The organism is Enterococcus sp. DIV0294 (assembly GCF_050558155.1).
GTDB lineage: Bacteria > Bacillota > Bacilli > Lactobacillales > Enterococcaceae > Enterococcus > Enterococcus faecalis.
Window position 1 is genome coordinate 2206093 of record NZ_CP187889.1, and the last position, 57483, is coordinate 2263575.

Sequence of the window (57483 nt, forward strand, 5' to 3'; positions counted from 1 at the left end):
ATCAAGTTCGTGGTATGGATACCATTCCCGCCGCAATTGACGATGCTAGATTCAATGCAAAACGACTTGGTGTTACGAACACACATTATGCTGTTGGAACAGCTGAAGACTTATTACCTAAATGGTTCAAAGAAGGCTTTAAACCTGATGCCATTGTAGTTGATCCCCCACGGACTGGTTTGGATCGTAAATTATTAACGGCCCTTTTGAAACAACCACCTAAGAAAATGGTGTATATTTCTTGTAATGTATCCACGTTAGCACGTGATTTAGTTCAATTAGCCAAAGTATATCAAGTAGACTATTTACAATCTGTTGATATGTTTCCACAAACCGCTCGTTGTGAAGTTGTCGTAAAATTAACGAGAAAATAAAAAAAGGCACCAAGTTTCACGAAATTCGTGAGACTTGGTGCCTTTAACTAATTAAACAATTATTTACTTAATTAGCTATTTTTTCGTCCGAAGAAGAATGAAACCACAGCAACTAAGATTACTGCCCCAATAATTGATGGCACAATTGCCATACCTGCTACGTGAGGACCCCAGCTACCTAAGATTTTTTCTCCGATAAATGAACCAACTAAACCGGCAACGATATTCGCAATCCAACCCATTGATTGACCTTTGCTTGTAAGTGCGCCAGCGATAGCACCGATAACAGCACCAACGATTAAAACCCATAAAGTATGCATAAAATAATTCCTCCTAAATGCTTTATCTAGCGAATAATTCGCTATGTTACTATTATGGACTACTTTTATTAGATAACAAAATAGTTTGCTTGTTTCCATGAAAAAAAAGCAATAATTTCTGATAATTTCATTAAAAAAGCTCAGAACAGGAGACCGAAGTGCACTGTTCTGAGCTTTTATTTAAGAAATTGTTGGTCGTTTTACTCGTTCATGTGCGACATCCGCTGCTTGAATCTCTTTATTATTAAAAGGTGTTAAGCGGAATGCCAATTGGAATTCTTCAAACGTAGTCCGGTATTTTTCTAATTGCCACTGACCACAAGAGTAGCTACCTAGGGCATTTTGTTTGTAATCGATATTTAAAACAACATACTCACTTTCTTGTAATTCATTGGTATGCTTAGCAACATCTAGCGCTTGTTCTTCAAAATAAGAAACACTAAAATTATATGAATCAGCCGCTGTTGCTACTACCCCTTGGCCGCGATCATCCGTGAATGCGGACCATTTAGTCGCCATGTGGTTACCATTGGCTTGTGGAACAACATAATTAGTGAACATTTCCGCCACTGTAGCATCATAAACGCCAAGTAAACCAGCTTCTTGTGAATCTACATAGTTTTCTCTCGGCCCTTTACCGAAATATTTTACTTCTGATAGAGACTTGTCTAAATGGAGAGTCACACCCAAACGTGGTAACATATCTGGCGCATTTTCAATTTTACCAGCAGGACTACCTTTTAAATCGAAGAAAATTTCGCCATTTGGTGCAATTAAATACTGATAGGTACATTGATAATGCCAAGCACTGTTAGTCGTTCCGTTAATTGTTTTTACGATGACTTGGATAAAATCATCAACTTTTTTCCACTCAAAAGAACGGACAATTTCATGCTCTAAATGTAAGAAATATTTCTTCTTCATTTCATCAATAATTTCCATATCATTACTGATTGGTGCCCGCCAAAATGTAAATTTCGGCCCTTTATGCAATAATTTTTTACCATCTCGTGTCACATTCGTTAAGGCGCCCTTCACTTTATCAAAATTAATTGAAAAGTTTGGTCCTTCAATGTATAAATGAGGGCCAATTTCCTTTGCCATTAGCGAGCCAACTGGTGTGATCTCAATCCCTGGTGTTGTAATTGGCAATTCAAACTGTGCGGTAGCTAATTCATGACCAGCAGATGCATAGGCGGTCGTTTCTTTCAATTGATATGAAAGAGTTAAATAATAGGCGGCTCCTGCCTTTTTAGGAAAATCTAAATGATAAGGTAAGTGCAGTCTTCCTTCTGCTCTAGCAGCAATTGCTGGCACTGCTACTGTCCCTGATTGAATCACTGTTTGATCTTCAGTAATTGTATAAACCAGCTTAAAGATAGCCAAGTTTTCAAAGTCAAACCGACTCAATAATGAGAATTCACCTGACAGAACGTCAATAGCGCTAGTTGTAATGGGTTCAATGACTTTTTTGTATTCATACAAGCTAGGAGATGGCGTACGGTCAGGCATCAACATCCCATCAATACAAAAATCTTTGTTACTTGGATCATCGCCGAAATCGCCGCCATAACGATAATAAACTTCACCGCTATCTGTCACCGATTCAATGCCATGGTCAAACCATTCCCAAATAAAGCCACCTTGTAATTTATCATGAGCATAAAATAGCTCTTGGTATTCTTTTAAATTCCCAGGGCCATTCCCCATCGCATGACAATATTCACATAAAATATGCGGTTTTTTTGAATTTTCAATAATCGTATTCATCAGTAATTCTCTAGTTGGGTGTTCCAACCACGTATACATTGTAGAATAGACATCCGTGACCTCTGCCTCAAAATCACCTTCATAATGAACCAAACGTGTTGGATCCATTTCTTTTGCAATACGGGCCATTTCAATAAAGTTATGACCAAACGCAGATTCATTTCCTAACGACCAAAAGAGAATTGATGGATGGTTTTTATCCCGTTGAATCATCCGTACCATCCGAGAAACATAAGCTGTTTCCCATTCTGGATCGTTGCTAATCCAATCATATTCTCCGGTTAATTCAAAGCCATGACATTCCAAATCAGTTTCATCAATCACATACATTCCATATTCATCGCATAAATCATAGAAATAAGCAGATGCTGGATAATGACTGGTTCGAATGGCATTAATATTAAATTGTTTCATTAAACGAATATCTTTTTCAATTTCTTCACGACTAACCACTCGACCATTTTTCGGATTATAATCATGACGATTCATTCCTTTTAGTTTAATGGCCACACCGTTGACTAAGAAAGTCTCACCAGATACATGAATATTTCTGAAACCAACTTTTTGCGGAATAACTTCGACGACTTCCCCTTCAGAAAAAACAGTGATAAATAGTTGATACAAGTATGGTTTTTCAGCTGACCAAGCAGTGACAGACGGTAAACTTGCTGAAAATTCAACTGTACCTTGATTTCCTGCGACAGTCTCTTTAAGAACCGTTTTTCCCTGCTGATCCATCAACTCCAATTGAACTTGTTGTCCTTTGTCTTGCCAAAATTTACCCGTAATTGCCAAGTGGCCATTTTGATACGAATCATCTAAATCGGAAATAATAAAGAAATCTTCCAGCCCATTTTCTGGTACACCGAGTAATTCAACATCACGAAAAATACCACTTAACCACCACATATCTTGATCCTCTAAATACGTACCATCTGACCATTGATAGACTCGCACCGTTAAATCATTTGTTTCACCAATTTTAGCGTAAGGCGTAATGTCAAATTCTGCTTCATTTCGTGCACCTTTACTGTAGCCAACTTCATGGCCGTTCACCCAAACATGATAAGCTGAATCTACGCCACAAAAACGTAAAATGATTTTTTTATCGTGAAATGTTTCATCTATAGCAAATGTCCGTTTGTAAATACCTGTTGGGTTTTCCGTTGGTACATACGGCGGATTAATGGGGAAATTGTACCATAAATCAGAGTAATGCATTTTGCCATATCCTTGGACTTGCCAATTTCCAGGAACAGTGATTTGATCCATTTGGCTTGTATCAAAGTCCGTCGCAAAAAAGTTTTCTGGGCTGTATTCTGGCGCTTCTAAAAAAAGAAAATGCCAGCGTCCGTTTAAATTTTTGTATGCTTGTGTATATTTATTTTCATTTAATAACGCTGTTTCTTTCGAGGGAAAGCTCGAAAAGTGTGCTCGTCCAGGCAACCGATTAATACTATCTACTTTATAATTTTCCCAAGTCTTCATAATCCATTTCTCCTTTACCAACTTCATTTTTTTCTTTTGTTTCATATCGTTTCCAACAAATCCAAGCAAAGCCCATAAAGACAATTAACCCAATGATGTTATACGCCAACATGCCCAGTGGACTAGCGGTTCCTTTCGGTAACGTGCCATTGATTTCTTCCATGATTAATTTTGGGTCCGGCACAGTTGACATAAAGAATACAAAGATAAAAATGGCTAATAAGAAAATTCCCGCAATTAAGCCAAAGGTTCGATTACCAAAGCGGAAACTTCTCGGCATTGTTTCTTTTTTCCAACGAAGCCCAATATAGGCGATTAACAAGAACAAGACAGGCACTAATGACGTAGAAGCTGTCATATTAATTAACGTCTCTAAAAAGCTATCCATATTTCCAATTCCTAATGCTGGAATGGCAACTAAAATCGTCACAATAATTCCTTGAACTAACAAAGCATTGGTTGGATTTCCCTCTTCGTTCGTTTTCACTAGCCACTTACCGAAGACCCCATCAGGAATTTCTGAGAAAAATACTTTAACTGGTGCTGCCGTCCACAGAGCCAAAGAACCAAGACTTCCGACAAATAAGATAATTCCTACTAAGCGCACCATCATTGCTGCGGGAATATGGAAATACGTACCTAAAATTTTAAAGATATCAAAAATACCATTTGAAAAGTTTCCTTTTAAGACGTCCGTTGGCACTACCAAACCTACAGCAACAGCTCCAAGAATATACATGATGCCGACCGCAATCGTTGCACCAATCATCGTGCGGACAAACGTTTTATTGCCGCCTTTAACATCCTTAATATATACACCAATACTTTCACCACCGCCAACAGCTTGTAAAATCCACGCCATCGTCATGAAAAAAGTCCAATTAAAAGTTGGCATAATTGACGTCGTGGTAAACTCTTGTGCTGGTTCATTGCCAAAACCAAACACGACGACAAAGGCTAAAACCACAAAAGCCACGCCCATAAATAAACGAGCACCACCCGCTAAGCTAGTCACTTTCGAAATCCACGAAACCCCTTTAATACAAACCCATGTCATTAACCAAAATAACAGAATAGAAATCACTGCAATTATTTTAGTACTATGGTTTCCTTGAAAAACGTTTTGACCTAAAAAAGCGTATGAACCATAAATCAATGTATTCGGTAGCAATGAACAGAAGAAAAACAAGTTGACAAAGAAATACGACCAAGCGCCTAAAAATGCCCATTTAGGTCCTAGCACAGATTCCAACCAACTGTGAACACCTGATTCATTTTCAGAATTAGCAGAAGCAAATTCTGCAATCATTAGAATAAATGGTAAAAAGTAAAAAATAGAGCCGAATAAATAGCCTGGAATAGTTGCTAGGCCAATCTGAATACTGTTGTTAACAATGCTGGGAAAGGCAAAAACCGCTGAAAAAGTCATGAGCATCAATGCGACAGAACCTAATCGTTCCCGTGAATGTGTTGCCATTTTACTACATCCTCTCTTTATCAAATTAATTAGTACTCACACATTGTAAAACGCTTACAGTTTTTTAAAAATAAAAAATGTTGCCTATTTCTTGTAAAGATGTTGACTTTTAGAAAGCCTTTACATACTCTTATAAAGAGGTGATAGCATGCAAAATGTTTTTACAAATAATGTCAGCATCCTGATTAATGATCAACCTATTAGCCAAGAATTTCATCTTTATGAAGCTGGCTATGAAAAATGCCGTCCGACAAAACCAACTGAGTTTGCCCCCATTAATTATTGGGTTTTGCATTATTGTAGCGATGGTGAAGGCTATTTTTCAACACCCTTTATGGAAAAACAACACATTACCGCTGGCGATTTGTTTATGATCCCAGCCAATTGTCGCAATATTTATTATCCTAATCGGCAAAATCCTTGGACCTATCATTGGGTCGGTTTTGTTGGAGATCTTTCGTCTCAGTATTTAGAAAAAATAGGCCTGACTACCGAAAATTGTATTTTAAAAGGAACTGTTGATAAGAAATTAGAAAGTTTATTTAAAAATATTTACCAAGAAGCGAAGAAACATAATCATTTTGGCAGTTTAAGTGAAAGCTTTCAATTGTTGAATTATCTAGAGCATCATTCCGTTACACAGCACGAAAACCAAAGCCAACAATTATTTAACCAAATTAAAATGGCTATTCACGAAAATTTTTCAAACAATCTTTCAATTAGTCAATTAGCTTCTGAGTATAACATTGATCGTAGCTATTTATTTAAGCTATTTCAGCGTTATGAACAAACAAATCCTAGTATTTATGTACAAAACTTAAAATTGCAAAAAGCCTGTTCTCTGTTAAGAAAAAGTTCCTTAACCATCACGGAAATCAGTTTTGAAGCAGGTTTTTCTTCACCTTCTTATTTTTCAAAATTTTTCTTCCAGAAAAAAGAGATGACGCCTCGACAATATCGTCAACAGTTTTTGACTTAAAATAAATTGTCATTATTCTTAAATCTGTATTTTTATCCTTTTAAAAGATTGACGAAGTTTTCGCTATGCAGCATACTTGTCAATCTTTTATATAATGACTAATTTACTCGAAACTACCATTAAGCGAATACAGTACTTCTTTAGCCAACACCTTTGAAATATTTTGACACTAATGTAATAGTCTCTACGGATCGTATTTTTGATAGATTAATAGTTTAAAATTTATATTTTTTATCACCTAGTATATATTCTTAAGCTTTTCTTAATATTTAATTGTTACAAAAATATTTCAAAAATGTTACAATAGGTAACGAAAGGAATGATTAAAATGAAAAAAATGTTTTTAGGACTCTTTTGTTTTGTTTCGATTACCACACTATCAGTTTCTAATGTATGGGCAGAAGATTCGGCTAATGAAGCTTCTGTGGAAAAGTCAACATTTACTTCTTTAACTCAAGAAACTTCAGCAACAACAATTAATGCTTCAACTGATTCAACAGCACTTACAGCTGAAAACGAGGAACTTCCATCGCTTCGTCAAACACTTCTTAATTACGTAGGTATGTATGGTTTAACAGAAACCTTGATAAATCGTTTATCTGATGACGAACTGGACTACGCAAAAAAAGTTTCGTTTCATTTTGTAAACCAAGACATCAGTGGAACAGCGAGAATGATTACTAAATTATATGGTGAGAAACCTATCCCAGAGGACTCCTACTCTACAGATTACTCAACATTAACGATTGATGACTTAAAAAATTATTTACCTCAAATTCGACTTTCGTTAATTTATGTATATGATTTAAATAGTGATGTTGTAAATAATTTAAGCGATCAAACACTCGTCGATTTAATTAATCAAGTCAAGGTAGACTACGCTAACCAAAATTACCCATCTGATGTCCGTGGTGATTATGGTTTAGCATCAATGGCAGATAAAATAAAAGCAAACGATTATACGTCAATTAATCAAAGTGCTGAAAGTGTTTCTTCGGATACTACTAATACAGAATCTACATTACAAACAACTACGAGCAGTTCGAAGAAAGCTACTACATCAAGTTCAACCGAGCACAAAAAGGGGATATTTCCCAGTACTGGCGAAAAAAAATCAGTTTTATTTACTATCATTGGAATCATCTTACTATCTTTAGTTAGTATATTCATTATAAAAAATAAAAAGAAATAGACCTACTATTCAATCATTATTTAAATAATTTGCTTTTTATCAAATAATATTGGTAACGAGAACTTATAGAAATTATCAAATCCAGAGGTTAAGATCCTCTGGATTTTCTCTTTAGCTATGAATACTTATCTTTATTAAACGAAAAGATTATTTTGACAATCAATTCACTAACTTTACCACCATTTAAAAGCTTAATAAAAAAGAACCCTTGCAACACAAGGGTTCTCGAACATTCAAAAGTTGAATGAATTATTTTACTGTTACTGAAGCGCCAACTTCTTCTAAAGCAGCTTTTAAAGCTTCTGCTTCTTCTTTAGAAACAGCTTCTTTAACTGGTGCAGGAGCGCCATCAACTACAGCTTTAGCTTCTTTCAAGCCTAAGCCAGTTGCTTCACGAACTGCTTTGATAACTTTAACTTTTTGATCGCCAGCTGCTGTTAATTCAACAGTGAATTCAGTTTGTTCTTCTGCTGCTCCACCTGCTGCTGGTCCAGCTACTGCTACAGGAGCTGCTGCTGATACGTCAAATTTTTCTTCGATAGCTTTAACTAATTCGCTTAGTTCTAAGATAGTTGCTGTTTCTAACTCAGCAACGATGTTTTCAATGTTTAATGCCATTTTGAATTTCCTCCATTTAAATTAAAATTGTTTGTTTTTTATTTGTTTGAATTAGACTGCAATTAAGCAACTTCTTCGTTTTTCTCTGCCACTGCTTTGACAGCGTAAGCCACGTTGCGGACTGGCGCTTGTAATACAGATAATAGCATAGATAGTAAACCTTCGCGGTTTGGTAGTTTTGCCAACGCAGTAATTTGTTCCACTGAAGAAACTTTTCCTTCGATGATGCCACCTTTGATTTCTAATGCTTTTGCATCTTTAGCAAATTCGTCGATGATTTTAGCTGGTGCTACTACATCGTCGTTGCTGAATGCGACAGCAGTTGGGCCTGTAAAGACTTCGTCTAAGCCGTCTAAACCAACTTTTTTAGCTGCACGAGAAAGGATTGAGTTTTTGATGACTTTCATTTCTACGCCTGCATCACGTAATTGTTTACGTAAGTTAGTGACTTCTTCAACTGTTAAACCACGGTAGTCCACGATTACAACTGATGCTGCTGATTCAAATTTCTCAGCGGCTGCTTGAACTAGGGTTTCTTTTTTAGCGATTGCTGCTTCACTCATTTATTTCACCTCCTGATTTTGATGGTGGAGTTGGACTTGGTTTACGATATGTAAAGTAGAAGAATCAAATGAAACTTCGCTCACTTCGTTCGTCAAGTATTGTTTTACATCGGCTTTTTTTCAAAAAGTCGTGTAAAACAACAAAACTCCATGCCACCGTAGACATAGAGGGACCGAATTGTATATAACTCAACAATTGTCCTCGGTAGGAAATTAAGACTTGCGTCACCTACTGTCTTCGGTACAGTTAATTATTAACCTCACTCACTTTACCATAGGGTAAGTGAGTGAGTCAAGAATTTTTTAATTATTTTCTTTCAAATTAGAAAGAAGCTTGGTCAACGTGGATTCCAGGTCCAAATGTTGTTGTTACTGAAATGTTTTTGATGTATTGACCTTTAGCAGTTGATGGTTTAGCTTTCAATAATACGTCGTTAATTGTGTTGAAGTTTTCAACCAATTTTTCGTTATCAAATGAAACTTTACCGATTGGTACGTGGATGTTACCAGCTTTGTCAACGCGGTAAGTTACTTTACCAGCTTTAACTTCTTCAACAGCTTTTGTAACGTCCATTGTTACAGTACCAGTTTTAGGGTTTGGCATTAAACCTTTTGGTCCTAAGACACGGCCTAATTTACCAACTGTAGCCATCATGTCAGGAGTCGCAACAACTACGTCAAAGTCGAACCATCCACCTTGGATTTTTGCAACCATGTCGTCGTCGCCTACGAAATCTGCACCAGCAGCTTCAGCTTCTTTAGCTTTTTCGCCTTTAGCGAATACTAAAACAGTTTGTGTTTTACCAGTTCCGTTTGGAAGCACAACTGCTCCACGGATTTGTTGGTCTGCTTTTTTAGGGTCAACGTTCAATTTGTAAGCAACTTCAACTGTTGCGTCAAATTTCGCGATGTTTGTATCTTTTGCTAAAGCTACTGCTTCTTCAACTGAGTAAGCTTTTGTAGCATCAACTTTTTTCAATGCTTCTTGCATTTTTTTGCTCTTTTTAGCCATTTTGTTTCCTCCTTGATTGTGGTTATAACGGTTGTACCTCCCACGTCTTTCATATCTTTAAATATGAAACGAACTGAGAAGCTACTTCTTTGAGTAAGTGTGGAATAAAAATTATTCTACGATGATACCCATGCTTCGTGCAGTTCCTGCAACCATGCGCATTGCTGCTTCAACGTCAGCGGCGTTTAGGTCTGCCATTTTAAGTTCAGCGATTTCTTTCACTTGATCGCTTGAAACTGTTGCAACTTTAGTTTTGTTTGGTTCACCTGAACCTTTTTCGATTTTTGCAGCTTTTTTCAATAAGACTGCAGCAGGTGGTGTTTTAGTAATGAATGTAAATGAACGATCTTCATATACAGAGATTACTACTGGAATAATTAAGCCTGCTTGGTCAGCTGTACGAGCATTGAATTCTTTAGTGAATCCCATGATGTTGATACCTGCTTGACCTAACGCTGGACCTACTGGTGGAGCTGGTGTTGCTTTCCCCGCAGGAATTTGTAATTTAACGATTTTTTCTACTTTTTTAGCCACGAAAATACCTCCTTAAGTTCTCGTGCGTGGTTAATGGGGTTGAGATTTCCCCTCCCACTCAACGTACATTTAAAACATACCCTATTACTATACAGGATTCCCTTTACTTTTTCAAGATGTTTTTATGATTTCAAGACAATTTTTTTATCCGTTATTTTCTTCATGAAATGCGCATCATGCTCAATCACTAGCATTGCAGGCTTCACAGATAAGATTAGCGCTTCTAATTGTTGATGATTAAACACATCCAAGTAATTAAGGGGTTCATCCCAAATATAAAGTTCAGCTGATTGAGACAATGATTTGGCTACTTCGACTTTTTTCCGTTGCCCCATACTCATTTGTTCAATTCGATTAGTGAAAACGGCACGCTCCATCCCAAGTTTTCGTAAGTTATTTAAAAATTGGGTGTAATCTAACTGATTTTTCTCTGCAAATTCGGATAAAGTTCCTTGATTGTCTTCATAATCTTGGCGCACATAAGAAATGGTTAATTGGTGAGCCAAAGTGGCTTCGCCTTCTGAATCCCCAGAAAAATTATCCAATAAATACTGAATCAAGCTCGATTTTCCTGAGCCATTTTTTCCTGTTATTCCAACAATTTCTCCTGCGTTTATTGAAAAAGAAATTGGCGCAAATAGCCAATTTTTCTCGTAGCCTAGACGAAGCTCTTCCACCGTCAATAATGTTTTGTGATGCGTTGGCTGATAATCCATTGACAAAGGATCAATATACTCAAGATCTTTTAATAGTTTTTCTTTTTCTGCTAATTGTGTTTCGGCACGTTGTTGAATGTGTTTCGAGCGCTTCATTACGCGCGCTGCCCGGGCACCAATGGCTCCTGTATCAAAAATCGCCCCGCTTCCTTTTTCTTTAGCATTGCCGTACTTATCACCTTCACGGTTCATCGACCATTCCGCTTTTTTACGAGCGGTTTCTTTCAAGCGATTGACTTCTTTTTTGATTTTTTCATTTTCTGCTAGTTCAAAAGCATCTCTTAATTTTTTTTGCTCTTCATAAATAGAAAAATCCCCTTGGTACAGTGTCAATTGACTTTTTTCAATCGCCAAAATATGATCAACCACTTCATCAACAAATGCCCGATCGTGGTTGACTAAAATAAACCCGTGTTTCTTTTTCTTCAAATATTCAGCCACTTGTTGTCTGCCAGCTAGATCTAAGTGATTTGTTGGCTCGTCAATTAAAGGAAAGGCATTTTCTTCAATAAAAAGAAGACCTAATAAAACTTTCGTCTTTTCGCCGCCTGATAAAGAAGAAAAGGGACGCCATAAAACTTCAGGATCAACGTTTAAAAGCGTTAATTCTCGTTCTAATTCCCACTGTTCAAAAGAAGTCACCTCTTGTAAGACATAATAAGTGAGCTGTTGTTCTTCTGCAACTGTTTGTGGAAAATAGACGAAATCGACTTGATGAAGAATCTCTCCTTGGTAATCCAACTGCTTTTGTAACAATCTTAATAAGGTTGTTTTCCCACGGCCATTGCGGCCAATCAATCCTAATTTCCAATTGGTATCCATCGTGATATTTGCCTGATCAAAAAGCAATACTTCTTGATTATCATAGGCAAAAGATAGTTGTTTTAGTTCAATTTTCGACATAAATATACCTCCATAAAGCAAAATTGATGCAGCTTTACGGAAATCAGCGGCATCAATCCAAGGTATACAAAAAGACCCGTGGCTGAATTCTTTAAGCTAATTTCCGAAAATCCGCACACTCCACCCGTTATATTCAGGCAAAGTTATACAGTTTCTCTAAAAAATTAACTTAAATTTTCAACGCACGAATCCCTCTTTTCGTCTTTTATTATCTAGAATTTAGCATCTCTTCACTGATTTGTCAACGAAGGCCCCTTGCTTTCATTCTGATAAAAATTTAAATTATTCGCTAAAACACAAGCGATTGCCTAGTTCCCCGCCATTTTTTGTGTTAGACTTCCAATGAAAACATATTCTAATGAAGAAGGTGCTGAAATGGAAGAGTTACGCTTTAATAGTGTTTTTGATATTATCGGACCCGTTATGATTGGTCCAAGCAGTTCTCATACAGCTGGAGCGGCAAGAATTGGAAAAGTGGTTCGGAGTATTTTTGGACAGCAACCTGATAGCGTTGACATTTATTTATATGAGTCTTTTGCCAAAACTTATCGTGGTCACGGAACAGATATCGCCTTAGTTGGCGGCCTTTTAGGTATGGAACCAGATGATGAGCAATTAGCCAATTCTTTGGAAATTGCTTATGAACAAGGAATGGAAGTTTGTTTTATTCCTAAAAGTGAAAAAGCAGACCACCCTAATTCCGTTAAAATTGTGGTTTCTTCTGGCGACCGAAAACTATCTGTGACAGGAATTTCAATTGGTGGTGGAAACATTCAAATTTCTGAATTAAATGGCTTCAAATTGTCTTTAAGTATGGGCACGCCAACATTTATCGTTGTCCATCAAGATGTTCCTGGCATGATTGCTAAGGTGACCAACATCCTTTCAGCTAGCGATATCAATATTAGTACAATGACCGTTACCCGAGAATCTAAAGGGGAAAAAGCGATTATGATTATTGAAGTTGATCAAGCCGAAGTCGGTGACATTGTCATGCAATTAGCTGAAATCCCTCATATATATAGCGTTAACTATTTTGACTAAATGAACGTAAAGGAGTAATACGATGTTTTATTCAATTGAAGATTTGGTAGCTCAAGCGAAAGATTACCCTTCTGTGAGCGAATTAATGATTGCAACAGAAATGGCTCATGGCGGGTATTCTCGTGAACGAATTATTGAAACAATGGAAAAAAATCTAGCCGTTATGAAACAATCCGTCGCTGAAGGAATCGCTGGTGTTACCTCAGTAACAGGGCTAACTGGTGGCGATGCAACCCGCTTAAATGATTACATACATTCAGGCAACTTTTTAAGCGGTGAGACCATTTTACAAGCCGTGCGAAATGCGATTGCTGTTAATGAGGTTAATGCAAAAATGGGCTTGATTTGTGCTACACCAACCGCAGGCAGTGCCGGAGTAGTTTCTGGCGTCTTGTTGGCAGTTATTGATCGCTTAAAGTTAACGCATCAGCAACAATTGGATTTTCTATTTACAGCTGGGGCTTTTGGCTTAGTGATTGCCAATAATGCCTCAATCAGTGGTGCCGAAGGTGGTTGTCAAGCTGAAGTCGGTTCTGCTAGTGCAATGGCAAGCGCCGCTTTAGTTGCGGCTTCTGGCGGTACGCCTGATCAATCTGCTCAAGCTGTGGCCATTACGATAAAAAATATGATGGGCCTCATTTGTGATCCTGTTGCGGGACTTGTTGAAGTCCCTTGCGTGAAGCGAAATGCATTAGGTTCTTCTCAAGCCTTCATCTCAGCTGACATGGCTTTAGCGGGGATTCGAAGTGTCATTCCACCAGATGAAGTCATCCACGCAATGTACCAAGTGGGTCGCCAAATGCCACAAATTTTCAAGGAAACCGCTGAAGGCGGTCTTGCGGTGACACCAACTGCACAACGTTTAAGCAAAGAAATTCTAGAGAAACAAAAATAGAAATAACTATAGCAAGAAGCTTACAGAAAAAAACGTCCATTCGTTTTTTCCGTAAGCTTCTTCTTTAATCACTTGTTCCGCCTAAACCAACCACAGCGACAATTCCATTCATGACATCTTTCATCGTTTCACCTACAAATGAAACAGTTCTACCATCAATGCGTTTAATCATTGGTAACATTTCAATACGATCTGCTTGTGCTGTCGTCACACATTGCAATTTTACAGTTGCAGGTGTTTGCAAGGCATATCGGGGTAATTCAGACAACGCAAAGGAAGTTAACACCTGACTTGTAGTTGCTACGATAGCTTCCCGAACTTGTTGCATGGGTCTATTTTTGATTGCATAACGTCCCAGAGATTCTTTGGTGGAAACAAAGGGAACTTCGGGCATCATTTTTTCTTGAAAAAGTTGTTCCTCTAAGCCTGATTCACCGATAATTAAACCAACAGGGACACCTAATTCGCTAGCGTAAGCTGCATTAATTGTCGTTTCATTCATCGCTAAGTCGTTTATTTTTAAATCATAAGCAACACTAGCGCTATACCCATGATCCATATTCCCTTTTTGTTTACCAATACCGGCATGATAACCTAAGAAAAAGACTACATCATAGCTACTATCCAAGCCACTCATCATATAATCCATGCGAGGAAAGCCGCTCACTAAGGAAATTCGTTCATCCATTTCTGCCAAGCGCGCATAAGCTAAATTCAATCCACGGCTATGCGAATCGGCAATAGTAATTTCTGTAATTTGTTCATTTTTGGCACTCTTTTGAATCCCTTCAATCAACCAAGCCACATGTTGGTGATATAATTCTCGGAATAAAACGGTGTCCTCTTTTTCCATATCAAATGTCGCAATACCTGCTAATCCTTCAATATCGCATGACACATAAATTTTCATTTGTTCCACTCCTTTGACAATGGCTGAACCAGTGCTTGAATTTTGTCAGCATCTAAATTTTTGATTAATTGAATGACTAATTCTTTCGCCGCTTGGTAATCTTGAAAGTCCACATAGCAATGGGGTGTGTGAGCGTAACGGACAGGAATTCCTACAACAATCGTCGGGGCTCCTTGAACTTGTGTAATCGCCATGCCATTGGTTCCACCACCACTTCGAACAGAAACTTGAACAGGAATTTTGTGTATTTTAGCAATCTCTAGTACATACTCTTGAAATTCTGGATTCGTAATCATAGAAACATCAAAATAGCGTAACATCGGTCCTTTTCCCATTGCTGATTGAATCATCTCTGGCGTTTCTGCCGTATCATCAGCCGGGCAGCCTTCGAAAACAATAGCTAAATCAGGATTGACTTGTTTTGCGGCAATAAGTGCTCCTCTTTCGCCAACTTCTTCTTGTGCAGTTACTGTCGCAACTAACTTGAATGGAAGTGTCTCTTCTTTCAACTCCTCCATGACGTCCACTAAGCAAGCACAGCCAATGCGACAATCAAAAGCTTTTCCTAAAAAAAGATCTGTCTGTTCGTTGTAACAACACGTCACATCTGGAATGACCGGTGCACCAAGATCGATTTTGTACGTTTCAATTACTTCTTCTTTTGAGGTAGCACCAATGTCGATCGTCAAATCAGCAATGGTTAACGGCCGCTGACGTTCCTCTGATGTCATAAAATGAGGGGGTCGACTAGTAACTACGCCTGGCAGATAGGTGCCTTCCTGGTTACGAATCCGAACTTTTTGTGCAGAAATCGTATTAGGGACCCAGCCACCTAACGGAAGAAAACGCAACAAGCCGTTTTCTTTAATTGCTTGAATCATAAAACCCACTTCGTCACTATGAGCATCAAAAAGCACTACTGGACCTTCACTTAGATTATTTTTCTTCTCAAGATATAAATTTTTAATGGCATCTAGCCGTTGAATAGTAAAATCCGCAGTTGCGTGTTGAAGGATTCTAACGACTTCTGTTTCAAAACCTGAAACACCATTAGCATTTGAAAGTTCCTGAATTAATTGAACAGCTTGACTTTTTTTCATTTTTTCCCAACCTTTACTTGTCAATGATAGAGACTGATTTGTAATAGCCTGAACCTAATGGACCATAGACTAAATTTTGGACAGAATCGTCCACTAAGCGTGCTTCTGTTAATTGATAAAGAGGAACTAGGGGAGCTTCTTCCGCAACCAATTGATCCGCTTTTTGTAATGTTTTCCAACGTTCTTCATATTTGTTTGCATAAGTTACGTTTGCTTCTTGAAGCAACTGATCGAAGTTCTTATTAGACCATTTACCAAAATTATTGGAATTTTTTGATTGCAATAAGTTTAAGAAATCGATTGGATCAGCATATACCGGCGTCAAGCCACCAACCACAATGTCGAAATCTCCGCTGCGACTTTTTTCTAAACGATTATTAAAAGGAACTGGCGAAACATTGACTGTTAAATTTTCTAAATTATCTGCTAAAGCTCCTTGAACATACTCACTGATTTTTTTTGCATTTTCTGTATCCGAACTTAAAATGGTTAGCTCCGCTTTTTCAATTTCTAATTCTTTTTTAGCCGTTTGCCATAACTCTTTCGCTTTTTCTGGTTCACTAGGATTTAAATCTCCTAATTCCTCTGCAAAATCTTTTTGCGTTTCTTGATTAGTGAAACCTGTTGGCACGAAGCCAAGTGCTTTTTTTGAGCCATCATTTAAAACATTTTTAGCTAAACGTTCAGAATTCAATGATAATGCTATCGCTCGACGTGCATTCTTATTTGCCAAAAGATCTTTTTGCGTATTTAATTGGATATAATACGTTCCAGGAATTTCACGAATTTTCAAAGCTGCATTGCCTTGTTCTTGTGCAACAATTTCTCCAGAAATTTTTACAACATCTAATTCTTTCCCTTCGAAAAGATTTTTCCCAGTATTGACTTCTTTAACGACTTGGACATCCACCTTATCTAGCGAAACATTCGCTTGATCCCAATAATTTTTATTCTTCACATAGGACCAAGTATTATTCGTGCCATCCCAACCTTCTAATGTGAAGGCGCCATTGTAAAGTGTTGACTCAGCTGATGTACCATAGTTTTTTCCCGTTTTTTCTACAAATGCTTCATTTAAAGGATAAAAAGCTGGTACCGCCAATAATTGTTGAAAATAACTCATAGGATAGCTTAGCTCTACTTCCAAGTTATGGTCATCAATGGCTGTTACCCCTAACTCTTCTTTAGATTTGCCACCGTCAACAATAGCACGATAATTTTTTAACCCTTCAAAGTAATACGCTTGCGGGGAAGCTGTTTTTGGGTCCACTGTGCGCTTCCAAGAGTATTCAAAATCATTTGCTGTGATTGGCTCGCCGTTACTCCATTTTGCATCTTTTCGAATCGTAAAAGTATAGCTTAAACCATCATTGGAGGGCTGTACTTTTTCAGTTGCCAATGCTGGTTTCGCTTCTCCTTTTTCGTCAAAGGAGAAAAGTCCCTCCCCTACTTGGCTCATTACATCTGCTGCGGTATTATCCATTGCCAACGACACGTCTGCCGTTGATAATTCCGAATCAATCCCGACCCGTAATACCTGTTGTTCTTGCTTTTTGGTTTCTTTCCCAACACTTCCACAGCCCGAGAGAAGTAGAACCATGATTGCTGCCAAAGACAGCCTTTGCTTTGTTGCCCTTTTCATAAAAACACCTCATTTTTTTATTTTTTGATACCTTTTTCCCACAAAATTATTTATAATCTGATAAAGGAGGTTTGCTCATGAACTTAGATTACTTAAAAGAAACGTACCATTTAACGAAAACAGAAAGTCAGATTTTGTATTATTTGGATCAACAAAGTACGAACGCGGCCGATTTGAGTATTCGAGAAGTTGCCAAACACTGCTTTTCTTCGCCTAGTTCCATCATTCGTTTAGCCAAAAAATTAAATTTATCAGGTTATAATGAACTTATTTACAAATTAAAAGAAGCCCATTTTTCTCAGCCAATCCCTTTTGAAACAGCGCCTTCATTTGAAACAACCAACGAGTTTTGTCAACTGCTTGCCAAACACAAGAGTCATTTATTTGTTATTTTAGGTCATGACTTTTCACGACATTTGGCGGCTTACATTAGTGAAGTTTTCAATTTTCATGGCATCCCCAGCATCACAACAGCCCATACTCATTCGATAAATAGTCAAAATAATCAGAATTTTCTTTTTATCATTCTTTCACATTCTGGTGAAGAAAAATACTTAAAAGAAACAGCTCTGCTTGCGAAAGAGAAAAAACATCCTATCATTTCTTTTGTTGGCGCCAAAAATTCAACTCTTGGTCGACTGGCAGATCTCGTTTTTTCAACTGACTCTTACAGCCCGTTTTCAACAAGTGTCGCTCAGCCACAAATGTTTTTTGGCCAAACATTAATCACCTTTGAAGCCTTGATTTGTGCTTATTTAAATCATGAGGATTCCATGCCAATATCTCCTAAAAATAAATAATTTTATTTATTATAGCTGAAAAAAGCTATTTTGCTAGCCAAAGTATAGAAAAAGGCACATGTTCCTTTTTTTATGGAACATGTGCCTTTTTGCTATTTTTTACTCGGCCATAGAAATTCGATTAGCAATTGATCTACTTCAGGATTTTCATGTAATTGACTATGTTGTGCATTTTCTCCTTTAATAATCTGGCTAGTGACTTGAGTTCCTCGCTGTCTTAGCAAGGCGTTGACTGCTAAGGCACTAGATAACGGCACCGTTCCATCACTTAAATCTGTTGCACTTAATTGACCACCAATTAATAAAATGGGCAGTTTTTCTGGAACAACATTAATCATCTCTTGATAATCCAAATAGCGGCTACTTTTTTCTGTGGGGCCGTTTTCTAGTTCCGTTTCGATGGTTTGCTGTTGACTCGTATCAATAAAATCATTGAAGGGTGCTCCAATGCTGACGAATTTTTCAATTTTAGGTAACGATGCGTCTTGCCCATAGGTTCCTAAATAACGTAAACCACTAACACCACCCATAGAGTGCCCGACAATATTGGCTTTGTTCACTTGATAATTTTTTTGTAAATAGAGTAATGTATTTTTTATCCATTCTGTTTGATTCCATTCATTGTTTTTATTATCTTCAAATAGAACTTGAACACTGGGATTCGTCGCTTTGCCACTTAAAGCTCCTCGCTCTTTAACCACGGTCCCATCAGGTTTAACGAGTAGCACTAATTCTTGAGTTATGGCACCTTGTTTCTCCAAGCGATGCAGTAACGAGCCAAACGAATTTTTAGTTCCTGCGTAACCATGAAAAAAAAGTGTTGGTGTTGTTGTGCGGTTTAACTCAACAGTTGCTTCTTTTGTGGCGGCTTGATTGTCATTCTTCGTGGTTGCCCCAATTTGGCAAGCACTTAATAATAGAACAAGACCCATTAGCAAAGAAAAATAACGATATTTTTGGGCATGTTTCATTTTTTTCATTCCTTTCTGCGATGAACTAAAAAAGGGCTTGGAAAAGAAGTCAGTTGACTGCTTTTCCAGACCCTACAATCTGTATCAATCAGCTGAACAATAGTTTGTCAGCTTGTTTATTAATCAATGTTATCGACTTGTTCAAAGTCTAATTCTGTACTTGTTTCACGACCAAACATATCGATGTTTACTTTTAATTTTTGTTTTTCTTCATCGATTTCTGTCACAACACCTTCAAGACCAGAAAAGGCACCTTCGATAATTTTCACTGTATCGCCTAGCGCTACTTCTAAGTCTGATTGACGGGTGCTCATGCCAATTGAACGTAAAATGTGGTTAATTTCTTCTTGTAATAAAGGAGCGGGTTTACTACCAGCACCATGTGAGCCTACAAAACCAGTTACGCCTGGCGTGTTACGAACAATATACCAAGAATCATCGGTCATAATCATTTCCACTAACACATAACCAGGGAAAGTTTTATGAACGATTTCTTTTTCTTTACCATTTTTGACTTCTTTTTCTGTTTCTTCTGGTACAACGACACGAAAAATATAATCGCCCATTCCCATGCTTTGTGCACGTGATTCAATGTTTGCTTTTACTTTATTTTCATAGCCTGAATAGGTGTGCAATACGTACCAATTTCTTTCAAAAGTTTCCATTACTGATTCGGCTCCTTTAAATGTTTTAGTTTATTTTTTTCGAGCAAATAAAAAAAGCTCAGTTTCCCGAAGCTTTTTCTCGAATACTATTATAGCACCCCTCGTCGGGAAATACTAGAATTAATTATTTTAAAATCCAGCCAAATGCCGTTTGGATAACAGTATCCATGATAAAGAACAATGCTGCAAATAAAATAGATGTTTCAATTACAACTAATGTATCTTTACGCAATTGTTTTTTTGTTGGCCAAGTTACTTGCTTCATCTCATCAGCAACGCTGCGGAAAAATTTCATGTTGATACCCTCCTCTAAATCTATTTCGTTTCTTTATGTAACGTGTATTGATTACAATATTTACAGAATTTATTGATTTCTAAGCGTTCGCCACGTTTACCTTCACTAACGGATTTAGAATAGTTGCGAGAGCCACAAACGGAACAAGCAAGAGCTGCTTTCTTTGTTGCCATGTTCTTCGACCTCCTCTATTCACAAATTTACTTCTTAACAGTACCATTATTCGAAAAAGTTGTCAAAGTTTAATTTACTTTTTAAAGAAGCGCCGTGCCGATTCTTACGTAATTTTTTACCATTATCGCGAATACGTGCTTGATTTCTTTTATAAAATATCTGATTTTTCTTTATTTTCTATTTATTTTAACAAAATTGCTTTTATTCTGAGGTCTCAGCTATTGTTTTCTGCTAAGTTATGATATGATAAATTTATTAAAAATGAACCCTTAGGAGGCCTGTTTATGTTATTAAAATCTGTAGTTATTAAAAAAGATAATTTAACAACCGTCAATGAATCTTGTACTCTAGAAGAAGCTCTTTCTATTTTAGAAGACTCAGGTTACCGTTGTGTCCCAATTTTAGACGAATCTGGAAAAATTTTCCGAGGAAATATCTATAAAATGCATATTTACCGCCATAAAGCAAACGGTGGCGATATGAGTTTACCTGTTACCTATTTGTTAAAAAATGCCACAAAATTTATTTATGTCAACACTTCATTTTTCAAGGTATTTTTTACTATTAAAGAACTACCTTACATTGCTGTTTTAGATGAAAATAATTATTTTTACGGCATTTTAACACACAGCACCTTATTAAATATTTTAGCGCAATCTTGGAATGTAAAACAAGGGAGCTACGTTTTAACAATTGCTTCAGTTGGTCAACAAGGCGACTTAGCAGCCATTTCAAAAATCATTGCCAAATATAGCAGCATCGCCAGCTGTATTACATTGGATGTCGATAGTGAAGAATTTGTTCGTCGCACACTTATTACTTTACCAGCCGGCACAACTGCCGAAACGTGTACAGCCATTGTAGAACATTTAGAGCGGAAAAACTTTAAAGTTGTAGAACTGGAAAATTTAGAAGACGAGTAAAATTTACGAATTACCGAACGAAAATTATTAGTAATATAAGTAAAAAACAACAATATAGCTCCTTTTATGGGAACTGTATCGTTGTTTTTTATTTTATACTAAAATATCTCTATAATTTAGGGAACTGATGAATCTAAAATTGATTTTTTACAACTCATCAGTCCTTATTGGCAAAGAGCCTCTATAGTCCGTTGATGTAAATGATTTTTTTATTCCGTTTATAGAAACAATGTCATTAATTCGTGCCAAACCATTTGCCGATAAAAGATAGAAGAATGGTAAATACTGAATTAAATATCTAGATCGTCCACCTTCAAATAAAAGCAAATATAGAAATGCTCCTATAATCGTTAATTTTATTATTAATAGTGTACCTCCTTGAATGTCCTTAACAAAAAAAGATAACAACATTCCTAGTAAAACTACAATCCACAGTATTTGCATGACAAACCGAAGATTATTTGTACGTTTTCCTTGTTGATAGTAGGTATCTCTAAGCTTCGTTTGAAATTCACTTTTCGAAGGTTTTGTAGGATTTTGTGGTGTACCATCTCGTCCCCAACCAAAATCGCCACGATCAGTATTATTAAAATGTTTTACTAGAAGAAATTTAGTGTAACCTACCATCCCATAATCTTCCAACCGTTTCTTTATAGTTTCAGTTGTATATTTCTTTTTCTTTTCTAATGTAGGAAGGCTATTCACTTTTCTTGTATCTTTCTCACTATATCCTCCAGATCCAGTCAAACCCATCATTACAAAGTGCGTCCACGGTTTTTGCATCTCAGCATCATAATTAACGATTGTTTGCTGCTTCTGAAAAATTGAAAAACATCCCACAGTTATTATAAAGAAAAACATCGCTACAAAAAATGATAAAACATTTTTTTTATAAAGCTTTCCGGTAGTGAGTAATTTAATTCCCATAATAATAGTCCATGCTATTAAGAATACAATAGAGGAGGGCTTTAAAAGATAACAAATACCTAGAAGAATACCTATAAATATTAAATTCCATACGCCACTATTTTTTATCTCGATTTGTTTAGCATATAAAAGTAGCACAGCTGATATAACAGGAATCATTATTACATCAGTATATGGTACTAAAATCCATGGTGAAAACATCAATGAAAAAGAAGCCAAGTAGAAAGTTAAATATGCAACTTTTTTATTAAACAAATACTTAGCTGCTTTAAATAAGATAACAAATCCTATATCCATAAAAATTATATTCCACAACTGCCAGACAAACCAAGACGATCCCCAAGTATGATTAAACAGATTCATCACCTTAGAAATTCCATACATCAAAAAAAAGAAAAAAGAATTATTAGGATTTATTGATAGGTAATTACTGATAACTTCTTTATTTTCAGGCAAAGCACTTACACCATTAAAAATAGCTGATACATCCCAACCAATAGGAGCGGAAATATTAGTTAAGATAAACACTTGTAAACAAAAGCCAAAAATAAAATAAATGCCTGTAATTAATCCTATATTTTCCACAAATATTTTTTTCACACCAAACAGATATTTATCAATCCACTTTTTAGCATGTTTACTAAAAAGAAGTACTACTATCGCAAGTATTGCTATTAACAGTATCAAAAAAAAATGGTTTGTAAGAGTACTGATTTTTAAGTTATCTGAGCGGAAAGCACCTATTAATGTTATCGAAATAAAAAATAAAAAAAGCCCATTTATGGCTGAAGGTAGCCATTTTTTATAAATAAAATTCATTATAATCTCCCTATGATCATAATACAAGTATACTTAATTTTCATTCGAAAAATTAAAGAGTCTTTAGACTTCTTCACCAATAATTCGAACTTCCGTTTGTAATTCAACATCAAATTTTTCTTTAATCACTTCTTGGATATGTGCAATTAGTTCCACATAATCTGTTGCGGTTGCATGATCGATGTTAACAATAAATCCCGCATGCTTTTCGGAAATTTGAGCACCGCCCCATTTTAAGCCTTGTAAGCCAGCATCTTGGATTAATTTCCCTGTAAAATGACCAACAGGGCGTTTAAAGACACTGCCACAAGAGGGATACTCTAGCGGTTGCTTCAGTTCACGAAGTTCCGTTAATTCATCCATTTGGGCTTTAATTTCTGCATGGTTTCCTTTTTCTAAAGCAAACGTTGCTTGCAAGACAATACAATGTAATTCTTGAATTTCACTATGACGATAACGGAAATTCAAGTCTTCTTTCGTCATTGTTTGGATAGTCCCATCTGCCAACAGCACTTCTGCAGACTGGAAAACATCTTTAATTTCCCCGCCATATGCTCCAGCATTCATATAAACAGCACCGCCGACACTTCCTGGAATACCACAAGCAAATTCAAAACCAGTTAAATCAGCTGCTAAGGCTTCGTAGGTTGTATCAATCAGCTTGGCACCAGCATCCACAATCATGGTGGTACCGGCTACTTTGATTTCTTTCATTTCTGTTAGCATAATCACGACATCGCGAATACCTCCATCACGAACAATCAAGTTGCTAGCATTGCCTAATACCAACCATGAAAGTCCTTGTTCTCGGCAATACGCCACAATCTCTTCGACTTCTTTTTTTGTTTTGGGTAAGGCCAACACATCAGCTGGGCCGCCTGTTTTGGTAAAGGTTACGTTTTTTAATGGTTCATCTACTAATAAAGTAATTTCGTTTAATGTTTCTAACATAGCTTTAGTGTTCACGAAAGTTAGTCCTTTCTTTTCAAAATATCTGTCTTATTCTAGCATGATAGAAAGAAAGTTGCTAGTCCTCTTTAAAGAACATGCCGTTGTTGTTGGCGTAGCATTTCTTCACATAACGCATGACTTTCATAGACTTTTTCTTGTTTCAACTCTTGCTCTTGCGGTTTTTGAATGGCCTGGATGAAAGCAGTAACCATTTGGTAAAAACCTCTTTTTTCCAATGTTGGCGTCCAATCCCCCATCTCTTTTACTTGGTATTCTTCTTCTGTTTGGACGGTCAAATGCGTTAAATTTTCCAAGCGATAAGTACCTGTGGGGCTGGTGACTTCAAAAGTTTCTGTATTGGCCCCAGAGTGTAAATCCATGGAACAAACAATCGTTGTCTGTTCGGTTTCTAATTGTAAAATTGCTCGTTTTAAATAACCGTTTTCTTCCACTAATTTTGACTGCACCACGTGGAGCGGTCCTTCCGCTAAATAAACTGCGGTATCAACGACATGTAAAAATAAATCATACATCATAAAACTTGTTTCTCTCGTTGTATTGATGCGGTTCTTTTTAATAAAAATTGTTTGTTTTTCAGGAATATTTTTCAATACTTCCGTATAAGGGGCAAAACGACGATTGAAGCCAACCATCAGGCGCAGATTTTTTGCTGCTGCCAATGCTTGTAATTCTTTGACTTCAGCAAGCTCTTCACTTAAAGGTTTGTCCACAAAGACGTGAATACCAGCCTGTAATAATTGGCGAACGACTGCACCATGCACTTTTGTGGCTACATGGACAAAGCAAGCATCAATCTTTGCTTCAATCAATTCTTCTATGGTCCCAACGGTTTCTGTAAAGCCATACTGATCAGCGATTTTTTGTCGTGTTTCTGGGTTCCTAGTTGCTAATACAAACTCTGCCAAGTGGCGGCATTCACTATAAGTTGGCAAATACGCTTTTTGTGCAATATTTCCTAAACCAATGACTCCAATTTTCATTCGTTTGTCCTCATTTCTGCTCTTTTTACTATTTTATCATAGACTACTTCTTTCCAAAAATCAGTCATTTTCTCTTTTTCTTTTCAAGTATTTAAAACTTCTTTAAAAAGTATTAGAATAGAAGAAAGCACCAAGCGACCTTTTCTTTGGTTCTGGTTTGCACTGAAACGAGCAAAAGCGTTTCTTATTTGAAAGGAGTTTCAACAATGAAATGTATTTCTTGGAATGTCAACGGCTTACGAGCGGTTGTTAAAAAGAATTTTATGGATGTTTTTAATGAATTAGATGCAGATTTTTTCTGTTTACAAGAAACAAAATTACAAGCTGGGCAAATTGATTTAGAACTTCCTGGCTATCATCAGTATTGGAATTACGCCGAAAAAAAAGGCTATTCTGGCACAGCAATTTTCGCTAAAGAAGAAGCGTTAAGTGTTCGCTATGGCTTAGGTATCGAGACTCACGATCAAGAAGGCCGCGTGATCACTTTAGAATATCCAGAATTTTTCATGGTCACTTGCTACACACCAAACTCACAAGCTGAACTAAAGCGTTTAGCTTATCGAATGACATGGGAAGATGCGTTTCGTGCCTATTTAAACGAATTAAATCAAGAAAAACCCGTCATTCTTTGCGGTGATTTAAACGTAGCTCATCAAAATATTGATTTAAAAAATTGGAAAACCAATCAAAAAAATGCGGGATTCACGCCTGAAGAACGGCAAAAATTTACTGAGTTATTAGACAGTGGCTTCACTGATACATTCCGTTATTTTTATCCAGAAGCTGAAGGCATCTACTCATGGTGGAGTTATCGCTTTAACGCACGAAAAAATAACGCAGGTTGGCGGATTGACTATTTCGTTGTGTCAGAATCCTTGAATGAACGTTTAGTCAGTGCTAAAATCCATACAGATATTCTTGGTAGTGATCATTGTCCAGTGGAAGTTGTACTTGATTTTTAAGTGTTACTCAACGCGTTGAAAGGAGTTTTTTTAATGAACTTTTACGCTTTTGACTTTGAAACAGCTAGTTATGATAAACATAGTGCCTGTTCCATTGCAATTGTTAAAGTAGAAAATAGTCGGATTGTGGATGAATTTTACACGTTAATCAAACCAGAAACACCTTTTTTCTGGCGAAATACGCAAATTCACGGCATTCATGAATCAGATGTTGTCAATGCGCCCAAATTTCCTGAAGTCTGGCAACAAATTCAGCATTGTTTTCAACCAAATCGGTTAGTGGTCGCTCACAATGCAAGTTTTGATTGTAGTGTTTTGGCTGGCTGTTTAGATTACTATGGCTTAGAACAACCTAATTACCTTTCTTTATGTACAGTCAAAACGAGTCGCAAACTGTTTCCTGAATTTCCTAATCATAAATTAAATACCGTTTGTGAAAACCTCAATATCACTTTAAATAATCATCATGATGCTTTAGAAGATAGCCGAGCTTGTGCCGAAATTCTTTTACAGCAAGAACAACGATTTGGGGTTGAACCTTTAAAAAAATTAGTATTGGTGAAATAATCCAGTTCTTGTTTCCAGCGAAGGCGTTATCTCTTTCAGTGGCTAGTTGGCAGGAGATAACGTCTTTTCTTTTACATAACTTTTCCCCTAAAACAAAAATTTTTCAGAAAGGACGCGATGATGTATTCGATTCTTTACTTATTCACAGACTCTCTTAAAAATGCGTGGCGCTCAAAAAACCAATTTAGTACGTTGATTCTTATCTTTATTATTAGTTTTCTGACTTTTTCTGCTCTATTATTGACTTTGTTGTTTTCTCGATGGCTTTCACAAATGATTCTTCTTGATAATTATGCAGTGATTCCTCCCTTGAAAATTTTCAGAGGTTTGGCTGGAATCAGCGCTGGAACACTCTTTTTCTTCCTGATTAGTTATATTTGCCGAACTTTCTTCCTAACTTTTTTAGAGCAAAAAAACGACTTACTGATCTTAGCTCTTTTAGGTACGACAAAATTACAAATTTTAATTAACTATGCCTTACAACCCATCTATTATTTGATTTTTATTTTGCCTTTAGCTGCTTTTCTAGCCAATAAGCTCATTCAACAGTTTATCCATGATTTTTTCAGCGAGGTACCTGGTTTAATGCATATCGATAGCTACATGCAAGGTATCTTTTTACCACTAACAGGAAGCCTATTGTTCATTTGCTGTTGTGTCTTTTTAATTCTTTTTAGGAAACTCAATCGCTTAATCAAAAAAGGTACTTGACTAACTATGCGAAAAAAGTGAGAAATATGTCATCTCGACGTATTTCTCACTTTTTTGAATGACTTAGGTTCTTTAGGTTAATTACTTTTTTCCGCCTCTTTTAAGCCAAGGCTTCAATAATTTCGGTCATTGTTTTTGAACCAAAAATCATTTGTTCTCCATCAATCAGCATTGCTGGAACGCTCATAATTTTCTTTTCTTTTTTCAACTCTGGAAATAGACTAATGTCCACCATTTCTGCTTCCACATGAGGATTAATTGATGCAATACGTTGGCAAGCCGCCACGACATCGGGACAGAAATGACATGTTAGTGAAACAAAGATTTCTATTTTTCTTTTTGACAATGCAAGTATGTTCTTTTGCAGACTTGCTTCTAACGGCTGCCCCTCGCTGCCGACATTATAAACCGCCAAAACCAACGAGTTTACTTCATGGCCACTAGGAATACCACTAAATTTAATTCCTGTATAGTTTCCTGCCGCATCTAAGAGCACAACGCTAGGCATTTTTTCAATCCCATACAGCAATTCTTTGGCTGGCTCAGTATCTTTCAAAATCGTTTCTAAAGTAATCTTCTGATCCAGACTTGCAAATTCTGTTAAGAATGACTGAAGTTCCAATGATTTTTCATCACTTGCATCCAAAAACTGAAGCAATGTCACTTTTTTGGTTAGTTTAGCGAAAATACCGCTTAATTGTTGGCGCATACTTTCTGGGAACCACTGATGCTTACCAGTAACTTTCGCTGGCTGTTTTTCTTTTGATTGCTGACTGTTTGTTTCAGGGGCAGATTGATTAGCTAATCGTTCAGTCATTCGCTTCGTTACAATCGGTTGGCCCGCCTGTGTTTTTTGTTCTGTCACGTAACGTTGCGCATGAGTGGCGGCAATTGCACCGTCTGCAACCGCCGTCACAATTTGACGTAATTCTTTTATTCGTAAATCTCCTGCTGCATAAACTCCAGGAATATTGGTTTCCATATTCTCAGTTGTTGGCACATACCCACGGTCTAAGGCAATTTTTCCTTCAAAAATTTCTGTACTTGGTTTATTTCCAGCAAAAACAAACAGACCAAATGTACTGTCTTTTGGTGCTTCATAAACCGTTTCTTCTCCCGTCTGGTTATTGACAAACACAGCTTTCCGGACAAAATCATCTCCCGTAATTTCTTTCACTTCTGTGTTATAAACAATCTTAATTTTCGGGTGATTTTTGGCCGCCTCCGCAGTTAATTTTGCACATGTAAAATCGGGTTCTCGGATAATCATCGTTACTGATTTACCGTAACGTGTCAAATAAACGGCCTCTTCCGCTGCTGCATAACCGCCACCAATCACAAAAATATCTAGGCCTTGGAAAAACTCCCCATCACAAGTAGAACAATAGGCCACGCCGCGTCCTGTAAATTCACTTTCACCAGGGAAACCAATTTTACGAGCAGAGGCCCCTGTCGCAATCAATACTGCATATGCTTGGTAGGTTTGACTCGCCGATTGAACAGTTTTTATCGTTTGACTAAAATCAACATCAATAATCTCGTCTTTTGTAAAAGTTACACCGAAGTCTTGTGCTTGAATGCGCATTTCTTCCATTAGTTCTGGACCTGTTGTGTGACGAATCGCTGGATAGTTCACAATTTCAGAAGTCGTCGTTACCTGTCCGCCAATTTTGTCTTTTTCAATAATTAAGGTATCCATCATTGCGCGACCTGCATAGATACCTGCAGATAAAGCAGCTGATCCGCCACCAATAATAATCAAATCGTAGATTTCTTCTGTCACTTGCTTCTCCTCTTTCTTCTGTGTTTCAGAAAAAGAGCTGAACAAAACATTTTCTCTGTTTTATCCAACTCTTTGACCTCTATTTACAAAGTGAATTTAAATTTTACCAACTAAATCTAAGCTTGGCGCAATTGTTTCTTCTCCTGGTTGCCAATTGGCTGGACAAACTTTATCACCATGTTCTGCTACAAATTGAGAAGCTTCTAATTTACGAACAAGTTCTTCAGCATTACGACCAATACCCATGTCGTTGATTTCATAAGATTTGATCTCACCTTCTGGACTCACAATAAATGAAGCACGGTAAGCCATTCCAGAAGCTTCATCTAAAACGCCAAAGAAACGAGCAAGTTGACCGTTGGGATCGGCTAACATTGGATATTTAATTTTTCCAATCGTTTCTGTAGCGTCAGCCCATGCTTTATGCACATAATGACTATCTTCTGAAACAGAGTAAACCTCACAATTTAATTCCTGTAAATGCGCATAATGCTCTTGCATATCCCCTAATTCCGTAGGACACACGAAAGAAAAATCAGCTGGATAAAAGAAGAAAATACTCCATTTTCCTAAAATATCTTCTGTTGATACTCGTGTAAATTCACCATCGTGATAGGCATCACATTCAAAGTCAAAAAGTTTTTGATTAATTAAATTCATTGTCGTTCCTCCTCTGTTTTTTTACTCTTTAAGGATAACAGTTTATCATTATTCCGTCAATAGAATAATTATAAACAAAAGAGGTTTTATTAACACATAATACTGTCCTATTGAGAATTTTATGATTATCATTCTCAATTAGAAATAGCGAGATAACTTTTTAAATAACATAAAAAAGAAAGCGAATCATTAAAAGAACTTGCTTTTTAATGATTCGCTTTCTTTTTGTGAAGACATTCTTTAACTATCTAAAATAATCGTTTCTTTCTCTTTGGTAATTAAAATAACTCCATCACCAAGAGGAACTAAAGTAGAAGTTAAATCAGGGTGCGTCATGACTACATCTAAAAATTGGTTTAATTTACGATGAATCGCTCGATTTTTTTTCGGTACTTCCTCAGCAGGGTCTAAAATTGTCCCAGCTTGAAATACATCATCCACCATTAAAACGCCGCCAACTGGTAGCAACCGTAAACATTCAGGTAAAAATTCAATGTATTTTGATTTGGCACTATCCATAAAAATAAAGTCATAAGGTCCTTCCAACGTTGGTAGAATCTCAGCTGCTTGTCCTTCTAAAAGAGTGACCTTTTCTTCTAAGTCTAGGCGTTGGTAGGTTTTCTTCGCTTTTTTTATCATTACGTCAAAACGATCAATCGTGGTCACGTGACCATCTTCACCAACAAATTGGGCCATCAAGCTTGAAGAAAAACCAATTGCTGCCCCGATTTCTAAAATATTTTTGGGCTTTAGTTGTCCTAGCAAAAATTGTAGAAAAACTACTGTTTCATGCGGAATAATCGGCACCCCTGCTTCATTGGCTTCCGCCTCCACTGCACCTAATTCTCCGGGAAGTTTCTTTTGTTTTGTACGCATATACTCAACCAATTCTGGTTTAACGACTGGTCGATGCATCATTTCGTTTCTCATCACTTTCGCTCCTTTTCGTCCCTTTATTATACGAAGTCCTTGTTCCTCTGTAAAGGATTGAAATAGGATTCTTATTATTTGTTTGAAAATAACATGCACATTCTTAACTTCCTAGCTAAATGCGGATTACTTCTTGTAAGCACATTTTTTCTTTGTTTCTGCTATTTTTTATTAAGTTTTAATTAGAAAACGTCAAAAAGTAGCCCTCAAGAACATACTTATTGATTTTTTCTCGTTATTTCTTATAAAAATACTTCTACATATGTTAATATTTTCCCTTAAATCACTATTAATTCTTGCTATTTCAAGCCCCAAAACAAGCCTATAACCTTGCCAAAATAAGAAACGTCAAATTTTACTACTTTGTCTGTAAAAATTTGATATCACAAAAGAAAGGAAATCTTGTATACTCTTTACAGATAGTGATTTATAGTGAAGCACATAACCAAATTCCCGGACTTGACTTGGTTCAAGTACATATGCAGGCGAGCTATTTGATAGTTCCCTGATAAAAATCGTTTCGACGATTTTGCACATAGCACTACCTTTCTAAAAGCTAAAAATTATTTTTAGCTAGAAAAAAGACAACCGTTTGAAACGGCTGTCTTTTTTTTTAATAAATTAACCCAAGCAAATCTTCTTTTTCGATATTGCCAAAGTATTTTTTTACGTCAATTTGATCAATGGCTTCTTCTAAAGAAGCTTTATCATATTTCACGCCGGTTAAAATATCTTCAACATCTTTAATTTCACCAAGCCCAAAGAAGTCCCCAAAGATTTTAATTTCTTGAATGACACCATCCGCCACATTCATTTTCATTTCAATTGAGCCAATTGGAAAACGATGGCGACGTTCTAAGTTAAATGCAGGTGATTTACCATAATTCCAATCCCAATTGCGATAGTATTGCTCTGAAATTTTGTTAATAGCCGCCCAGTCTTGATCAGTTAATTCATACGTTTTAACTTGGTCGATCGAATCTACGCCGAAAATTTTCAAAAGAATTTCTTGGCGGAATTCTTCCGTTGTCATCTCTTGTTTATCTTCAGATAAAAATGGTTTAATGTTTGTTACCCGTGAACGAACAGACTTGATACCTTTAGATTCGATTTTATCTTTCCGTACTTTCAATGTATTTACAACTTCATCAATATCACTATCAAACATTAAGGTTCCATGTGCAAACATGCGGCCGTTGGTAGCGTACATCGCATTTCCTGAAAACTTCATATCATTAATCACTAGGTCATTGCGCCCTTTTAATTCGGCACCTTCAACGCCTAAGTCGTGCAATGCTTGAATAATTGGTTGGGTAACTTTCGCAAAATCACGGAAAGAGTTGCCGTCATCTGGCATAATAAAACTAAAATTCAAATTACCATGATCATGATAAACGGCGCCGCCGCCACTTAAGCGACGAACAACATGAATGCCGTGCTCATCTACATATTCTTTGTTAATTTCTTCAATTGTATTTTGGTTACGGCCAATAATGATTGACGGCTCGTTAATGTAAAATAAAAGAATGGGCTCATCTAAAGGCATTTCTGTTAACAAATATGTTTCAATTGCTAAGTTCACTCGTGGGTCATTATTTTCATTCGGTACAAAAATCACAATCGGTTCTCTCCCTTGGTATAGTTACTTTTTTAAATCTCAACTGTTAAATCTGGTTGGGCTAAGATCACTGGAATTTCCGTTCCAGCATAGTTTTGCGCTTCTTCACGTAGTTGTTCCAATGACCCATGTTGTGGTAAATGGGTCAACATCAATTGTTTGACTTGTGCTGCTTTGGCAATTTCACCCGCTTCTCTTGACGTAAAGTGTGCATGATGTCGTTCATTACCTTCAAATAAGTACGTATCCGCTAAGAATAAATCCGCGTCTTTTGCAAAGTCTTCAAAACTTGCTAAGTAACCAGAGTCTCCTGTAAAGACAAAGACTTTGCCGGTCGCTTTTTCAACAATCCGCATCGCGTAACAAGTGACAGGATGAATCGTTTCCATGAAAGTAATTAAAAATGGTCCTACTGCCAACTCTTCTGCTTCAAAATACTCTTTCCCTTCGGAAACGTTAGGAAGCGTTAGTTCTTTGAAATGCATTTGATCTTGTGTATGGCCATATATCGGCAAAATAGGAGTCGGTTCCAGCGTTGGATAAAGCTGACGATAATATTGTAAAACGCCTAAATCTGCGATATGGTCATGATGATAATGTGACAGAATGACAGCATCTAATTTCAATGGATCTAGATAGTTTTCTAAACGCACTAATGTCGTACTGCCTGCATCAATAAGCAAATGAAAGCCTTCAGATTCTAACAAATAGGAACTCGTTCCTTCTCCTTTGTATGGATAAGCACCTAAACAGCCTAAGACAGTCAATTTCATGTGTGGACAACCTCCTTCAATACGATACTTCCATGTTACCATAAAATAACGGAAAAACGAGGTTAAAACGCTTAAATTTTCACAAAAAGACCAAAGAAAAAACCTGAACCCTTTGTCGAGATGACGAAGGATTCAAGCTTCTATTTTATTCTTCGGCTAAACCTTTTTCTTCTAAGGCAGTTTGATAAAAACTAGCTAACGCTACATAGTTATAAGGAATCACCCATAATAGACCGATACCAATAGCTAAAAAGCCCACAATATACCAACCAATAAAAGAAAATTGTAAACATAAATATTGCCAAAAACGATTTTTCATTAAATATAACGCCTGTTTCAATGCCATCATAATTGGCAGTTCTGGATTATCAAAACGTAGCCACACAGCAAATTGAAAAACGCCACTCACAAATAAACCAATTAAAAAGATCAAGATAGAGGCAACGCCAAACGCTAGGAAAAAGGAAAAATCATTTAAGAAAAAGGTCTGAATTTCCTCTGGTGTAACTGTATTAAACATCAATTTGAAATACAAGGTTGTCCCTGCCCCAAATAAAATTGGTAACAAAAATAACAAACCAATTACACGTTCAAGTACTTTTTGAAGTAGGTTGACCACAAATAGCGGACCATAATATTTTCCTTGAAAAACACTCATTAAAATATTGACCCGCACCTTTTCACCACGCAACACCTTCAAGGCTGCGTAATATAGCGCATAACTTAACGCGAATAAAACAAAAATTTGCAGTAATACTGCGGCAAAACTACTTTGAAAAACTTGATTTTCACCAGAAAATAAATTTTGCACAATCGATGTTAAGAAGCTCTGTAAAACCACTCCTAAGAAAGTTAACCAAGCCATGATCCCCCATTGCCCATCAAGGGCTCTGCGAGCATTGGCACGATGTTGCGAATTTGTTACTAAACTTTTCATTCATTCCATCCTTTCTGAAACTAATAACTAGTCAATTTAGCGACTGTTTCTTTATCTAGACGTTTCACCACTTCTGTGACTAATTTGACTGTGTTGAAATAATCATCTTCATGAATAACTGAGGTATGTGAATGCAGATATCTAACAGGCACCGTGATGGCTAATGATGGAATCCCGTTGCGCGTTAAATGCATGCGGCCAGCATCCGTACCTCCCCCTGTAATCACTGTATATTGGAAGGGAATGTTATTTTCTTCCGCCACTTGAATAACAAAATCACGTAATTTTTTATGCGGAATCATCGATGCATCATAAATCAAAATTTGTGGGCCTTCACCTAAAACAGAGTCGGCTTCTTTAGGTGTCATTCCTGGTGTGTCACCAGCTGTTCCTGTGTCTAAAGCAAACGCTATGTCTGGATTCACAAGATGCGTACTTGTTTGTGCACCGCGTAGCCCAACTTCTTCTTGCACATCACTGCCTGCAAATAAAATATTGGGGTGCCCTTCTGTCGCTAAATTTTCTAAAACTTTTAATGAAACGGCCGTACCAATTCGGTTATCCCACGCTTTTGCCAATAAAAATTTTGTATCATTCATGCGACGATAGTCAATATATGGTGTCACCATATCTCCTGGATGAATCCCCCATTCTGCAACTTGTTGATCGCTACTTGCACCAATATCAATAAACATATCTGCAATCTCATAGGGTTTGTTACGAACTTCCGCTGTTAACACATGCGGTGGTTTAGACCCAATGACACCATGGTAAACCTTACCAGTCGTGGTTTTAATCTGAACTTGTTGGGCCAACATCACTTGCCCCCACCAACCGCCAACGGTTTGAAATTTTAAAAAGCCTTTTTCTGTGATTTGGGTAACCATGAAACCGACTTCATCCATATGCCCAGAAATGTAGACTTTTGGTCCTTCTTTATCACCAACATTTTTTGCAATAATACTGCCAAGGCCATCATATAAAAATTTATCCGCATACGGTGCTGCATACTTTTTAAATAACGAACGTACTTCGTCTTCATTCCCAGCAATCCCTTTAGCACTTGTTAAATCAATTAACATTTTTTCTTCTTTTGCATCCATAAAAATAACTCCCCTCAAAAACCAATTTTATCCATTATACCACGAACTAAAAAAATACTTACAAAAAAATAAATTGAGCAACGTTCTCCACTAAAAATAAACGAAAAAACAGCCTGCACGCTCGTTATTCAACGGCAGGTACAGGCTATTTTCATTGTTACGAAGCGTTTCTAGTCCGCTTCAGATAATTGGTACTTGATCCATCTTGCCTTCTTAAAATTGAGGTAAGACCAATGGATTTTGTTGTTGCCAATCTGTCTGATAAAAACGATCATCAATTTGATATGCTAACTTTTTAGACGCAGGTTGTTTCATAAATTCATCTACTTGACGATCAACAGCGAGCCAACCACGCCAACCTAAATGAATCGTGTCCGCCATAAAGTAGCGTTCATTACTACATGTTGAGAAGTCAGCAATGTTAGTAAAGCCTTGCTCTTGAAGTTGATATTTCAGCTTGCGTGCTACTTGTTGCAACATATCTTGTGACAAGCCCGTATAGTCCGACCAACGTTTGTTAACAGGTGGGATTACAAATAAAACATCGACATTTTTTTCTGCTAACTGTTCTAACGCAGCTTGGAAATCACCATATTCTGGAGAAAAACGATAATCCCATTTCTTTTGTGAATGAGCTAATTTCGGTAAAACTGGTTTAATCCGTTGGCGATAAAAACCGTTACTAATTTCAAATTTATTATTAATGGCTTTTGCCGCAATTTTTCCAGCTAGCTGATCTAATTCATTAAAATTATACGTAGCGGGTAATTGTTTCATATCTTTTTCAACAATTGGTTCTCTGCTAACCATGCCAATTTGGCTAAACAATTCATCTTCACGATTCAAGAAACGGAGATTCATTATAAAATAATCTCGTTGAGAGCGTTGGGGAAGTTGCCCTGCCTGCAGATTTGCCAAAGTTTCCATTAAGACTTTGTCTTTTTGAACAACTGGAAATTTGGTCAAACGTTGTGCTAGATATTGGTCACCACTGGTTAATTCGGTTAAATTAGCTAACCATTGATAGGTTTGTAATTGTGAATAGTGTGCACCAAAACTATCATTAGGTACACCCTTTTTGACAAACCATTGCGGAGATAAAATAAAGACCGCTTTTTTATTGGCGATCGCATCGCCCATCGAATGAATGACCATCGCTTGGGTTAATGACTGTGTGCCCGCTTCTCCTAGTAAAAACGGTCGGTAGTTCCGTTGATACTTTTCAGAGAGCACACTAGGGTGGAAAGCACTAAATCGACTTAATTCAGAAGAGCCAAAAAAAGGAACATATTTACCAGAAGCCACTGCTTTGTTTTTAATCACATTGCCTTTTAAAACGTTCGGTGCCATTGACGTTGATGCTTCCTTCAACGTTTTTTCGGAAGTTAAATTGATTCTGAACGGTGCAAAAAAGAACACTGCAACCAAGACCGCTGAACAAAGCACTGGACCTAAGATTCTGATTAGTCGTTTTTTTCTAGACATTATTGTAAAGCTTCCACTTGTTGAATGATTTGTTTTGGTGTTCCCCATACTTCACGGTCAAAGTCTGATACAGGAACTTGGATTCCTAATTGTCCTTCAATTTCTACTAATAATTGAACCGTCGCTAAAGAGTCCAATAATCCTTCTTCAAATAATTGAATGTCTTGATTGTTGACAACTTCGTCTGTTCCTGTAATATCTTCTAAAATGTTTAATACTGTTTCTTGAATGTTCATTGTAAATTGCCCCTTTATATTTTTATTTTTGTTTATTTAAACCATAGTTTGTCTAAAAATCCTGAGAAAATCAGGAAGCTGACACAAACCGCTTGGAAAGTTAAAAAGACTGCAAATGCATGTGTAAATTTGTTTGATGGTATCTTGTCTTTATGTTTTTTCTTAAAACGTAGCCAAGCATCTGTTACACAAATTAGTGTTGCATGGTAGAGCCCATAAGCGATGTAGAACCACGTTAATCCATGCCAAATGCCCATGATTAAGAACAACGCAAAGTAACCAATATTAGAAGTCACAATCCGACTTTTAAAGACTTTCTTTTTCATTAAGAAAAACATTAAGCGCATGTAAATGTAATCACGGAACCAAAAAGATAAGGTCATGTGCCAACGATTCCAGAATTCTTTAATATTCCAACTTAGGAACGGTTTGTTAAAGTTCATTGGTGTATCATAGCCCATTAAATAACTTGTGCCAACGGCCAGTAAACTATAGCCTGCGAAATCAAAGAATAGATACAAACTGTAATTATACATATAGCCGACTGTCCACCAAGATAAACCACCTTGTGCCAAGGCCATTTTTTCCACATGTGGTAAAAAGACACCACCAAGATAATGACTGATAATAAACTTATATAAAAATCCTAAAAATAAATAAAAAATTCCTTTTTCTAAAAAGTCTAAATATTTCTCCGCACTCGGCGGGTTTTTCAAATCTTTTTCAAAGCGCCGATAACGATCGATAGGTCCTGAAGAAATAGTCGGGAAAAACAAGAGAAACTGAATGTAACGAAACGGATGATATTCTTTCATTACGCCATCCCGTAAATCCATGACCACTTGGACCGCTTTAAAGGTTAAATAAGAAATCCCTAAAAAGCCAAGTAAGGTTGTTTTGCCTGTCATGAAGGGAGAAACTTTCACCCAAACAAGCGGTAATATAGCTAAAAAGACAGCCAGATAAAAGACCCAACCTGCATTTTTATTTTTTCGATAAGCCGCATAGCCCCACGTTAGTAACGTCTGATAAATAACATATACAATCAGAGCGACTCCTTGTTGCCAAAATTCGCCACCAAAACTGATATATAGAAAGACCAGTGTCACGAGCGTTTGATACCAAGGCCAACGTGTCCCTTTAATGGCTAAAGTTAAAATCATCGGCAACAAGGCCGCAATTAGCAGAACAAAGTAATACGGTGCATTATAGGGAATCATATGAGGAAAATTCATCATGTGGCATTCACCTCATTCATCAACCCTTTCCGATCAATTTTGCCATTACTTGTCAAAGGTAATTGTTCAACATATACAAATTTTTGCGGAATCATATAGTCCATTGTCAACGTGGCTAATTCTTGTTTAATTGCCTTAGTTAATTGAAAATCACTTGAAAATTCATGTGCTTGCGGAACGACATAGGCAATTAATTGTTGGACTTTATTTCCTTGATATTTCGGCACAACGACTGCTTGTTTCACGTAGGAAACATTCGTTAAGTGATGATCTACTTCTTCTAACTCAATGCGGTAGCCATGCAATTTAATTTGAAAATCTAAGCGTCCCTCATACTGCAATAGGTTATCGACTAACTTTCCAGCATCGCCTGTGCGATAAGCTGATACGCCATCTAATTGGAAAAAAGCTTCAGCTGTTTTCGCAGGATTATTTAGATAGCCTTTGGAAACACTTGGTCCAGCAATGACGATTTCACCAATTTCACCTGCAGGTAATTTTGACATGCCTTCCATAATATAAATTTGCGTATCCTCTTTCACATACCCAATTGGTAAACGTTGGACACTTTTTAAAACTTCTTGAGTGATTTCAATGGCACTAATCGCTACAGTCGCTTCTGTCGGCCCATACGTATTATAAATATGCGCAGTTGGGAAACGAGCGGCTAATTTCTCAGCCGTTTGTTTTGGTAATTCTTCTCCACAGAATAAAAACGTGCACAGTGCTGGTAGATGTTCACCATCGAAGCTTGGTTCCATTAGACACAATTCAATAAAGGACGGTGTTGAAACCCAGACGTCGATTGTTAATTGTGGCAAACGCGTAAATAATTGTTTAAAATCGTTAATGATTTCATTGGGTAACGGAGTTAATGAGCCGCCTAACGCCAATGCGGGATAAATAGACATCACCGATAAATCAAACGAATAAGGTGCCTGTGCTAAAAAGCGGGCCCCTTCTTCTAAACCAAAATCTTGCAACAACCAATTCGTAAAGCTAACTAAATTATCATGGCTGATTTGCACACCCTTTGGTACGCCAGTTGTCCCTGAAGTGAAAATGATATAGTAATTACTTGCTCCTGTGACAGGTATTAACGCAGGCGCATGCCGGGGTGCATGCATCATCATTTCCGTTAATTCTTCCGCCGTAATTACTGGCACTTCGGTGGCTAATTCAGGCCATTCATGCACAGCAATCACTGCGGTTGGTTTGGCTACGTTTAGAATTAGTTCAATGCGTTCTTTTGGTGTATGTGCATCAATGGGGATATAGCTAAAACCAGCTTTCGATGCGCCTAGAAAACTCACAATCATTTCAAAATCTAATTCTCCGTATACGACAATCGCTGACTTGTCCGTTTTCAGCTCAGCTAAATAAGCGGCTAGATTGTCTGACTTTTCTTTTAACTCTCCATACGTAGAGACTTTTTCTTCGGTTAAATAAACAGGACGTTGGGGTTCTTTACGTGCCCATTCATCAATCGTTTGAATCATATTAATTACTTTTTCCATGTATAGCCGCCTCCTTAAAACTCGTTATAAATGAAGGTTCCTCCATTGATATTCTTGTAATGATAAAGATAAATTAATGCAATGACAATGAAAGAATAAAATAACGTTTTACCGATGAATTTAAGACTTTCGTTATTGAGAATTTTCTGAAAAGTTGTTTTCATTATCATTCACCTCCTAAGGTTAATCGCTATCCATTATTTTATGCTATATTTCAGCAAAGTCCATTGAAATTTCTTACAATTTAATAAAAAAACTAACAATTTCGTCACTTCTTAAATTTTCATGATTTTCATAAACGGAACTCTCATAATTTTTTCGCATAAAGAAACTGTAAAAACCGCTTCACAACGGCTTTTACAGTTTTTTAAAAATGGATGTGTCGAATCATCCGCGCATAAATGGCAGACGTTAAAATATAAAAAATTAGATAAACAATTATTAAGATTCCACAAGAAAGATATACTAACAAATATCCTGGACTCTTAATAAATTGGCTTAGCAAATAAATGGCAAAGGTAGTATGCAAAATCCCAATGACCATCGGCGGAAAGAAAATCAAACTATTCTGTCGATAAATTTGCTTAGTTATCGCTTTACTAGAAACACCCATCCGTTTTAAAGTCACGTAATCTTGACGCTCACTTACAGCTGAAAAGAGTTGTCGTAACATCAAAATACTGCCCGTAATAAACAACGCTAAAATTGCCACAAACATGGAGACATATAAAGTCAAGCCGTTAATTTTTCGTTCATAGCGTAAAGAGGCGTAGCGATCATTCATATTTAGCCGCCAAGTTTCTGTGACATCATCTTGCGTATTCTTTACCTCTTCGTTAGGCATTTGTTTGGCAAAACCACTCAACTGCTGGTTATTTTTTTCATACTTATACAAAATTGGCGCTTGCCATTCTGTGGCAATCTGTTTATTTACGGCTTCATAAAGTTTTTCACGGCTTTTCGTGTCAACATTTACGGCGTTAATCTGATACTGAATGGAATTTTTTGTCACTTTCTGATAAAGGGCATCGGAAACGACAATCGTTGGTAAGGAATATTGCAATAAAAAATTACCTAGATAGTTAGGCAGCACTTGTTGTAATTGTGCCTTCTCCCCTTCAACAAATTGCAGTTTCGATTCATAACGAGACATACCACTTAAAATATTGGTAAAGCTATCCATGTAGATAACACTTTGGTCATTTTTTAAATGTAAATCGTTTAAATAAGGATTAATTTTTTGATAGTTGCGGTAATTTGAGAAGGATAAAACATTAACTGCTTCAATCGTTTCTTGTTCCTCTTGCGCTTGACCAATTCGCAAACTTCGTTCAATTCCAGTAATTTTATAAGAAAGTGTCACTTCATTTTTTATTTTGGTGTCCTTCGCTTCATCGAGAACTTTCTTCAATTTAGGATAGCTTTCCTGTGAAACTAAAAAGTCCACGGGGCCATCACTGTTGACCGTGTGCATACTAATCGTATACACAAAAACCATCACGCCGATCCCACTCAAGGCTGTCGCAATTAATAAGGTCAAACCAGTGAGTGTTTTGCTACTTTTAAATAAGTAGCGTTTGGCATTGCCTAAAGTAATCATACGTAAATCTTGGTAATACCATTTTTTTCTATGATTAAATAAGCGAATGATAAAATACATGGTATAACGGAAAAATAAATAAGTTCCCACCACACATAGACCCAAAATGATAAAAGGCGTCAATGTAATAATCATCGGAATCGAGATATCCAATGAATCATTTAATTGTTTATACACAATACCTGTCGCTAAATTCCGAAAATCAAATGCAATAAAATAACCAGCCAGTAAACAAATAGGTCCTAAAATACCTAGAAACTGTCGCCGTTTCGTTAAACGACTATAATTAATTTGACCAATTTTTTCTTGGTGCATAAGCTGCGACAATGGATAACGATAAATCATACAAATACTTCTTAAGCAGACAATCAAAATCATAAATGCAAAAGCTACACCGGTTTCAATAACGGAACGCCAAGAAATATAGAAGAAACTGGGGACTTCTAAAAACATAACTTTGGCTAAAATCATTGAAAACAACTTGGTGAAAATCACTCCTAAAATAATCCCATTAATTAGTGAAACAAAGCCTAAAACTAAATTTTCCACTAAAAAAATTAGTGAAACTTGGCTCTTTCTCAAGCCAATTAATCGATACAAGCCAATTTCTTGGCTACGTTTTCCTATAAAAAAACGATTTGCTGCCAACATAAAGCCCAAAATAATAATGGTGACTAAGGTACTACCGAGTCCTAAAGATCGCTTAATTTCGATATCACGGCCTGCACCTGCGACAAGAGGCTGGTTGTAAGCAATCGCACGGAAACAATAATAAACGACCGCTGCAAAAGTCATACTAATATAATAAACCAGATAATTAGGTACATGAGCTTTTAAATTTTTTAATGATAGTTTAAAAATCATTTGCGCGCCCGCCTCCACCAATCGTTGCTTGCATATCTATCACACGATTAAAAAATTCCTTACGTGATCCTTGACGAACAACTTCTGAGAAAATCGCACCGTCTTTAATGAACAAGATGCGATTGCAAAAACTGGCCGTGTACGGGTCATGTGTCACCATCAAAATTGTGGCATCATCATGTAGATTAATTTCAGCTAAATATTTCAACAATTCTGTTGCTGATTTTGAATCCAGTGAGCCAGTTGGTTCATCTGCAAAAATAATTTTAGGGTTCGTAATCAAAGCACGAGCAGCTGCTACCCGTTGTTTTTGTCCCACAGATATCTCTGGTGGATAAGCAGATAAAAGCTCCTGAATCCCCAAAATCGAAGTCACATGTAACAAACGTTTATCCATTTCTTCTAATGAAACTTTTTCTACAGCTAAAGGCAACAGAATATTGTCCTTCACATTTAACGTATCAATTAGGTTAAACGATTGAAAAATAAACCCCATTTCGTTTCTTCGAAAATCACTTAATTGATTATCTCGCATTTTTAAAATATCTTGTCCGGCGATGCGCACGATTCCTGCGGTTGGCAAAATAATCGAGGATAAGACATTCAACAGTGTCGATTTCCCAGCACCGCTGGGACCCATAATCCCCACAAATTCGCCTTCGTCAACGGTAAACGAAATATTATCTAATACTTCTGTTTTATTATTTAAACGACCATATGTCTTGCTGACATGGTTTACTTCTACAATTTTTTTCATTTTTCTCGCTCCAACGTTTTGTTATTACTCTTATTTTACCAAGAAAAAATCTGAATGAACATCGTTTTATCTTACAATATCGTTCGGTAGTCAAAGAATAATTGGCATTTCGTGAATAAATCCGCAAACAATTATTATTTAATAATTGTTATTTTTTAGTGTTGCTTTTAGCAATTTGGCAAAAAAATCTTTGCTGTTTTTTAATTTGGACAAAGAATTTTTTTCACGCAAAAAAATTTGCTCAATCCTTTTCTTCATTTGTTTTCATATTTTTTCAAAACAGCGCAAGCACAATATATAGTGTTTGTCTAGTGATATTTTACTAAAAATACGCAATATATCGATTGAATTTAGCCGACCTTTGTATTAGGATAGTTACTAACGAGATATAAGGAGCTGGATAAAATGATGAAGATTACTGATGAAAAAGCCGAGGATGTTAATCTCTCAACAATTAAAGTCGTCAAACGGGATGGTCGTTTAGTGACTTTCGATGATCAAAAAATATACGATGCTTTGATCAAAGCTGAACAAAAAATACATGACCAAGTCACTCCTTTGACACATCAAAAAGTCCAATCGATTGTTGCCGATGTCAATCGAGAAATTGCCGAACGTTTTACCAATAACGTAAAAATTTATGAAATTCAAAATATTGTGGAACATACTCTGCTATCCAACAACGAATATGCCTTAGCCGAAGAATACATTCATTACAGAACCCAACGTGATTTTGAGCGTAGTAAAGCGACTGATATTAATGTATCTATCGGCAAATTAATTAATAAAGATCAGACTGTCGTGAACGAAAATGCCAACAAAGACAGTGACGTTTTTAATACGCAACGTGATCTAACCGCTGGGATTGTTGGAAAATCAATTGGTTTAAAGATGTTGCCTTCACACGTAGCTAATGCCCATCAAAAAGGCGACATTCATTACCACGATTTAGATTATCATCCATATACGCCCATGACAAACTGCTGTTTAATTGATTTTAAAGGCATGCTAAACAATGGCTTTAAAATTGGGAACGCTGATGTCGAATCACCAAAATCAATTCAAACGGCCACTGCACAAATTTCTCAAATTATTGCCAATGTAGCTTCCAGTCAATATGGTGGTTGCTCTGCCGATCGGATTGATGAATTATTAGCGCCTTTTGCGGAACGTAATTATGAAAAACATTTAGCAGATGCGCAAGAATGGATTGAAGGAGAAGAACGCCAAAAAGCATTCGCTCGGAAGAAAACGAAAAAAGATATTTTTGATGCCATGCAAAGTCTTGAGTATGAAATTAATACTTTATTTACTTCCAATGGACAAACCCCTTTTACTTCTCTGGGATTTGGTTTAGGTACCAACTGGTTTGAGCGAGAAATTCAACGGGCGATTTTACAAATCCGAATTAATGGTTTAGGGATTGAAAAACGAACAGCTATTTTCCCAAAACTGATTTTCACAATTAAACGCGGCGTCAATGCGCAACCTACTGATCCAAACTACGATATTAAACAACTGGCACTGGAATGCGCAACGAAACGCATGTATCCTGATGTTTTAAACTATGATAAAATCGTTGAACTAACAGGTAGTTTTAAGGTACCAATGGGCTGTCGTTCCTTTTTACAAGGCTGGAAAGACGAACAAGGTGAAGAAGTAAATGTTGGCCGAATGAATTTAGGCGTTGTGACCTTGAACTTACCAAGAATCGCTTTAGAAGCGCAAGGAAGCCAAGAAAAGTTCTGGCAAATTTTAAATGAACGTTTAGCGATCGTTAAAGATGCTTTGGTTTATCGGGTTGAACGTGTTAAAGAAGCTAAACCAGCGAATGCACCGATTTTATACATGTATGGTGCATTTGGAAAACGTTTAGCTACACAGGATGCCGTAGATGAACTGTTTAAAAACAAACGTGCCACGGTTTCACTTGGCTATATTGGCTTGTATGAAGTGGCTTCTGCCTTTTACGGCGGTGCTTGGGAGGACAATCAAGAGGCCAAAAACTTTACACTGGATATTTTAAAAGAACTGAAAAAAAATGCCGACAACTGGGGCAACGAATACGGCTATCATTTTAGTGTCTACTCTACACCGAGCGAAAGCTTGACTGACCGTTTTTGCCGTTTAGATACTGAAAAATTTGGCATCGTCGAAAATATTACAGATAAAGAATATTACACAAATAGTTTCCATTATGATGTACGCAAAAATCCAACGCCTTTTGAAAAACTTGATTTTGAAAAGGATTATCCAAAATACTGTTCTGGTGGTTTTATCCACTACTGTGAATACCCCATGTTACAGCAAAATCCCAAAGCACTTGAAGCTGTCTGGGATTACGCTTATGACAAAGTTGGCTATTTAGGAACCAATACGCCAATTGATCATTGTTATGCCTGTGGTTTTGAAGGGGACTTCCATCCAACTGAACGTGGCTTTGAATGTCCAGAATGTGGCAATCATGATCCTAAGACTTGTGATGTCGTTAAACGGACTTGTGGTTATTTAGGTAACCCGCAAGCTCGCCCAATGGTACATGGTCGTCACAAAGAAATTTCCTCTCGTGTGAAACATTTAAAAAATTAAACTCGATTATTCTATAGAAAGAAGTTTTGCTGATGCGTAATCCGAAACCACAAGAATGGAAAACCGAAGACTACAGCCAAAAAAAGATTGCCGATTACAAAGCGTTCAACTTTGTTGATGGCGAAGGTGTACGCAATAGTTTATATGTGAGTGGCTGTCTCTTTGCTTGTGAAGGTTGTTTTAACAAAGCTGTCCAAAATTTCAATTACGGTACGCCGTTTACAGAATCTTTAATGAATCAAATTATTGAAGATTTGTCCCATGACTATGTCCAAGGTTTGACTCTTTTGGGTGGTGAACCCTTTCTGAATACAGATGTTTGTCTTAGTGTAGTCAAACGTGTGCGGGAAACATTTGGCTCAGCCAAAGATATCTGGTCTTGGTCTGGGTATACCTTTGAAGAACTACTTTTAGAAACGCCTGATAAGCTTGAACTACTCCATTCAATTGACATTTTAGTCGATGGGCGTTTTGAACTGGCAAAACGTAATTTAAATTTACAATTTCGTGGCAGTAGTAATCAACGGATTATTGATGTACCCAAATCACTTGCTGCTGGCAAAGCTGTTATTTGGGAAAAATGTCATGACGCCGAAACGTCTTATGAACAAATCAAAAAATCAATTTAAAAAAGTTAGCCCTTTAGCCATCTCTTGAGGATGTGTCTAAAGGGCTAACTTTTTTCCCATAAAGGTAAAACAATGTTTTCATACGCTAGTGGATCTAAATTCGTTAAAGTAATGCCTAATAAACGGATCCCTTGTTCTAAACCTAAAATATCTTCCCAAATTAAATTCGCTTGATAGAAAAGTTCTTCTTTTTTAGAAATATATTCAGGTAATGTCACACGTTTCGTAATCGTCGTATAGTCAGTATAACGAACTTTCAGGACTACTGTTTTGCCATGCTTTTGCACTCGTTGCAACGCACGCTCAACCCCTGCTGCTAATTGTCTCAATTGAGCCGTAACCTGCTCTTCCGTCGTTAAAGGGGTGCCGTAAGTATGTTCTTTCCCTACCGACTTACGATCTCTAGTCACTTGAACTGGCGCATCATGGATACCGCGGACTTTACGATACAATGAATAACCCATTTTACCGAATAACCGAATCAACGTCATCTCATCTTGCTTGTATAAATCTGCTCCAGTAAAAATCCCTAGTTCATGCATTTTGGGCACTGTTTTTTTCCCGATTCCGTGGAAATCTTCAATCGGTAATGCTTTCAAAAAATCTTCGGCCTCTTCTGGTAAGACAACCGTCAGGCCCTTTGGTTTCTGGAAATCTGATGCTAACTTGGCTAAAAACTTATTGTAACTAACACCTGCCGAGCAAGTTAACTGCAATTCATGCCAAATATCATATTGAATCATTTTCGCAATTTTAATAGCCGACTTACTGTTGACCTTATTTTCAGTTACATCTAAATACGCTTCGTCAATAGATACTGGTTCAATCACATCTGTGTAGCGGCGAAAAATTTCACGGATTTCTTGAGAAATTTCACTATATTTCTGATAATTACCTGGCTTAAAAATGGCACTTGGACATAGTTCATACGCCTTTTGAGCACTCATAGCCGAGTGAATACCGTACTGTCGAGCAATATAATTCGCTGTGGTCACCACTCCTTTGCCCCCAGTATCACTTGGATGGCGCGCAATAACTAACGGATGTCCTACTAGCTCTGGATGATCTCGTTCTTCAACTGAAGCAAAAAACGCGTCCATATCTATATGTATAATTTTTCTCGACGTATCTTTTTTTAAGGGAAAACGTAATTCGCTCATCATTTTGATTCGCCTCCTCCCTCCATTATATACGAACGTCCGTTCTTTTTCAAATTGAAACTTCTTTATTTCAACCAGAAAAAGCTGAAAATCCGTGAAGTTATAAACACAGATTTCCAGCTTTTTAATTAAACAACCAATTGTTTTTGTTGATTATAGTAGCCTTTATAGGCAAGATAAGTTGCAATCACTGAACCAATACTTGTTGCTGATAGCAACATAAAAGTCACCATAATCTGATATTTTATCGCATGGACAGGATCAACGCCCGCAAAAATTAAGCCTGACATCATCCCAGGCAAACTAACAATTCCGACAGTTTTGGCAGAATCAATCGTCGGCGCCATCCCGGTTTTCACACTTTGTTGGATGATTGGTAAAGAGGCGAGTTTGATAGTTGCACCTAATGCTAGTTTCTCCATTACCGCTTGCCGTTGGTTTTGAAAAAGAGTATCTAAATTGCGATAGCATAAACCAATTGCCACCATCGAATTGCTGGCAATCATCCCACTGATAGGAATGATTTGAGAAGGAATAAATTTAATAGAACCAGAAAAAATCAAAATACCAATGGTAATTCCTGTACTACAACCAATCGCAATGAAAGAAATCAAAAAGCCCTTTTGTAATTGCTGGCTGCGTTTTTTTGCATTAAAGGCTGCGTTGGAAACAATCACCAAAACCATGATGAGCGTTAAAATCAGGTTATTGACTTGAAAAACATATTTTAATAAATAGCCGACTGCGACTAATTGAATGACTGCTCGAATCACACTAATAATAATATCTTTGGTAAAACCTAATTTTTCTTTAGTACTAATAATTAATGCGACCACTACTAGCATGGCTGAAAAAAATAAGGATAAATTATTAACTGCTAAATCCATCTGTCGGCGCCACCTTTCCTGCTACAATACGAATCACTTGCTGTGCTTGCTGAATTTCTTCGGTATCATGCGTGACACGAACCAGCGTGACTCCTTGCTCTTTGTTTAATTGGTTTAACAATTGATTGACAATTTGTTTGCTTTCTTCATCTAATCCCGTTGTAACTTCGTCTAATAATAAAACATCTGGTACAAAAATAATGTTTCGTAGCAAAGCAACCCGTTGTCGCTCACCACCAGAGAGTTCGGCTATTTTCTTTTCAAGATAAGCAGCGGGCAATTTCACTTGTTGGAGCAATGCCACGACTTTTTCCTGATTAAACGCTTCTTGTCTGACGGTAAATGGAAATAATAAATTATCATACACGGTTTCACCAAATAAAGTTGGCTGCTGAAAACAATAAGAAACCTTTTGGCGGTATGTTTCGATTGGCATTGTAGTAATTGGCGCTTCTTGATAAAAAATTTCGCCTTCTGTAGGACTTAATAATGAAGATAAAATTTTTAAAAATGTACTTTTCCCGCTACCTGAAGGACCAACAATTGTTGTATTGCTGCCTGTTTCAAATGACAAATCAATATCAGAAAGAATGCTACGACCATTTACTTGATAAGACACGCCTTCTGCTCGCAATAAATTACTCATGTTTCTCTCCTTTTTTAAATGGAATGATATTCTTTATATACTTCTTGTTTTTTTACATTTCTCAATTTAGCCACTTCTTTGATTGCCTCTTTTGAACTCCGTCCCTCTTCCTCCATTAAAACTTGCACATGTTCCTTGAGGGAAATAGCTGGCATTGCTGCTATTGTCTCTTTCTCACCAGTAAACCCGCTAACTAATAAACAACACTCGCCTTTTAGCGTATTTTCTGCTAAATATTCTGTTAGTTCTCCTAAGGTACCACGCAAATACTCTTCATGAAGTTTCGTTAATTCTCGACAAATCACAGCGGGGCGTTCTTGACCATAGACTTCAGCAAACGTTGCTACCGTTTTAGCAATCCGATAGGGGGACTCATAAAAAATCTGTGTCGGCCGCTCTTCTTTTAATGCTGATAACACGTCTTTCTGTTCTTTTTTCTTTCTTGGTAAAAAACCATAAAACGTAAATGGCTGTGGTAAAAGACCCGAGGCAATCAAGGCGGTCATTCCTGCCGTAGGTCCCGGCAAGGCAATCACTGCCAGTTCTTCTTCAAGACATGCTGTAACCAATTCATGACCAGGATCACTAATTGAAGGCATACCTGCATCGCTAACTTGGGCAATCGTTTCACCACTCAGCAATCGTGTAATCAGTTGAGGAATTCGCTCTTTGTAATTATGTTCGTGTAAACTAATTTGTGGTGTTGTAATCTCAAAATGATTTAGCAATTTTTGTGTGTTTCTTGTGTCCTCACTAGCAATCACCGTTGCTTCTTTCAATATGTTTAAACAACGAATACTCATATCTTCTAAATTGCCGATCGGTGTTGGGACAAGATACAATTTTCCTTTTGTTGTTTGCTTATCAAAACTTTTCTGTTTTTGCATAGCGCATCCCTCATTTTCCTTTTTCGTTCTATAAATAGATAAAGGTTTGATTTGACAATCGATTGACTGTCAAACCAAACCTTTCCTTTTTATTTGCAGTGTTCCACTAGACTTAACGCGTACGTTCCCCATAAATAACATCAAGACAAAAGGCACATTCTTCATCATTTTCACGTCTTGAACCATATAAAATATTGCAGACATGGAAGCCCTCTTCATAAAGTTTTTCCAAATTCATACGTGATTTTGATAGCTCTTGTTTTTCAGTTTCAGTTGTATTTCCTGCTAACTTATTCAGTTCTTGGAGATGCTCCCGTAAGCGTTGGTTTTCGATTTCCAACGTGGTATTTTTTTCTACCAACTCATGGAGTGCTGCTTTAATTTCTCTTAATTGTGTCACTGAACTGTCTAAATCAGTTTCCAACGAATTTAATCCATCATAGAGCGAACGTTTATCCATTTTGATCACCTTTTTCAGCAGCAACTTTCGCAGTAGCTTCTTTGATTTCTTCGTAATCATAATCCGCTGCGATTTCACGACCATGCAGACGAACTTTGACAATCCGACTTAATAGATTCAACCCGACGACTTTGCCTTTGCCATCTGGTGTTATTACTTCTTTTCCATAATCTGGTAATTCTTTTTTAGCGGCTTCATATTCGTCGTTTTCGTATTTCAAACAACACATTAAGCGGCCACATAATCCCGAAATTTTGACAGGATTTAAAGATAACCCTTGATCTTTAGCCATTTTGATTGAAACTGGCATAAAATCTCCTAGAAATGTTGAGCAACACAGTTGTCTGCCACAAGGGCCAATGCCACCTAATATTTTCGCTTCATCTCGGACACCAATTTGACGTAACTCAATTCGCGTCCGGAAAATAGCCGCTAAGTCTTTGACTAATTCACGAAAATCAATTCGCCCATCTGCCGTAAAGTAAAAAATCATTTTGCTACGATCGAAGGTATATTCTACTCGCACTAATTTCATTTTTAAGTCATGAGCTCGAATTTTTTCATTGGCAATGCTTTTGGCAGCTTCTGCATCAGCCAAATTTTTTTGTTCTTTTTCTAAATCATTGGCTGTTGCTTTATTTAAAATGGGTTTTAGGTCCTCTGGTAAATCGTCTGAATCGACTGTTTTTTTAGGAATAGCAACAGTAGCTAATTGTTTTGACTGTTGAGATTCAACGAGTACTTTCTCATTATAAATATACTCAGATTTTCCAGGAGCAAAATAATAGATATGACCGGCTTCACGGAAGCGAACTCCTACTACTTCTACCATTTTATTCCTCCTAATCTAGTTCAAGTGAACGTCGCTTCAATCGGTTAAGGAACTTGCTGAAACAACTAAGTTCCTACTATATTATGAAACTGAATGCCACTTGGCACTTTTTTCCTTTATGATTTAGGGTGAATCATTTGGATAACTAATTGTTCACAAACATTTTGCCAACTAACATTGGCAGTCCATTTTTGGCGTGCTTTCAAAATTAGCGCCAACCGTTCCGCCTGCTCTTCCGTTACTTTTTTGGCTTGCTGTGTCGCAACACTTTCTTCCAATAATTGACGGTAATAAACCATGAGCAAGTCAAAGCTAAGCGCTTGTTGTTCTTTTTCCTTAAATACTTTGACCATTTTCTTCTGAACGTAGATAAATGCCTGTAAATCATTACTTTTTAGATAATTAAACCATTGCAAAATGATTTCCCTAGCTTCATTAAACCATTCATCTTGAGAGATTTCAACTGCTTTCTCAAAACTATTTGTCAGCTCAGCTAAAAGGGTTGCAGTCTTTTCACCAATCCCCTGTTTGATTAAGCGATCAATTAATGTTTTTTTGACTAATGGTTGAAAATGTAAGGTTTGGCATCGTGATTGAATCGTTGGTAAAATTCGAGAAAGCGAAGTGGTTTCTAAAATAGCTAAAATTTGTCCTTCTGGTTCTTCTAAAAATTTTAAGAGACTATTGGCTGCGCCGGTACTCATTTTATCTGCTTCTTGAATTAAGAAAACTTTTTTAGCAGTCTCGACCCCACTTTTAGAAAACTCCGCTTTTAATTCACGGATTTGGTTCACTTTGATGGTTTGCCCATCTGGCGCAATTCTTAAAACATCTGGATGTTCATTTTCATTAATCCGCACACAATTATGGCATTCGTTACAAGGCTGTTGATTTACTAAATTCGTACAAAAGACATGTTTCGCCATCCATAAGCCAAATTCTTGTTTTCCAGTTCCTGTATCTCCTTCAAAAAGATAAGCATGGGCAAGACGACCATGCTCAAAACTTTTTTGTAGTTGCTTGTACAGCAAAGGTTGCATTTGCTGTAGCTGTTGTGCTTCATTCATCTTAATATTGATGGAATCCTTCAACTGGTAAGACGAAGCAAGTAGCGCCGCCTACTTCAACTTCCACAGGATAAGGAATTTGGCCATCCATTGTGATATCTAAAGTCACAGGTGTTGAAACATATTGTTTTCTTGATTGACATGTTTCTTTAATTAAAGCTAATGTTTCGTCGACACGTTCATCATCAATCCCAATAATAAATGTGCTATTTCCCGCTTTTAAGAATCCACCTGTTGAGGATAATTTTGTAGCACGAATATTGGCATCAATAAATTCGTTGGCTAATCGGTTACTATCTTTGTCTTGTACAATGGCTAAAATAATCTTCATGGTCTACACCTTCCTATAATTAAAAGTTTTCTGGATAACGTTCAATAATCGCCTGATACGTTGCTTCTACGACAAGTTCTAAACTCATCCGTGCATCAATCTTTTTGATACGTTGTGGATTTTCTTCTGCTAATTTCAAATATTCATGACGAACACGTTGATGAAATTCTAATCCTTCTGAATCTAAGCGATCAATTTGCTGTGTTCGATTTTCTTGAATCCGCCGTAAGCCAGTATCTGAGTCAACGTCTAAATAAATTGTAAAATCTGGTGAGACACCTTCTGTCGCAAACGCATTAATTGAAGCAATGGGTGCAATCCCAATTCTACGCCCAGCGCCTTGGTAGGCTAATGAGCTGTCAACAAAACGATCACATAGGACTAAATGACCCGCTTCCAAAGCTGGCAAGATTTTTTCCACTAAATGTTGACGACGAGCAGCTGCGTAAAGTAAAGCTTCTGTTCGCTCATCCATTCTGTCATTTCTTGGATCTAAAATAACTGTTCGAATCTTTTCGGCAATCGGTATGCCGCCTGGTTCTCTTGTGGTGACAATTTTTCGTTTTGACTCTTTAGCTAATCTTTCAGAAACTTCCTTCAAAACACTGGTTTTGCCAGCGCCATCTGGACCTTCAAATGTGATAAAAATACCCTGCACGTGCGAAAACTCCAATCAATTTTTACTTGTATCTATTATACTTCATCTTGCTCTATCAGTCTAATTGAAATCCTTATGTCCAATTTAAAGTGATGCATCCGCTGAAAAAAAGAAACTGAAAAAGAAGTACGGAAAAGCTTGAACTGCGACATTTTCTCACAGAAACGACCTACTTCGATTTCAACTTCTTTTTCCAACGATGTTTCTTTTAAATTTCTCGACGTCCTTCGACTGCTTTTAGCAAGGTTATTTCGTCTGCATATTCAATATCGCTGCCGACAGACAAGCCGTGTGCCAAACGAGTAACGGTGATTCCAGCTGGTTTAATGAGCCGTGATAAATACATCGCCGTCGCTTCTCCTTCAGTGGTAGCGTTTGTTGCTATAATGACCTCTTTCACTTCATCATCGTGCAATCGTTTGATCAAAGAGGCAATATTAATATCTTCTGGTCCTGTTCCTTCCATCGGTGAAAGCACCCCGTGGAGTACGTGATACAAGCCTTGATATTCACGCATTTTTTCCATTGCCATAACGTCTTTTGGTTCTTCCACTACTAAAATAATACTACGGTCACGATTTTTATCTTGGCAAATTTCACAAGGATCTTCTTCAGTAATATTTCCGCAAATACTACAGAAATGGAGATCTCTCTTGACACTAATTAGCGCTTTTGCAAAAGCATTAGCATCTTCTTCTTTCATATCAATTGTATAAAAAGCAAGCCGTGTCGCTGTTTTTTGACCAATTCCTGGTAATTTCATATAACTTTCAATCAATTTTGCAATCGGTTCTGGATAATTCATGAGGCTTCTACAGTCCTTTCTTAGCAAGGCGTTTCTGTTATTACTGAGCGAGTTACAACAGATTTTGCGTCACTGAATATCTTATCACGACCTGTCAAAAAAGCAACTGACAATTACTGCTTTCTAATACAAAAACAAGTCGTTAGTTACGAGCACTAAACGACTTGCTTTTGTATTAACCAATCCAGGTTTCGTGTGTATAGGCCATTTCCCAAAAAGCGTATTCCATCTCACTGCTGATAACAAAAGCGGTGATCATAGCTGCTTGTTCTTGTGGTGAACTTTCTTCATATAATTGGTCTAACAGTTGGCGTTCCTCTTGGACGTGTTGGTACGCTTCCTCCCCAGCATAGGTTTCAATCCAACGTTGGTACAGTGGCTCTGGTGAGTGTTGTTTGACTAACTGTGCACCAATTTCTTGATAGAGCCAAGAACAAGGCAACATACTTGCTGCGGCCGTCTTAGGCGTTCCTTCAATAAGTTGGCGATACATATGAGAAACATAGTGATAAGCGGTTGGTGCAATCGGTGTCGCTGCAACTTCTTCTTCCGTAATTGCTAGTTCTTCAAAAAAAGTTTCACGAATAGCTAATTCGCCCAACGCGAGATTTTCCGCATTTGTTAAGAGTAATTTTTTCAATCGAGGTTGTTGCGTTTGTGCCGCAATCAAGCGATAAAGTTGACTAAAGTGTTTTAAATAGTAATGATCTTGAATTAAATAGTAGCGAAAAATCGTTGGACTCAAGGTTCCTTCATGTAATTCTGTGATAAAAGGATGCTGAAAACTCCCTTGCCAAGAAGCTTGCGCTTGATCTTTGGCTTGTTCTGTAAATGTCATAGGTTTCTCCTTTACGTTAGAAAAATAAACAAATTTGTAAAAATGATGATCAAAATAGCAAGCCCCAGACTGACTTTTGCTGACACAAAATGCTCTTTTCGACTTCTGGTGGCTCCTTCTTCATAGCCATGGGCAGACATTGCTTCAGTATATTTATCTCGCCAAGAAACAGCGACGAGCAGTGTTTTAACATAAAGCATCGGCGACCAAAAATGAAACGTTTTGCCACGGAGTAGGCTTGCTTCTTTTAAATCATTAATTTCTCTTTTCACTTCCGGTAAGGCGTGAACCACCACTAAAATTCCATAAACAAAGTTTGGTGCTAGCCCCTTTTGTTCCAATAACAACAATAATTCTTCAAAATCAACGCCTACAGCAAAAGCTAGTCCTAAACCGGCAAAGGCATACGTTCGACTAAACAAAAGCCAGGCTTGTTGACTACTCGTACCATGCAAATAAATAGACCAAAACGTCCCGATTGCTGGTAAAAGTGGCAAGAAAAATAACCAAAGCAGTAAGCGGGATTTTCGCTGGCCTATTAAAAAAATGATACAACCCATAAAAACCGCCAAATTTGCCAAAATTGACTGAGAAAAAGATAATTCAAAGGTCAAAATAAGAATCAAAGAAGCATAAATTGCTGCATTTGTTTGCTTTATTTGCATGTGGTTCCCTCCTGCCAGATAATCAGTTGTTGCTGCAGCAATTCTATTCGGTAATTGCTCACGCCAGAGAGAGGTTCTAGCCGATGCGTGACGATTAGAAAATCTTGTTGCGCACTTTTTTCTTTGATCCATTCAACAAAATAATTGCATGCTCGCTCATCTAATCCAGCAAAAGGTTCATCTAAAAGTAAACAGTCCAAATCTAAGCTCAGCAAACTAATTAATTGCACCATCTTTTTTTGCCCTTCACTTAGTTGAAAAACACTGTGCTCTAGTTTTTCTTTTAAACCTAAAAAAGTTAAGGCTTCCTCTTGTTTTCTTCTTTTTTCTGCTGTCATGTTCTGACCAAACAAAAGCTCTTCTCGTAAAGTCAACGTGACAAACTGACGATTGGCTTGTTGCACCGCTAATGTCATGTGTTGATACAATTTTTTTGAAGCCCGCAAGCGGCGGCCTGCCAAGAACATTTTTCCTTGATATTTTTGTCTCTGAACGATGGCTTTTAATAAGGTGGATTTCCCCGCCCCATTTGGCCCCGTCAACGTGGTAATTCCTTTAAAAAAAAGCGCTTCTTTTTCTTCAAGTAGCACTCGTTTTCCCTGAGACAAACGAAAATTTTTCAATTGGAGCATTGGTTGTTTTACCACAGAAGTTGTAAGCTGAAATGTCTGCGGTTTTGTTTTGATAAACGTCAACGGTTGCTTTTCAAACTGGCCGTTTTTCAACGTGACGACTTGGTCCACAACATCAGCGTAATCGTTGAAATCGTGGTCGCACACCAAAATCGTTTTGCCTGCTTGATGGAGTCTTGCTAATATTTGAATAAATTGTTTTCGAGAGGTTGGATCAATACTTGCAAAAGGTTCATCTAATAAAAGAATATCTGGGTTCATTGCTAGCAGAACTGTCAACGCCGCTTTTTGTTTTTCACCACCAGATAACGTCGCTAATTCTCGTGTGAATAAGGTTTGAGTCTGTACAAGTTGAAGCGCTGTTTGGATTTTTCGGTTCATTTCTTCAGGCGGGATTCCTAAATTTTCTAAAGCAAAAATCAGTTCTCGTTCCAAGGTTTTCATTGTAAATTGTTGACTGGGGTTTTGAAACAGCATGCCAATTTTTTGCGCCTTTTCACGAGTTGATAATTGTCGGCGTTCCATTCCTTCAATCAAAATTTCTCCTTGGTAATCAAGCGGAGCAAATCCGGCAATCAATCGTAAGAGCGTTGATTTTCCACTACCACTATCGCCAATTAATAAGGAAAACGTTCCTTGAGGAATTGCTAAATTTGTCTTTTCAAACAAGGGTTGTTCTCGTGAAAAGGACACAGCTTTTAATTGGATACTATTCATTTTGCATTCACAGCTAACCCTTGCGCAGACTGATACATTCGTAAAATAACTTTCGTTAAGAAAATACCAAAGAAACAAATAGAAACGAACCGAACGCTAATTAAAGCAATGTTCATCCCCAGACCGTAATTGCCATAACCAAACTTAAAGTATTCATACACATAACTAAAAATAGTCGTCCCAATCGCACTATAAAATAACGTTAGTGTATCGTACCGTTTGTAGCGTGTCACAAAAAAGCCACTTTCACTACCTAGGCCTTGAATCACACCAGAAATTAATACACTAGGTCCGAAATACGAACCATAAAGCATTTCTGCCAAAGCGGCTAAAACTTCCGCCAAAACAGCACTTCCCGCTCGTGGAATCAGCATCGCTGCAATTGGTGCCACCATGGTCCACATTCCAAATAAAAGCTCATTGGCAAATGGACTCAGTCCTAATGGTAACAGCGCAGCATTCAATAACGCATAGAGGAACCCTGCCCCCATAAAAACACCGCCAAACAAAAAGGCTAAAAAAGCGAGTAAGACGACTTGTTGCAATGACCATTTTTTCAATAAAAAAACTCCTTTCTCTTAACAAAAAGCAAAAGGAGTGACTTAAATAAACCCTGATAAAAGAAAACACACTCATCCTAGGACAGAATGAGTGCGTGAAAAATCAAAGTAAATCGGCATTTCCCTGCGACAGTACTAACTGCATCAGGTTCAATGGGTATCATCTCAGCCATAACAGCACCCCAAATGTTTTTTATTAAAATGTACTTTTACTATAGCATAGAATAACTATAAAAACTAGTCTTGGCACTTTTTTCTTTCATCAAAAGCTGAAGAAATCAAACAATTTTGTAAGATAACTGTTAGGCAAATAAAT

At 37.1% G+C, this 57483-nt stretch carries 58 protein-coding genes, 1 riboswitch and 1 other annotated feature (1 of these 60 only partly in view); of the genes, 12 read left to right on the forward strand and 46 right to left on the reverse strand.

Annotation, left to right across the window (positions count from 1 at the left end; translation table 11 throughout):
• Window positions 1-374 carry the end of a 23S rRNA (uracil(1939)-C(5))-methyltransferase RlmD gene (gene rlmD / locus IGJ20_RS10700; RefSeq protein ID WP_010823119.1) on the forward strand. Its footprint begins 997 nt before the window's first position, so only the last 374 of its 1371 coding nucleotides appear in the window; the start codon falls outside the window, past its left edge; its stop codon occupies window positions 372-374.
• A gap of 71 nt (window positions 375-445) precedes the next feature.
• Here rlmD and IGJ20_RS10705 read toward each other — a convergent pair whose 3' ends face one another.
• The 3 genes from IGJ20_RS10705 to IGJ20_RS10715 all read right to left on the reverse strand — a co-directional run bounded on the left by IGJ20_RS10705 (window position 446) and on the right by IGJ20_RS10715 (window position 5429).
• The gene (locus tag IGJ20_RS10705) at window positions 446-694 is read right to left on the reverse strand and encodes a GlsB/YeaQ/YmgE family stress response membrane protein (protein WP_002356434.1); all 249 of its coding nucleotides are present in this window, start codon (window positions 692-694) and stop codon (window positions 446-448) included.
• A gap of 180 nt (window positions 695-874) precedes the next feature.
• Window positions 875-3997 carry a beta-galactosidase subunit alpha gene (gene ebgA, locus IGJ20_RS10710; RefSeq protein ID WP_161970837.1) on the reverse strand — a complete coding sequence of 1041 codons (3123 nt, stop codon included), beginning with the start codon at window positions 3995-3997 and terminating at the stop codon, window positions 875-877.
• On the reverse strand, window positions 3930-5429 hold the full coding sequence (locus IGJ20_RS10715) for an amino acid permease (protein ID WP_002359464.1): 1500 nt from the start codon (window positions 5427-5429) through the stop codon (window positions 3930-3932). Before IGJ20_RS10715 ends, ebgA begins: the two co-directional genes overlap by 68 nt.
• Window positions 5430-5577: 148 nt before the next feature.
• On the opposite strand from IGJ20_RS10715, the gene IGJ20_RS10720 reads away from it, so the two are divergent.
• Together IGJ20_RS10720 and IGJ20_RS10725 are read left to right on the forward strand one after the other, a co-directional pair.
• Window positions 5578-6408: an AraC family transcriptional regulator gene (locus IGJ20_RS10720; protein ID WP_002356429.1), complete on the forward strand. Its 831-nt coding sequence runs from the start codon at window positions 5578-5580 to the stop codon at window positions 6406-6408.
• A 319-nt stretch (window positions 6409-6727) separates the two neighbouring features.
• Entirely contained in the window at window positions 6728-7600 is an 873-nt protein-coding gene (locus IGJ20_RS10725; RefSeq protein ID WP_161970836.1) for an LPXTG cell wall anchor domain-containing protein, read from the forward strand.
• A 249-nt stretch (window positions 7601-7849) separates the two neighbouring features.
• Here the strand turns inward: IGJ20_RS10725 and rplL are convergent, their stop codons facing one another.
• The 5 genes from rplL to lsa(A) form a co-directional block, all read right to left on the reverse strand.
• Window positions 7850-8218, reverse strand: a complete 369-nt coding sequence (rplL, locus tag IGJ20_RS10730) for a 50S ribosomal protein L7/L12 (RefSeq protein ID WP_002356427.1) — start codon at window positions 8216-8218, stop codon at window positions 7850-7852.
• Window positions 8219-8280: 62 nt separating this feature from the next.
• Complete coding sequence (gene rplJ, locus IGJ20_RS10735) at window positions 8281-8781, reverse strand: 50S ribosomal protein L10 (protein ID WP_048955705.1); 501 nt, start codon at window positions 8779-8781, stop codon at window positions 8281-8283.
• A 130-nt stretch (window positions 8782-8911) separates the two neighbouring features.
• Window positions 8912-9041: a sequence feature (ribosomal protein L10 leader region), on the reverse strand.
• Window positions 9042-9103: 62 nt separating this feature from the next.
• Entirely contained in the window at window positions 9104-9793 is a 690-nt protein-coding gene (gene rplA, locus IGJ20_RS10740; protein ID WP_002356425.1) for a 50S ribosomal protein L1, read from the reverse strand.
• A 111-nt stretch (window positions 9794-9904) separates the two neighbouring features.
• Window positions 9905-10327, reverse strand: a complete 423-nt coding sequence (gene rplK / locus IGJ20_RS10745) for a 50S ribosomal protein L11 (RefSeq protein ID WP_002356424.1) — start codon at window positions 10325-10327, stop codon at window positions 9905-9907.
• A 122-nt stretch (window positions 10328-10449) separates the two neighbouring features.
• Window positions 10450-11946, reverse strand: coding sequence for an ABC-F type ribosomal protection protein Lsa(A) (lsa(A), locus tag IGJ20_RS10750; RefSeq protein WP_126254674.1), 1497 nt, complete (start codon window positions 11944-11946; stop codon window positions 10450-10452).
• A gap of 375 nt (window positions 11947-12321) precedes the next feature.
• Here lsa(A) and sdaAB point away from each other — a divergent pair, with 375 nt between their 5' ends.
• A complete protein-coding gene (gene sdaAB, locus IGJ20_RS10755) occupies window positions 12322-12990 on the forward strand; it encodes an L-serine ammonia-lyase, iron-sulfur-dependent subunit beta (protein WP_002414070.1) in 669 nt (222 codons plus the stop codon).
• A gap of 22 nt (window positions 12991-13012) precedes the next feature.
• A complete protein-coding gene (gene sdaAA, locus IGJ20_RS10760; protein ID WP_002362308.1) occupies window positions 13013-13885 on the forward strand; it encodes an L-serine ammonia-lyase, iron-sulfur-dependent, subunit alpha in 873 nt (290 codons plus the stop codon).
• Window positions 13886-13949: 64 nt separating this feature from the next.
• Here the strand turns inward: sdaAA and IGJ20_RS10765 are convergent, their stop codons facing one another.
• Genes IGJ20_RS10765 through IGJ20_RS10775 form a run of 3 tightly spaced genes read right to left on the reverse strand, consistent with a single transcriptional unit; the run spans window position 13950 to window position 17537 of the window.
• A complete protein-coding gene (locus IGJ20_RS10765; RefSeq protein WP_002378635.1) occupies window positions 13950-14795 on the reverse strand; it encodes a M55 family metallopeptidase in 846 nt (281 codons plus the stop codon).
• Entirely contained in the window at window positions 14792-15895 is a 1104-nt protein-coding gene (locus IGJ20_RS10770) for a M42 family metallopeptidase (RefSeq protein WP_126254675.1), read from the reverse strand. The genes IGJ20_RS10765 and IGJ20_RS10770 overlap by 4 nt, the downstream gene beginning before the upstream one ends.
• A 13-nt stretch (window positions 15896-15908) precedes the next feature.
• On the reverse strand, window positions 15909-17537 hold the full coding sequence (locus IGJ20_RS10775) for a peptide ABC transporter substrate-binding protein (protein ID WP_126254676.1): 1629 nt from the start codon (window positions 17535-17537) through the stop codon (window positions 15909-15911).
• A 77-nt stretch (window positions 17538-17614) separates the two neighbouring features.
• Between IGJ20_RS10775 and IGJ20_RS10780 the strand changes: the two genes are divergently transcribed.
• Window positions 17615-18337, forward strand: a complete 723-nt coding sequence (locus IGJ20_RS10780) for a MurR/RpiR family transcriptional regulator (protein ID WP_126254677.1) — start codon at window positions 17615-17617, stop codon at window positions 18335-18337.
• 92 nt (window positions 18338-18429) lie between these two features.
• Here IGJ20_RS10780 and IGJ20_RS10785 read toward each other — a convergent pair whose 3' ends face one another.
• From IGJ20_RS10785 to rpmG, 4 genes are all read right to left on the reverse strand, one after another.
• Window positions 18430-19317, reverse strand: coding sequence for an alpha/beta hydrolase (locus IGJ20_RS10785; protein ID WP_002394891.1), 888 nt, complete (start codon window positions 19315-19317; stop codon window positions 18430-18432).
• Window positions 19318-19427: 110 nt separating this feature from the next.
• A complete protein-coding gene (gene nusG / locus IGJ20_RS10790) occupies window positions 19428-19973 on the reverse strand; it encodes a transcription termination/antitermination protein NusG (RefSeq protein WP_002384070.1) in 546 nt (181 codons plus the stop codon).
• A 124-nt stretch (window positions 19974-20097) separates the two neighbouring features.
• Window positions 20098-20268 (reverse strand): preprotein translocase subunit SecE, encoded by a 171-nt coding sequence (gene secE / locus IGJ20_RS10795; RefSeq protein ID WP_002356409.1) that lies wholly within the window; start codon window positions 20266-20268, stop codon window positions 20098-20100.
• 20 nt (window positions 20269-20288) lie between these two features.
• Window positions 20289-20441, reverse strand: a complete 153-nt coding sequence (rpmG, locus tag IGJ20_RS10800) for a 50S ribosomal protein L33 (protein WP_002356408.1) — start codon at window positions 20439-20441, stop codon at window positions 20289-20291.
• A 285-nt stretch (window positions 20442-20726) separates the two neighbouring features.
• Here rpmG and cbpA point away from each other — a divergent pair, with 285 nt between their 5' ends.
• A complete protein-coding gene (gene cbpA, locus IGJ20_RS10805) occupies window positions 20727-21365 on the forward strand; it encodes a cyclic di-AMP binding protein CbpA (protein ID WP_002365057.1) in 639 nt (212 codons plus the stop codon).
• A gap of 147 nt (window positions 21366-21512) precedes the next feature.
• Here the strand turns inward: cbpA and IGJ20_RS10810 are convergent, their stop codons facing one another.
• From IGJ20_RS10810 to IGJ20_RS10820, 3 genes are all read right to left on the reverse strand, one after another.
• Window positions 21513-23111 (reverse strand): glycosyltransferase family 39 protein, encoded by a 1599-nt coding sequence (locus IGJ20_RS10810; protein ID WP_002380737.1) that lies wholly within the window; start codon window positions 23109-23111, stop codon window positions 21513-21515.
• A 63-nt stretch (window positions 23112-23174) separates the two neighbouring features.
• Window positions 23175-24062 carry a UDP-N-acetylmuramate dehydrogenase gene (gene murB / locus IGJ20_RS10815; protein WP_002387193.1) on the reverse strand — a complete coding sequence of 296 codons (888 nt, stop codon included), beginning with the start codon at window positions 24060-24062 and terminating at the stop codon, window positions 23175-23177.
• A gap of 86 nt (window positions 24063-24148) precedes the next feature.
• Window positions 24149-25063, reverse strand: a complete 915-nt coding sequence (locus tag IGJ20_RS10820; RefSeq protein WP_126254678.1) for a Gfo/Idh/MocA family protein — start codon at window positions 25061-25063, stop codon at window positions 24149-24151.
• Window positions 25064-25269: 206 nt separating this feature from the next.
• Between IGJ20_RS10820 and IGJ20_RS10825 the strand changes: the two genes are divergently transcribed.
• The 3 genes from IGJ20_RS10825 (at window position 25270) to IGJ20_RS10835 (ending at window position 27303) form a co-directional block, all read left to right on the forward strand.
• Complete coding sequence (locus IGJ20_RS10825; protein ID WP_002388431.1) at window positions 25270-26025, forward strand: exodeoxyribonuclease III; 756 nt, start codon at window positions 25270-25272, stop codon at window positions 26023-26025.
• Between the two features lie 33 nt (window positions 26026-26058).
• Complete coding sequence (locus IGJ20_RS10830; protein WP_002356400.1) at window positions 26059-26592, forward strand: 3'-5' exonuclease; 534 nt, start codon at window positions 26059-26061, stop codon at window positions 26590-26592.
• Between the two features lie 120 nt (window positions 26593-26712).
• Window positions 26713-27303: a hypothetical protein gene (locus IGJ20_RS10835; RefSeq protein WP_104675188.1), complete on the forward strand. Its 591-nt coding sequence runs from the start codon at window positions 26713-26715 to the stop codon at window positions 27301-27303.
• Between the two features lie 100 nt (window positions 27304-27403).
• Here IGJ20_RS10835 and IGJ20_RS10840 read toward each other — a convergent pair whose 3' ends face one another.
• The 14 genes from IGJ20_RS10840 to IGJ20_RS10905 form a co-directional block, all read right to left on the reverse strand.
• Complete coding sequence (locus IGJ20_RS10840; protein ID WP_126254679.1) at window positions 27404-29086, reverse strand: FAD-dependent oxidoreductase; 1683 nt, start codon at window positions 29084-29086, stop codon at window positions 27404-27406.
• Window positions 29087-29182: 96 nt separating this feature from the next.
• Window positions 29183-29746 (reverse strand): alkyl hydroperoxide reductase subunit C, encoded by a 564-nt coding sequence (gene ahpC, locus IGJ20_RS10845; protein WP_002356396.1) that lies wholly within the window; start codon window positions 29744-29746, stop codon window positions 29183-29185.
• Window positions 29747-29986: 240 nt separating this feature from the next.
• Window positions 29987-30676, reverse strand: coding sequence for an O-methyltransferase (locus IGJ20_RS10850; protein ID WP_082153371.1), 690 nt, complete (start codon window positions 30674-30676; stop codon window positions 29987-29989).
• 613 nt (window positions 30677-31289) lie between these two features.
• A complete protein-coding gene (locus IGJ20_RS10855) occupies window positions 31290-32294 on the reverse strand; it encodes a lipoate--protein ligase (RefSeq protein ID WP_010817611.1) in 1005 nt (334 codons plus the stop codon).
• A 32-nt stretch (window positions 32295-32326) separates the two neighbouring features.
• The gene (locus IGJ20_RS10860; RefSeq protein WP_126254680.1) at window positions 32327-33067 is read right to left on the reverse strand and encodes an MBL fold metallo-hydrolase; all 741 of its coding nucleotides are present in this window, start codon (window positions 33065-33067) and stop codon (window positions 32327-32329) included.
• A gap of 145 nt (window positions 33068-33212) precedes the next feature.
• Window positions 33213-34004, reverse strand: coding sequence for a DUF975 family protein (locus IGJ20_RS10865; RefSeq protein ID WP_002372324.1), 792 nt, complete (start codon window positions 34002-34004; stop codon window positions 33213-33215).
• A 20-nt stretch (window positions 34005-34024) separates the two neighbouring features.
• Window positions 34025-35107, reverse strand: a complete 1083-nt coding sequence (locus IGJ20_RS10870) for a M42 family metallopeptidase (protein WP_002367214.1) — start codon at window positions 35105-35107, stop codon at window positions 34025-34027.
• Window positions 35108-35320: 213 nt separating this feature from the next.
• Complete coding sequence (gene dltD / locus IGJ20_RS10875; RefSeq protein ID WP_002407260.1) at window positions 35321-36592, reverse strand: D-alanyl-lipoteichoic acid biosynthesis protein DltD; 1272 nt, start codon at window positions 36590-36592, stop codon at window positions 35321-35323.
• Window positions 36592-36828: a D-alanine--poly(phosphoribitol) ligase subunit DltC gene (gene dltC, locus IGJ20_RS10880; RefSeq protein WP_002356389.1), complete on the reverse strand. Its 237-nt coding sequence runs from the start codon at window positions 36826-36828 to the stop codon at window positions 36592-36594. Before dltC ends, dltD begins: the two co-directional genes overlap by 1 nt.
• Before the next feature lie 32 nt (window positions 36829-36860).
• Window positions 36861-38066 (reverse strand): D-alanyl-lipoteichoic acid biosynthesis protein DltB, encoded by a 1206-nt coding sequence (dltB, locus tag IGJ20_RS10885; RefSeq protein WP_002382500.1) that lies wholly within the window; start codon window positions 38064-38066, stop codon window positions 36861-36863.
• Window positions 38063-39583 (reverse strand): D-alanine--poly(phosphoribitol) ligase subunit DltA, encoded by a 1521-nt coding sequence (dltA, locus tag IGJ20_RS10890; RefSeq protein ID WP_126254681.1) that lies wholly within the window; start codon window positions 39581-39583, stop codon window positions 38063-38065. The genes dltB and dltA overlap by 4 nt, the downstream gene beginning before the upstream one ends.
• A gap of 14 nt (window positions 39584-39597) precedes the next feature.
• On the reverse strand, window positions 39598-39747 hold the full coding sequence (locus IGJ20_RS10895; RefSeq protein ID WP_002356384.1) for a teichoic acid D-Ala incorporation-associated protein DltX: 150 nt from the start codon (window positions 39745-39747) through the stop codon (window positions 39598-39600).
• 203 nt (window positions 39748-39950) lie between these two features.
• Window positions 39951-42047, reverse strand: coding sequence for an ABC transporter permease (locus tag IGJ20_RS10900; protein ID WP_126254682.1), 2097 nt, complete (start codon window positions 42045-42047; stop codon window positions 39951-39953).
• The gene (locus IGJ20_RS10905) at window positions 42037-42804 is read right to left on the reverse strand and encodes an ABC transporter ATP-binding protein (RefSeq protein WP_002356382.1); all 768 of its coding nucleotides are present in this window, start codon (window positions 42802-42804) and stop codon (window positions 42037-42039) included. Before IGJ20_RS10905 ends, IGJ20_RS10900 begins: the two co-directional genes overlap by 11 nt.
• Window positions 42805-43209: 405 nt before the next feature.
• On the opposite strand from IGJ20_RS10905, the gene nrdD reads away from it, so the two are divergent.
• Both nrdD and nrdG read left to right on the forward strand, forming a co-directional pair.
• Entirely contained in the window at window positions 43210-45393 is a 2184-nt protein-coding gene (gene nrdD / locus IGJ20_RS10910; RefSeq protein WP_002385686.1) for an anaerobic ribonucleoside-triphosphate reductase, read from the forward strand.
• Window positions 45394-45425: 32 nt separating this feature from the next.
• Window positions 45426-46022: an anaerobic ribonucleoside-triphosphate reductase activating protein gene (gene nrdG, locus IGJ20_RS10915; RefSeq protein ID WP_002356379.1), complete on the forward strand. Its 597-nt coding sequence runs from the start codon at window positions 45426-45428 to the stop codon at window positions 46020-46022.
• A 44-nt stretch (window positions 46023-46066) separates the two neighbouring features.
• On the opposite strand, the gene dinB is transcribed toward nrdG, so the two are convergent.
• The 14 genes from dinB to IGJ20_RS10985 form a co-directional block, all read right to left on the reverse strand.
• Window positions 46067-47182: a DNA polymerase IV gene (gene dinB / locus IGJ20_RS10920; RefSeq protein WP_023894966.1), complete on the reverse strand. Its 1116-nt coding sequence runs from the start codon at window positions 47180-47182 to the stop codon at window positions 46067-46069.
• Between the two features lie 128 nt (window positions 47183-47310).
• A complete protein-coding gene (locus IGJ20_RS10925; RefSeq protein ID WP_002356377.1) occupies window positions 47311-48069 on the reverse strand; it encodes an ABC transporter permease in 759 nt (252 codons plus the stop codon).
• Window positions 48053-48715, reverse strand: a complete 663-nt coding sequence (locus tag IGJ20_RS10930) for an ABC transporter ATP-binding protein (protein ID WP_002356375.1) — start codon at window positions 48713-48715, stop codon at window positions 48053-48055. Before IGJ20_RS10930 ends, IGJ20_RS10925 begins: the two co-directional genes overlap by 17 nt.
• Before the next feature lie 14 nt (window positions 48716-48729).
• Window positions 48730-49602: a 16S rRNA (cytidine(1402)-2'-O)-methyltransferase gene (gene rsmI, locus IGJ20_RS10935; RefSeq protein WP_002356373.1), complete on the reverse strand. Its 873-nt coding sequence runs from the start codon at window positions 49600-49602 to the stop codon at window positions 48730-48732.
• 112 nt (window positions 49603-49714) lie between these two features.
• Entirely contained in the window at window positions 49715-50062 is a 348-nt protein-coding gene (locus IGJ20_RS10940; protein ID WP_002356372.1) for a DNA replication initiation control protein YabA, read from the reverse strand.
• Window positions 50055-50894, reverse strand: a complete 840-nt coding sequence (locus IGJ20_RS10945; RefSeq protein ID WP_002356371.1) for a PSP1 domain-containing protein — start codon at window positions 50892-50894, stop codon at window positions 50055-50057. Before IGJ20_RS10945 ends, IGJ20_RS10940 begins: the two co-directional genes overlap by 8 nt.
• Before the next feature lie 116 nt (window positions 50895-51010).
• Window positions 51011-51961 (reverse strand): DNA polymerase III subunit delta', encoded by a 951-nt coding sequence (gene holB / locus IGJ20_RS10950; protein ID WP_002384059.1) that lies wholly within the window; start codon window positions 51959-51961, stop codon window positions 51011-51013.
• A gap of 1 nt (window position 51962) precedes the next feature.
• Window positions 51963-52292 (reverse strand): cyclic-di-AMP receptor, encoded by a 330-nt coding sequence (locus tag IGJ20_RS10955; protein ID WP_002356367.1) that lies wholly within the window; start codon window positions 52290-52292, stop codon window positions 51963-51965.
• 19 nt (window positions 52293-52311) lie between these two features.
• The gene (gene tmk, locus IGJ20_RS10960; RefSeq protein WP_002356366.1) at window positions 52312-52950 is read right to left on the reverse strand and encodes a dTMP kinase; all 639 of its coding nucleotides are present in this window, start codon (window positions 52948-52950) and stop codon (window positions 52312-52314) included.
• A gap of 208 nt (window positions 52951-53158) precedes the next feature.
• Window positions 53159-53755, reverse strand: a complete 597-nt coding sequence (recR, locus tag IGJ20_RS10965; protein WP_002356363.1) for a recombination mediator RecR — start codon at window positions 53753-53755, stop codon at window positions 53159-53161.
• A 175-nt stretch (window positions 53756-53930) separates the two neighbouring features.
• Window positions 53931-54593: a thiaminase II gene (tenA, locus tag IGJ20_RS10970; RefSeq protein WP_002379778.1), complete on the reverse strand. Its 663-nt coding sequence runs from the start codon at window positions 54591-54593 to the stop codon at window positions 53931-53933.
• An 11-nt stretch (window positions 54594-54604) separates the two neighbouring features.
• A complete protein-coding gene (locus IGJ20_RS10975) occupies window positions 54605-55258 on the reverse strand; it encodes a CbiQ family ECF transporter T component (protein ID WP_002359432.1) in 654 nt (217 codons plus the stop codon).
• A complete protein-coding gene (locus tag IGJ20_RS10980) occupies window positions 55249-56607 on the reverse strand; it encodes an ABC transporter ATP-binding protein (RefSeq protein ID WP_126254683.1) in 1359 nt (452 codons plus the stop codon). Before IGJ20_RS10980 ends, IGJ20_RS10975 begins: the two co-directional genes overlap by 10 nt.
• The gene (locus IGJ20_RS10985; protein ID WP_126254684.1) at window positions 56604-57167 is read right to left on the reverse strand and encodes an ECF transporter S component; all 564 of its coding nucleotides are present in this window, start codon (window positions 57165-57167) and stop codon (window positions 56604-56606) included. Before IGJ20_RS10985 ends, IGJ20_RS10980 begins: the two co-directional genes overlap by 4 nt.
• A gap of 104 nt (window positions 57168-57271) precedes the next feature.
• Window positions 57272-57362, reverse strand: a riboswitch (TPP riboswitch).
• Window positions 57363-57483: the final 121 nt, after the last annotated feature.

What these genes read in the sequence shown, in the direction of transcription:
- dinB (WP_023894966.1), bottom strand. Translation starts at nt 47,182, where the DNA reads ATGAGCGAATTACGTTTTCCCTTAAAAAAAGATACGTCGAGAAAAATT.
- IGJ20_RS10860 (WP_126254680.1), bottom strand. Translation starts at nt 33,067, where the DNA reads ATGAAATTGACTGTCTTAGGCTGTTTAGGTGCTTATCCATACAAAGGA.
- rsmI (WP_002356373.1), bottom strand. Translation starts at nt 49,602, where the DNA reads ATGCAAAAACAGAAAAGTTTTGATAAGCAAACAACAAAAGGAAAATTG.
- IGJ20_RS10765 (WP_002378635.1), bottom strand. Translation starts at nt 14,795, where the DNA reads ATGAAAATTTATGTGTCATGCGATATTGAAGGATTAGCAGGTATTGCG.
- IGJ20_RS10925 (WP_002356377.1), bottom strand. Translation starts at nt 48,069, where the DNA reads ATGGATTTAGCAGTTAATAATTTATCCTTATTTTTTTCAGCCATGCTA.
- IGJ20_RS10905 (WP_002356382.1), bottom strand. Translation starts at nt 42,804, where the DNA reads ATGAAAAAAATTGTAGAAGTAAACCATGTCAGCAAGACATATGGTCGT.
- IGJ20_RS10820 (WP_126254678.1), bottom strand. Translation starts at nt 25,063, where the DNA reads ATGAAAATTGGAGTCATTGGTTTAGGAAATATTGCACAAAAAGCGTAT.
- nusG (WP_002384070.1), bottom strand. Translation starts at nt 19,973, where the DNA reads ATGGAAACTTTTGAAAGAAATTGGTACGTATTGCACACCTATTCAGGC.
- IGJ20_RS10900 (WP_126254682.1), bottom strand. Translation starts at nt 42,047, where the DNA reads ATGATTTTTAAACTATCATTAAAAAATTTAAAAGCTCATGTACCTAAT.
- IGJ20_RS10895 (WP_002356384.1), bottom strand. Translation starts at nt 39,747, where the DNA reads ATGAAAACAACTTTTCAGAAAATTCTCAATAACGAAAGTCTTAAATTC.
- murB (WP_002387193.1), bottom strand. Translation starts at nt 24,062, where the DNA reads ATGTTAGAAACATTAAACGAAATTACTTTATTAGTAGATGAACCATTA.
- IGJ20_RS10850 (WP_082153371.1), bottom strand. Translation starts at nt 30,676, where the DNA reads ATGAGAAACGAAATGATGCATCGACCAGTCGTTAAACCAGAATTGGTT.
- nrdG (WP_002356379.1), top strand. Translation starts at nt 45,426, where the DNA reads ATGCGTAATCCGAAACCACAAGAATGGAAAACCGAAGACTACAGCCAA.
- sdaAA (WP_002362308.1), top strand. Translation starts at nt 13,013, where the DNA reads ATGTTTTATTCAATTGAAGATTTGGTAGCTCAAGCGAAAGATTACCCT.
- secE (WP_002356409.1), bottom strand. Translation starts at nt 20,268, where the DNA reads ATGAAATTTTTCCGCAGCGTTGCTGATGAGATGAAGCAAGTAACTTGG.
- IGJ20_RS10715 (WP_002359464.1), bottom strand. Translation starts at nt 5,429, where the DNA reads ATGGCAACACATTCACGGGAACGATTAGGTTCTGTCGCATTGATGCTC.
- nrdD (WP_002385686.1), top strand. Translation starts at nt 43,210, where the DNA reads ATGATGAAGATTACTGATGAAAAAGCCGAGGATGTTAATCTCTCAACA.
- IGJ20_RS10835 (WP_104675188.1), top strand. Translation starts at nt 26,713, where the DNA reads ATGTATTCGATTCTTTACTTATTCACAGACTCTCTTAAAAATGCGTGG.
- IGJ20_RS10705 (WP_002356434.1), bottom strand. Translation starts at nt 694, where the DNA reads ATGCATACTTTATGGGTTTTAATCGTTGGTGCTGTTATCGGTGCTATC.
- holB (WP_002384059.1), bottom strand. Translation starts at nt 51,961, where the DNA reads ATGAATGAAGCACAACAGCTACAGCAAATGCAACCTTTGCTGTACAAG.
- IGJ20_RS10975 (WP_002359432.1), bottom strand. Translation starts at nt 55,258, where the DNA reads ATGCAAATAAAGCAAACAAATGCAGCAATTTATGCTTCTTTGATTCTT.
- rplL (WP_002356427.1), bottom strand. Translation starts at nt 8,218, where the DNA reads ATGGCATTAAACATTGAAAACATCGTTGCTGAGTTAGAAACAGCAACT.
- IGJ20_RS10810 (WP_002380737.1), bottom strand. Translation starts at nt 23,111, where the DNA reads ATGAATTTTATTTATAAAAAATGGCTACCTTCAGCCATAAATGGGCTT.
- IGJ20_RS10940 (WP_002356372.1), bottom strand. Translation starts at nt 50,062, where the DNA reads ATGGATAAACGTTCGCTCTATGATGGATTAAATTCGTTGGAAACTGAT.
- IGJ20_RS10955 (WP_002356367.1), bottom strand. Translation starts at nt 52,292, where the DNA reads ATGAAGATTATTTTAGCCATTGTACAAGACAAAGATAGTAACCGATTA.
- IGJ20_RS10865 (WP_002372324.1), bottom strand. Translation starts at nt 34,004, where the DNA reads ATGAAAAGTTTAGTAACAAATTCGCAACATCGTGCCAATGCTCGCAGA.
- IGJ20_RS10945 (WP_002356371.1), bottom strand. Translation starts at nt 50,894, where the DNA reads ATGGTAGAAGTAGTAGGAGTTCGCTTCCGTGAAGCCGGTCATATCTAT.
- dltA (WP_126254681.1), bottom strand. Translation starts at nt 39,583, where the DNA reads ATGGAAAAAGTAATTAATATGATTCAAACGATTGATGAATGGGCACGT.
- IGJ20_RS10870 (WP_002367214.1), bottom strand. Translation starts at nt 35,107, where the DNA reads ATGGATGCAAAAGAAGAAAAAATGTTAATTGATTTAACAAGTGCTAAA.
- IGJ20_RS10780 (WP_126254677.1), top strand. Translation starts at nt 17,615, where the DNA reads ATGAACTTAGATTACTTAAAAGAAACGTACCATTTAACGAAAACAGAA.
- sdaAB (WP_002414070.1), top strand. Translation starts at nt 12,322, where the DNA reads ATGGAAGAGTTACGCTTTAATAGTGTTTTTGATATTATCGGACCCGTT.
- recR (WP_002356363.1), bottom strand. Translation starts at nt 53,755, where the DNA reads ATGAATTATCCAGAACCGATTGCAAAATTGATTGAAAGTTATATGAAA.
- rplJ (WP_048955705.1), bottom strand. Translation starts at nt 8,781, where the DNA reads ATGAGTGAAGCAGCAATCGCTAAAAAAGAAACCCTAGTTCAAGCAGCC.
- IGJ20_RS10830 (WP_002356400.1), top strand. Translation starts at nt 26,059, where the DNA reads ATGAACTTTTACGCTTTTGACTTTGAAACAGCTAGTTATGATAAACAT.
- IGJ20_RS10720 (WP_002356429.1), top strand. Translation starts at nt 5,578, where the DNA reads ATGCAAAATGTTTTTACAAATAATGTCAGCATCCTGATTAATGATCAA.
- IGJ20_RS10825 (WP_002388431.1), top strand. Translation starts at nt 25,270, where the DNA reads ATGAAATGTATTTCTTGGAATGTCAACGGCTTACGAGCGGTTGTTAAA.
- dltD (WP_002407260.1), bottom strand. Translation starts at nt 36,592, where the DNA reads ATGTCTAGAAAAAAACGACTAATCAGAATCTTAGGTCCAGTGCTTTGT.
- IGJ20_RS10785 (WP_002394891.1), bottom strand. Translation starts at nt 19,317, where the DNA reads ATGAAAAAAATGAAACATGCCCAAAAATATCGTTATTTTTCTTTGCTA.
- dltC (WP_002356389.1), bottom strand. Translation starts at nt 36,828, where the DNA reads ATGAACATTCAAGAAACAGTATTAAACATTTTAGAAGATATTACAGGA.
- cbpA (WP_002365057.1), top strand. Translation starts at nt 20,727, where the DNA reads ATGTTATTAAAATCTGTAGTTATTAAAAAAGATAATTTAACAACCGTC.
- IGJ20_RS10930 (WP_002356375.1), bottom strand. Translation starts at nt 48,715, where the DNA reads ATGAGTAATTTATTGCGAGCAGAAGGCGTGTCTTATCAAGTAAATGGT.
- IGJ20_RS10770 (WP_126254675.1), bottom strand. Translation starts at nt 15,895, where the DNA reads ATGAAAAAAAGTCAAGCTGTTCAATTAATTCAGGAACTTTCAAATGCT.
- IGJ20_RS10725 (WP_161970836.1), top strand. Translation starts at nt 6,728, where the DNA reads ATGATTAAAATGAAAAAAATGTTTTTAGGACTCTTTTGTTTTGTTTCG.
- IGJ20_RS10980 (WP_126254683.1), bottom strand. Translation starts at nt 56,607, where the DNA reads ATGAATAGTATCCAATTAAAAGCTGTGTCCTTTTCACGAGAACAACCC.
- dltB (WP_002382500.1), bottom strand. Translation starts at nt 38,066, where the DNA reads ATGATGAATTTTCCTCATATGATTCCCTATAATGCACCGTATTACTTT.
- rpmG (WP_002356408.1), bottom strand. Translation starts at nt 20,441, where the DNA reads ATGGCAACAAAGAAAGCAGCTCTTGCTTGTTCCGTTTGTGGCTCTCGC.
- ebgA (WP_161970837.1), bottom strand. Translation starts at nt 3,997, where the DNA reads ATGAAACAAAAGAAAAAAATGAAGTTGGTAAAGGAGAAATGGATTATG.
- rplA (WP_002356425.1), bottom strand. Translation starts at nt 9,793, where the DNA reads ATGGCTAAAAAGAGCAAAAAAATGCAAGAAGCATTGAAAAAAGTTGAT.
- ahpC (WP_002356396.1), bottom strand. Translation starts at nt 29,746, where the DNA reads ATGAATTTAATTAATCAAAAACTTTTTGACTTTGAATGTGATGCCTAT.
- IGJ20_RS10775 (WP_126254676.1), bottom strand. Translation starts at nt 17,537, where the DNA reads ATGAAAAGGGCAACAAAGCAAAGGCTGTCTTTGGCAGCAATCATGGTT.
- tenA (WP_002379778.1), bottom strand. Translation starts at nt 54,593, where the DNA reads ATGACATTTACAGAACAAGCCAAAGATCAAGCGCAAGCTTCTTGGCAA.